At 73.2% G+C, this 57,671-nt stretch carries 43 protein-coding genes, 1 tRNA gene and 1 pseudogene (1 of these 45 only partly in view); 33 read left to right on the forward strand and 12 right to left on the reverse strand.

Annotated features, from left to right (window positions below; genetic code table 11):
• The first annotated feature begins 141 nt into the window (after positions 1-141).
• Complete coding sequence (locus CC117_RS30195) at positions 142-603, forward strand: GatB/YqeY domain-containing protein (protein ID WP_071090623.1); 462 nt, start codon at positions 142-144, stop codon at positions 601-603.
• Between the two features lie 84 nt (positions 604-687).
• On the opposite strand, the gene CC117_RS30200 is transcribed toward CC117_RS30195, so the two are convergent.
• On the reverse strand, positions 688-3,033 hold the full coding sequence (locus CC117_RS30200; protein ID WP_071091150.1) for a penicillin-binding protein: 2,346 nt from the start codon (positions 3,031-3,033) through the stop codon (positions 688-690).
• Between the two features lie 713 nt (positions 3,034-3,746).
• On the opposite strand from CC117_RS30200, the gene CC117_RS30205 reads away from it, so the two are divergent.
• Positions 3,747-4,103 carry a WhiB family transcriptional regulator gene (locus tag CC117_RS30205; RefSeq protein ID WP_018637428.1) on the forward strand — a complete coding sequence of 119 codons (357 nt, stop codon included), beginning with the start codon at positions 3,747-3,749 and terminating at the stop codon, positions 4,101-4,103.
• A 583-nt stretch (positions 4,104-4,686) separates the two neighbouring features.
• Here CC117_RS30205 and CC117_RS30210 read toward each other — a convergent pair.
• A complete protein-coding gene (locus CC117_RS30210) occupies positions 4,687-5,946 on the reverse strand; it encodes an ArsA family ATPase (protein WP_241830561.1) in 1,260 nt (419 codons plus the stop codon).
• 416 nt (positions 5,947-6,362) lie between these two features.
• Complete coding sequence (locus tag CC117_RS30215; RefSeq protein WP_071090625.1) at positions 6,363-7,382, reverse strand: ArsA-related P-loop ATPase; 1,020 nt, start codon at positions 7,380-7,382, stop codon at positions 6,363-6,365.
• A 120-nt stretch (positions 7,383-7,502) separates the two neighbouring features.
• Here CC117_RS30215 and CC117_RS38295 point away from each other — a divergent pair, with 120 nt between their 5' ends.
• From CC117_RS38295 to CC117_RS30235, 5 genes are all read left to right on the forward strand, one after another.
• Complete coding sequence (locus CC117_RS38295) at positions 7,503-7,664, forward strand: DUF4177 domain-containing protein (protein ID WP_018637431.1); 162 nt, start codon at positions 7,503-7,505, stop codon at positions 7,662-7,664.
• 13 nt (positions 7,665-7,677) lie between these two features.
• Positions 7,678-8,208, forward strand: coding sequence for a RidA family protein (locus CC117_RS30220; RefSeq protein ID WP_084133031.1), 531 nt, complete (start codon positions 7,678-7,680; stop codon positions 8,206-8,208).
• Between the two features lie 39 nt (positions 8,209-8,247).
• Positions 8,248-9,204, forward strand: coding sequence for an NUDIX hydrolase (locus tag CC117_RS30225; RefSeq protein ID WP_071090630.1), 957 nt, complete (start codon positions 8,248-8,250; stop codon positions 9,202-9,204).
• Positions 9,201-9,980: an MBL fold metallo-hydrolase gene (locus tag CC117_RS30230; protein ID WP_071090633.1), complete on the forward strand. Its 780-nt coding sequence runs from the start codon at positions 9,201-9,203 to the stop codon at positions 9,978-9,980. Before CC117_RS30225 ends, CC117_RS30230 begins: the two co-directional genes overlap by 4 nt.
• A gap of 521 nt (positions 9,981-10,501) precedes the next feature.
• Positions 10,502-14,296, forward strand: a complete 3,795-nt coding sequence (locus CC117_RS30235) for a tetratricopeptide repeat protein (RefSeq protein WP_071090636.1) — start codon at positions 10,502-10,504, stop codon at positions 14,294-14,296.
• Here CC117_RS30235 and CC117_RS30240 read toward each other — a convergent pair.
• Positions 14,243-14,932 (reverse strand): Crp/Fnr family transcriptional regulator, encoded by a 690-nt coding sequence (locus CC117_RS30240; protein WP_071090639.1) that lies wholly within the window; start codon positions 14,930-14,932, stop codon positions 14,243-14,245. The two genes, CC117_RS30235 and CC117_RS30240, sit on opposite strands and share 54 nt — an antisense overlap.
• Before the next feature lie 295 nt (positions 14,933-15,227).
• Positions 15,228-15,464, reverse strand: coding sequence for a hypothetical protein (locus tag CC117_RS30245; protein WP_026311087.1), 237 nt, complete (start codon positions 15,462-15,464; stop codon positions 15,228-15,230).
• A 118-nt stretch (positions 15,465-15,582) separates the two neighbouring features.
• Here CC117_RS30245 and nth point away from each other — a divergent pair, with 118 nt between their 5' ends.
• Genes nth through CC117_RS30265 form a run of 4 tightly spaced genes read left to right on the forward strand, consistent with a single transcriptional unit; the run spans position 15,583 to position 18,701 of the window.
• Complete coding sequence (gene nth, locus CC117_RS30250; RefSeq protein WP_071090642.1) at positions 15,583-16,308, forward strand: endonuclease III; 726 nt, start codon at positions 15,583-15,585, stop codon at positions 16,306-16,308.
• The gene (locus CC117_RS30255; RefSeq protein WP_071090645.1) at positions 16,305-17,078 is read left to right on the forward strand and encodes an NUDIX hydrolase; all 774 of its coding nucleotides are present in this window, start codon (positions 16,305-16,307) and stop codon (positions 17,076-17,078) included. The genes nth and CC117_RS30255 overlap by 4 nt, the downstream gene beginning before the upstream one ends.
• Entirely contained in the window at positions 17,075-17,500 is a 426-nt protein-coding gene (locus tag CC117_RS30260; RefSeq protein ID WP_071090647.1) for a cupredoxin domain-containing protein, read from the forward strand. The genes CC117_RS30255 and CC117_RS30260 overlap by 4 nt, the downstream gene beginning before the upstream one ends.
• Before the next feature lie 19 nt (positions 17,501-17,519).
• A complete protein-coding gene (locus CC117_RS30265) occupies positions 17,520-18,701 on the forward strand; it encodes a MarP family serine protease (protein WP_084133032.1) in 1,182 nt (393 codons plus the stop codon).
• Between the two features lie 71 nt (positions 18,702-18,772).
• On the opposite strand, the gene CC117_RS30270 is transcribed toward CC117_RS30265, so the two are convergent.
• Positions 18,773-19,711 carry an alpha/beta fold hydrolase gene (locus tag CC117_RS30270; protein ID WP_071090650.1) on the reverse strand — a complete coding sequence of 313 codons (939 nt, stop codon included), beginning with the start codon at positions 19,709-19,711 and terminating at the stop codon, positions 18,773-18,775.
• A 71-nt stretch (positions 19,712-19,782) separates the two neighbouring features.
• Positions 19,783-20,226 (reverse strand): phage holin family protein, encoded by a 444-nt coding sequence (locus CC117_RS30275; RefSeq protein ID WP_071090653.1) that lies wholly within the window; start codon positions 20,224-20,226, stop codon positions 19,783-19,785.
• Positions 20,227-20,506: 280 nt separating this feature from the next.
• Between CC117_RS30275 and CC117_RS30280 the strand changes: the two genes are divergently transcribed.
• The 7 genes and pseudogenes from CC117_RS30280 to CC117_RS40750 all read left to right on the forward strand — a co-directional run.
• Complete coding sequence (locus CC117_RS30280) at positions 20,507-21,499, forward strand: hypothetical protein (protein ID WP_071090655.1); 993 nt, start codon at positions 20,507-20,509, stop codon at positions 21,497-21,499.
• 119 nt (positions 21,500-21,618) lie between these two features.
• Positions 21,619-23,061 (forward strand): septum site-determining protein Ssd, encoded by a 1,443-nt coding sequence (ssd, locus tag CC117_RS30285; protein WP_071090658.1) that lies wholly within the window; start codon positions 21,619-21,621, stop codon positions 23,059-23,061.
• Between the two features lie 191 nt (positions 23,062-23,252).
• Positions 23,253-24,389: a TadA family conjugal transfer-associated ATPase gene (locus tag CC117_RS30290; RefSeq protein ID WP_071091161.1), complete on the forward strand. Its 1,137-nt coding sequence runs from the start codon at positions 23,253-23,255 to the stop codon at positions 24,387-24,389.
• On the forward strand, positions 24,386-25,918 hold the full coding sequence (locus CC117_RS30295; protein WP_071090661.1) for a type II secretion system F family protein: 1,533 nt from the start codon (positions 24,386-24,388) through the stop codon (positions 25,916-25,918). Before CC117_RS30290 ends, CC117_RS30295 begins: the two co-directional genes overlap by 4 nt.
• 405 nt (positions 25,919-26,323) lie before the next feature.
• Complete coding sequence (locus CC117_RS35520; RefSeq protein ID WP_084133033.1) at positions 26,324-26,527, forward strand: DUF4244 domain-containing protein; 204 nt, start codon at positions 26,324-26,326, stop codon at positions 26,525-26,527.
• 10 nt (positions 26,528-26,537) lie between these two features.
• Positions 26,538-26,933 (forward strand): TadE family type IV pilus minor pilin, encoded by a 396-nt coding sequence (locus tag CC117_RS30300; protein ID WP_241830562.1) that lies wholly within the window; start codon positions 26,538-26,540, stop codon positions 26,931-26,933.
• A pseudogene (locus CC117_RS40750) lies at positions 26,930-27,283 on the forward strand (Rv3654c family TadE-like protein); the annotation flags it as partial. The gene CC117_RS30300 and the pseudogene CC117_RS40750, both read left to right, overlap by 4 nt.
• 80 nt (positions 27,284-27,363) lie before the next feature.
• On the opposite strand, the gene CC117_RS39540 reads toward CC117_RS40750, so the two are convergent.
• Complete coding sequence (locus CC117_RS39540; RefSeq protein ID WP_241830563.1) at positions 27,364-28,299, reverse strand: hypothetical protein; 936 nt, start codon at positions 28,297-28,299, stop codon at positions 27,364-27,366.
• 112 nt (positions 28,300-28,411) lie between these two features.
• Positions 28,412-30,910 carry a DEAD/DEAH box helicase gene (locus CC117_RS30310; RefSeq protein ID WP_116287937.1) on the reverse strand — a complete coding sequence of 833 codons (2,499 nt, stop codon included), beginning with the start codon at positions 30,908-30,910 and terminating at the stop codon, positions 28,412-28,414.
• Between the two features lie 281 nt (positions 30,911-31,191).
• Here CC117_RS30310 and CC117_RS30315 point away from each other — a divergent pair, with 281 nt between their 5' ends.
• The 9 genes from CC117_RS30315 to CC117_RS30355 all read left to right on the forward strand — a co-directional run bounded on the left by CC117_RS30315 (position 31,192) and on the right by CC117_RS30355 (position 45,533).
• Positions 31,192-31,533 (forward strand): STAS domain-containing protein, encoded by a 342-nt coding sequence (locus tag CC117_RS30315; RefSeq protein WP_071090670.1) that lies wholly within the window; start codon positions 31,192-31,194, stop codon positions 31,531-31,533.
• Positions 31,534-31,587: 54 nt separating this feature from the next.
• Entirely contained in the window at positions 31,588-32,175 is a 588-nt protein-coding gene (locus CC117_RS30320) for an ATP-binding protein (RefSeq protein WP_071090673.1), read from the forward strand.
• Between the two features lie 613 nt (positions 32,176-32,788).
• Positions 32,789-35,149, forward strand: coding sequence for a sodium-translocating pyrophosphatase (locus CC117_RS30325; RefSeq protein ID WP_071090676.1), 2,361 nt, complete (start codon positions 32,789-32,791; stop codon positions 35,147-35,149).
• 533 nt (positions 35,150-35,682) lie between these two features.
• Positions 35,683-38,862, forward strand: a complete 3,180-nt coding sequence (gene topA, locus CC117_RS30330) for a type I DNA topoisomerase (RefSeq protein ID WP_071090679.1) — start codon at positions 35,683-35,685, stop codon at positions 38,860-38,862.
• Entirely contained in the window at positions 38,862-41,141 is a 2,280-nt protein-coding gene (tmk, locus tag CC117_RS30335; RefSeq protein WP_071090682.1) for a dTMP kinase, read from the forward strand. Before topA ends, tmk begins: the two co-directional genes overlap by 1 nt.
• 67 nt (positions 41,142-41,208) lie before the next feature.
• Complete coding sequence (locus tag CC117_RS30340) at positions 41,209-42,450, forward strand: DNA polymerase III subunit delta' (protein ID WP_071090685.1); 1,242 nt, start codon at positions 41,209-41,211, stop codon at positions 42,448-42,450.
• 88 nt (positions 42,451-42,538) lie between these two features.
• On the forward strand, positions 42,539-43,477 hold the full coding sequence (locus CC117_RS30345; RefSeq protein ID WP_071091167.1) for a metallophosphoesterase family protein: 939 nt from the start codon (positions 42,539-42,541) through the stop codon (positions 43,475-43,477).
• Positions 43,478-43,702: 225 nt separating this feature from the next.
• Positions 43,703-44,776, forward strand: coding sequence for a PSP1 domain-containing protein (locus CC117_RS30350; protein WP_071090688.1), 1,074 nt, complete (start codon positions 43,703-43,705; stop codon positions 44,774-44,776).
• A gap of 94 nt (positions 44,777-44,870) precedes the next feature.
• A complete protein-coding gene (locus tag CC117_RS30355) occupies positions 44,871-45,533 on the forward strand; it encodes a histidine phosphatase family protein (protein ID WP_084133035.1) in 663 nt (220 codons plus the stop codon).
• Here CC117_RS30355 and CC117_RS30360 read toward each other — a convergent pair.
• On the reverse strand, positions 45,493-46,224 hold the full coding sequence (locus CC117_RS30360; RefSeq protein ID WP_071090694.1) for a response regulator transcription factor: 732 nt from the start codon (positions 46,222-46,224) through the stop codon (positions 45,493-45,495). The genes CC117_RS30355 and CC117_RS30360 overlap by 41 nt on opposite strands.
• 390 nt (positions 46,225-46,614) lie before the next feature.
• Here CC117_RS30360 and CC117_RS30365 point away from each other — a divergent pair.
• Positions 46,615-46,686 (forward strand) — tRNA-Thr (locus CC117_RS30365).
• Between the two features lie 217 nt (positions 46,687-46,903).
• Here CC117_RS30365 and CC117_RS30370 read toward each other — a convergent pair.
• Positions 46,904-47,440 carry an inorganic diphosphatase gene (locus CC117_RS30370; protein WP_071091170.1) on the reverse strand — a complete coding sequence of 179 codons (537 nt, stop codon included), beginning with the start codon at positions 47,438-47,440 and terminating at the stop codon, positions 46,904-46,906.
• A gap of 566 nt (positions 47,441-48,006) precedes the next feature.
• Here CC117_RS30370 and dacB point away from each other — a divergent pair.
• The 5 genes from dacB (at position 48,007) to folE (ending at position 55,892) form a co-directional block, all read left to right on the forward strand.
• The gene (gene dacB, locus CC117_RS30375) at positions 48,007-49,446 is read left to right on the forward strand and encodes a D-alanyl-D-alanine carboxypeptidase/D-alanyl-D-alanine endopeptidase (protein WP_071090696.1); all 1,440 of its coding nucleotides are present in this window, start codon (positions 48,007-48,009) and stop codon (positions 49,444-49,446) included.
• 163 nt (positions 49,447-49,609) lie between these two features.
• The gene (locus CC117_RS30380; RefSeq protein WP_071091173.1) at positions 49,610-50,797 is read left to right on the forward strand and encodes a zinc-dependent metalloprotease; all 1,188 of its coding nucleotides are present in this window, start codon (positions 49,610-49,612) and stop codon (positions 50,795-50,797) included.
• Between the two features lie 156 nt (positions 50,798-50,953).
• On the forward strand, positions 50,954-52,669 hold the full coding sequence (gene hpt / locus CC117_RS30385) for a hypoxanthine phosphoribosyltransferase (RefSeq protein WP_071090699.1): 1,716 nt from the start codon (positions 50,954-50,956) through the stop codon (positions 52,667-52,669).
• 224 nt (positions 52,670-52,893) lie between these two features.
• Positions 52,894-55,119 carry an ATP-dependent zinc metalloprotease FtsH gene (ftsH, locus tag CC117_RS30390; RefSeq protein WP_071090702.1) on the forward strand — a complete coding sequence of 742 codons (2,226 nt, stop codon included), beginning with the start codon at positions 52,894-52,896 and terminating at the stop codon, positions 55,117-55,119.
• On the forward strand, positions 55,116-55,892 hold the full coding sequence (gene folE, locus CC117_RS30395; protein WP_071090705.1) for a GTP cyclohydrolase I FolE: 777 nt from the start codon (positions 55,116-55,118) through the stop codon (positions 55,890-55,892). Before ftsH ends, folE begins: the two co-directional genes overlap by 4 nt.
• Before the next feature lie 34 nt (positions 55,893-55,926).
• Here the strand turns inward: folE and glsA are convergent, their stop codons facing one another.
• Positions 55,927-57,671, reverse strand: partial view of a glutaminase A gene (glsA, locus tag CC117_RS30400; protein ID WP_071091176.1) — the 3' portion only. The gene runs 64 nt beyond the window's last position; the window shows 1,745 of its 1,809 coding nt (coding positions 65-1,809); the start codon falls outside the window, past its right edge; the stop codon is at positions 55,927-55,929.

Below are 57,671 nucleotides of genomic sequence, written 5' to 3' on the forward strand. Positions count from 1 at the left end.
CGTCTCCCGCGCCGAAACGCTCCCCCGTGTCTCCCGCCACCTCGGTGTCTCCCCCCGCCCCGGGGCGCCGCCTGCCACCCCTCGCGTGGGCGGCGGAAATGGCGTGGCCCCCCGTCCGGACGGGCCGTAGGCTCGATCACCATGAGCACACTCAAGGAGCGGCTGCGCAGCGATCTCACCAGCGCCCTGCGCGCACGTGACGAGCTGCGGCTGTCCACGCTGCGCCTTGCCGTCGCCGCGGTGAAGGACGCCGAGGTCGCCGGAGACGCGGCCCGCGAGCTCGATGACGCCGAGGTCGAGAAGATCCTCGCCCGGGAGGTCCGCAAGCGCCGGGAGGCTGCCGAGGCGTTCGCCGGGGCCGGGCGCGCCGAGCAGGCGAGCCGGGAGAACGCCGAGGGCGACGTGCTCGCCGGCTACCTGCCGAGTCAGCTCGGTGACGAGGAGCTCGCCGCCATCGTCGACAGCGTGCTCGCCGATCTCGGCCTCTCCGGCCCGAAGGCCATGGGGCCGGTGATGAAGGCGACCCAGGCACGGGTCGCCGGGCGTGCGGACGGCCGCAGGGTGTCCGACCTCGTCCGCGCCCGCCTCACCGGCGGCGGCTGAACCCGACAGCGGCGCAGGGCCCGCGGTCGGGCGTGGGTACCGGGCCGCCCGGTACCCACGCGAAGGCCGCGACTCGGCCGCGGATCAGCCGTTGAGCTGGTCCCGCAGGTCCGGCGGCCGACCACCCCGCCAGCGGTCGTTCACCGCCGGCGGCCAGACGGGCTGCCCGGGGCGCGGGGCGATCCCATTGGGCAGCAGCGTCGCCCCGGTGAGACCGCCGGACACCTGCAGGACGACCTCGGTGTCCACCGAGACCTCCCCCGGGCCCGGGGTCATGGCCACAACGGTGCCGGGCGGCGCGATGTGCGGCACGATCTCGGACCTGACCCGGAAGCCCTGCGAGCGCAGCGCGGCCTCGGCCGCCTGCTGGGCCTGGCCGCGGACGTCCGGCAGCGGCTTCTTCGGCACCTCGGGCTGGGTGTTGTCCGGCGCGGGCAGCGGCGCGACGGGCAGCTGCAGACCGTCGATCGTGCGGGTCATGGTGCGGGCCCAGATCTGGGCGGGGAAACCACCGCCGAAGACCTGCCGGCTACCCAGGACGTTGCGCAGCTGATGGGTCGACGGCCCACGCGGGTCGGCCAGCGTCACGGCGGTCGCGAGCTGCGGGATGAATCCGGCGAACGAGGCCGTGCTGAATCCTTCGGCGGTTCCGGTCTTACCCGCCGCCGGGCGGCCGATCCGGGCGTTACCCGAAGCGGTTCCGTGGTTGATGACCCCCTGCAGAACCGCGGCGACAGTGTCGGCGATGCCCGGGTCGAGAACCTGCTCGCAGGGTCTTCCGGCGTTGAACGCCAGCGGGCGGTCCGCGGACCCGACGCGCTGCGTGATCGACTGGACCACCCGGGGGTCACACCGGTTCCCGCGCGCGGCCAGGGTGGCATAGGCGGTCGCGAGATCGAGAGTGCTGATCTCGTTGGAGCCGAGAATCGCCGACCCGTCCACGGCGCTGATGYCGTTCACGCCCTTGCATTCGGGGTCGTTCTCACCGACGGGCCGGATCCGGCAGGAGCTGACGCCCAGYCGGCGGGCCATCTCGGCGGTCTTCAGAACGCCAAGCCGCTCGGCGAGCTGGATGTAGTAGGTGTTGACCGAGCTCCAGGTGGCCGTGGTGAGCGAGTAGTAGCCGTCCTCGCTCGGGTCGGCGTTGCCGTAACAGTCCTTCCCCACCTCCTGATCCGGGTTGCCGAACTTCCCTGACTCGTAGCAGAGGGGTGAGTGGAAGGTGGTCGACAGCGGGATGTTGTTCTCCAGCGCAGCCGCCAGTGTGAAGACCTTGAAGGTGGAGCCAGGTGAGAACGAGTCGGTGTCGACCGGGTAGATCTCCTTCGTGTGCACGAAGTCGCTGGTGAGCGCTGGCGCGAGATTGTCCGCGGGTGTCCCGTACTCCCGGTTGATGGCCAGCGCGAGCACGTTGCCGGTGCCCGGCTGCACCATCGCCACCCCGGCGGCGACTCGGTCCCCGACCGGGATCACCTCCGACGCGGAGGTCTGGGCCGCCGCCTGCGCGACGGGATCGAGGGTGGTCCGGATCGTCAGCCCGCCCTCGAACAGCAGGCGGCGGGCGTCCTCGGGCGTCGCGGCGAACGTCCGGTCGGCAAGCAGGAGCTGCCGGACGTAGGAGCAGAAGAACGGCGCGGACGAGTCCCCGCAGGCGTCGGCCGAGCGGGCCGGCCGGTTCAGGACGACCTCCTCACCACGGGCCGCCTGCCACACACCGGTCTCGACGTGTCCCAGTTCGTGCATCCGGCTCAGCACCGTGTTGCGGCGTTCCCGGGCCGCCTGCGGGTGCAGTACCGGGTTGTACGCGGTGGGGTTCTTCACCAGACCGGCGAGCAGCGCCGACTGGGTGAGCGTGAGCTTGCTGACGTCGATGTTGAAGTAGTGGTGCGAGGCCGCCTGGATGCCGTATGCGCCGTCACCGAAGTAGGCGATGTTGAGGTAACGCTCGAGGATCTCGTCCTTGGTCAGGTGGTCTTCGAGGTAAAGCGCGAAGCGTGCCTCGCGAAGCTTGCGGTCGACCGTCTGTTCGGTCGCCTGCTCCTTCTCCTCCGTCGTCCGGGCCTGGGCCAGCAGGACGTTCTTCACGTACTGCTGGGTCAGTGTGGAACCGCCCTGGGTCACCTCACCGGACTCCTGGTTCGCCAGGTACGCACGGATCATTCCCCGGTAGTCGACGCCGGTGTGGTCGTAGAAGCGGGCATCCTCGATGTCGATTATCGCCTGGCGCATGTACTGCGGTACCTGGGCGAGGGCGACGAGCTCGCGGTCCTGTTCGCCGCGGAGCACGGCGATCTCGTTTCCCGCGGCGTCCAGAATGCGCGACGGCTGCGCCAGCGGAGGTACCGTCAGATTCGCCGGCAACGACAGGAAATGGTTCGCGCTGCTCTTCGCGGTGACGCCGGCCAACCCGATGACGGGCAGCGCCAGCATGCTGACCAGGACGCCCGCGGCGACGCTGGCGGCGAGCACACCGAGAAGTCGCTTCGGGGTGGCGCGGCGCCAACCCGCCGACGATGGCCTGGTTCCGCCCACGGGGGCCGCCCTGTCCCGGGCCGTGCGGCCGTCAGGACCCCGCCGCGTCACCGCTTCCGTGCCTGGGAGCTTCACGGGCACTCCTCGCGTACGCCGCGGGGCGCCGCAACCGCGCCCGTCCGATATGTCGGTGCCGGACACTCTGGCAGCTGCCAGGTCTCAACGCGGGCCCACATGCCCGGAACCGGCGCCCGACCGATGGTTCGGCCTGGTATGAACACTGAGCCCGGGACCCTCCGCTCGAGTCCACCGCCGCCGTCGACGATGTCGGCTTTCGGCAGGCACCCGCACCGCCCGTGGCCGAGGCGTTGATCCAGTACTGCGTTGATCCACACCCTGTGATCCAATAGATGACCTGGCTCATGCGCCACTTCATCGAACTAAGACTACGACGCCACAGCAGAGTCACGGCCACGTCACCGAAGCGACACATGGCTGTCACAGACCGCACTACTGCGGCGATCGGGATCAATGGCCCGGACTAGTCATTTGGACAACCACCCGTGTGGGGTCTGTGCCGTGGCCACGCCACTCCGTACGGTTTCGGTTCAACGCCACGTCACCACCCRCACGGGCCCCCTGACCCGGACTCGAGAAGAAAGGCAGGTGGCATGACCAGAAGCCTGACCCCCACCGTCAGCCTGTCACGCCGTACCAGTACGACCGGGCTCGTCGGCTCCACCGCCGACGGCGACTGGACGGCTCACGCCGCCTGTCGCGACCTCGACCCGGACGAGCTCTTTGTTCAGGGGGCAGCCCAGAACAGGGTGAAGACCAGGTGCTTCGGGTGCGTGGTCCGCACCGAGTGCCTGGCGGACGCGCTCGACAACCAGGTCGAGTTCGGCGTCTGGGGCGGGATGACCGAACGGGAGCGACGCGCTCTGCTGCGCCGCCGCCCGGACGTCACCTCCTGGCGGAAGCTTCTTGCGGACGCCCAGGCGGACCACCGGTCCGCGTCCGCCGGCTAGCTCCGGCCCGTAACCCTCACCCGGCGGTGTCCGACGACAGCGGGGTCGAACGGACGCCACCACACCAGGTAACACCGGTAACGCACAGTTGTTTCCATCCGAGTCGCGTATAGCCCGGATGGGCGGTGAATGCTCCACCAGTGGCGCTAGTCCCCACCAGCTCACGGTCCACACGGTCTCCGTGTATGGCCCGAATGGGCGGAGGGCGCACTTCAAGGACCCGGGTTCACATCGCACCGGCGCGATTCCCGGGGCCGCATTTCAACCTCCGGCTTTCAGGCCCCAGCTCTGCCTGCTCCGTTCATGCCCGRCTGCTCAGCACGCGGTTCCTTCTCCCGGCTGAACATCCCGTCATTCCGTTCCGGCTGGTCAGCGCGGTTGTCGCCCCCTTCGCGGTTGCCTGGACAGGCCCGCGGTGACCACCCCTCGTGCCTACGGCAGGACCCGCCAGGTGCCTACGCCAGCCACCGTCCCACTGCTGCCCCACTGCCCACTCAGGCGGCCCACRCAGCGCCCGCGCAGCGCACGCCCCCGACGCCCCGCCGGACCCCGACCCCCCGCACGACCTCGATGGCCCACGCGGTCAGGGCGTGGCGGCCAGCGGATCGGGCTGCTGCTCCCCGGCCAGCGCCCGTCCGATCTCCCGAAGACCCGCCAGGTCGTGCACGTCGCCCGACAGCGCCTCGACCTCCACCAGCGCGGTGTCGGGATGGGCGCTGGTGAAGCGCTCGCGCAGCCGCGTCTCGCGCTCCGCCAGCCGCGCGCGGTCGGCGTGGATGCGCAACACCGCCGCGGCGAGGGGATGCTCCCCGTGGTCGGCCAGTGTCTCCGCACCGGCCAGCCCGCGCTCGACTGTCAGCGCGGACGCCTCAGAGAAGTGCATCCGGTTGACGATCAGCCCGGCCAGCGGCATGCCGTCCGCGTCCAGTCGATCGACGAAGTAGGACGCCTCCCGCAGCGCCGCCGCCTCCGGCGCGGCCACCACGACGAACGAGGTTCCGGGCGCCGCGAGCAGCCGGAAGGTCTGGTCCGCGCGGGCACGGAACCCACCGAACATCGTTTCCAGGGCGGCCACGAACTGGCTCAGGTCGGCGAGGAGCTGGGCACCCAGCACTTTGGTGATGACCCTGGTGAACATTCCAAGGCCCGCACCCAGCACTTTCGCGTACGCCCGGCCGCCCGCCTTGGCCGGCGCGAGCAGCACCCGCAGCAGCCGGCCGTCGAGGAAGTCCCCGAGCCGGCCCGGCGCATCCAGGAAGTCGAGCGCGGAGCGGGTCGGCGGGGTGTCGACGACGATCAGGTCCCAGACGCCGCTGGCGTCGAGCTGGCCCAGCTTCTCCATCGCCATGTACTCCTGTGTGCCGGCGAAGGAGGACGACAGCGACTGGTAGAACGGGTTCGCGAGCAGCGCCTCGGCACGCTCGGGCGTGCTGTGCTCCAGGACGATCTCGTCGAACGTCCGTTTCATGTCGAGCATCATCGCGTCCAGCCGGCCACCGGCCGAACCGTCGACGCCGCTGACCTCACGCGGAGTGTTGTCCAGGGCGGTGAGACCGAGYGACTGCGCCAGCCGACGCGCCGGGTCGATCGTCAGCACGACGACGCGCCGGCCCCGCTCGGCCGCGCGCAGCGYGAGCGCGGCCGCGGTCGTGGTCTTGCCGACGCCACCCGACCCGCAGCACACGATGATCCGCTCGCTGTCGAGCATGTCGTCGACGTCCAGCCGCGGAACGCCGGACGGATGCGGCCGAGGCCCGGGCCGGCTCGGCGCCGGCCGCTGGCCCCGTCCCGTGGCCCGACGGGTCCCGGCCGGCTTCCGCGCCGGTCCGGACGCCGACTTCACCCGCCCCGGGGAGGTCTTTCCGGTGGTACCGCCACCGGTCCGCGCGCCGGAACCACCGGTCTTCGCACCGGAACCAGTGGCCCTCGCGCCCGGGCTGGTGGACTTCGAGCCGGCGCCAGAGGCCTTCCCACCGGACCTACCAGCCCCACCTGACCCGGCGGACCCGGCGGGTTTCGCCCGGGTGCCACCGGTCTTCGCACCGCCGGCCCGGGTCCCCCCGCCTCCGGCACCACCGGTTCCGGCCGCGCCCGCTGGCGTCCCGCCCGTCGAGGCTCCGCCCACTGACGTGCCGCCCGCTGACGTGCCGCTCGCCGATGTGCCGCTCGCCGATGTGCCGCCCGCCGATGTGCCGCCCGCCGATGTGCCGCCCGCCGGTGTACCGCCCGGTCCCGGCCTGGATCCGCTGTCCTCGGGGCTCACGGGTTCATCCGCTGGGACCGCAGCAGCTCGGCGATCTGGTAGACCGTGCCGACGTCCACGCCGTCCGCGGCCATCGGCACCTCGCAGACCGGACGGTCCAGGCCGGCGATCTCCGCACGCTGTGCGGTCTCCAGCGCGACGCGCTCGGCGTGCTGGGCGGCCTCCCAGACCAGGTTCGCGATCAGCTCCTCGGTCGGCTCGATGCCGGCCTCCTTGACTCCCGTGGCCAGTTCCTCGTAGTCGAGCTGGCCGTGCCGGGCCAGGTCCAGCTCGGCCGGCGCGAGCAGCGGCCTGCGCACCATGTTCACCACGACCGCACCCACCGGCAGACCGACCTCGCGCAGCTCGCGTATCCCGTCCACCGTCTCCTGGACCGGCATCTCCTCCAGCAGGGTCACCAGGTGGACAGCCGCACGCTCCGGGGCCAGCACCTTCATCACGCCTTCCGCCTGGGCGCGGATCGGACCCATCCTCGCCAGTCCTGCCACCTCGGCGGTCACGTTCAGAAAGCGGGCGATCCGGCCCGTCGGGGGCGCGTCCAGCACGACCGCGTCATAGGCGAGCCCGCTGGGCCTGGTCCCATCCGGGCGGTTGACGGCCTCCTTCACCTTGCCGGTGAGGAGCACATCCCGGACTCCGGGGGCGACCGTCGTGGCGAAGTCGACCGCGCCGACGCGCCCGAGGGCACGTCCCGCGCGGCGCAGGTTGTAGAACATCTCGAGGTACTCGAGCAGGGCCTCGTCCGCATCGATCGCCAGCGCGAACACCTCGCCGCCGCCCGGTGCGCTGGCCACCTTGCGCTCCCGGTAGGGCAGCGGCGGGGTGTCGAACAGCTGCGCGATCTGCTGGCGCCCCTCGACCTCGGTCAGCAGCACCCGGCGCCCGCCGGTGGCGAGCGCGACGGCCAGCGCCGCGGCGATCGTGGTCTTGCCCGTCCCGCCCTTGCCGGTGACGATGTGCAGCCGGCGGTCCCACAGAGCCACGGCCGTCTCCCGCGCCATGTCGTCACCGCTCACGTGCTCGACCGTACCCGGGGGCCGTCACTCCCGACCGCCGCACCCGCGGCTCACGTCATGACAGATGCTCCCGCCCACCCGGCCGGGCAACAGGGCGGAGATGCTCTAGGGTCCAAGGTCATGCAGACCACGTGGGAGTATCTGACTGCCCCGCTCCTGATCCACGCCACCAAGCAGATCCTCGACAACTTCGGGGCGGACGGCTGGGAGCTCGTGCAGGTCGTGCCCGGGCCCAACCCGGAGAGCCTGGTCGCGTACTTCAAGCGGCCGAAGGCCCAGTAGGCCGGGCCCGGCGATGGCCCCGCCCGAACCCCCCACCCCGGCCGGCGCAGACGCGCGCGCCGCGTCCCCGGAGCCCGGTGGCACCACGCCGTCCGCGCGGCTCGCCGAGCTCGGACTGGTCCTGCCGGCCGTGCCCACCCCCGCGGGTGCGTATGTGCCGGCCGTCCGGGACGGCGACCTCGTCTGGACGGCCGGGCAGATCCCGCTCGTCGGTGGCCGGCTCGTCGAGACCGGCGTCGTCGGAGCCGGGATCAGCACCGGGCGGGCCGCCGAGCTGGCCCGGATGTGCGCGCTGAACGCACTGGCCGCCGCGGCGGAGGCGGCCGGCGGCCTGGACGCCATCATCCGCATCGTCAAGGTCGTGGGATTCGTGGCGAGCGGGCCCGGTTTCGTCGAGCAGCCCCTGGTGGTCAACGGCGCCAGCGAGCTGCTCGGCGCGGTCTTCGGGGACGCCGGACGGCACGCCAGGTCAGCCGTGGGCGTCGCGGGGCTGCCGCTCGGGGCCCCCGTGGAGATCGAGCTGGTGGCCCGGGTGGCCAGCTGAGGCCGCCACCCGCGGGCCGCGGTGTCTACCATCGAAAGCATGGTTGATCATCAGGCGGCGCTGATCACCCGTTTCACCACCTCCCGGCAGGTGGATCCGGAGGAGGCGGCCGTGCTGGCACGRCTGGCCGCCGCGCCGGCCGCCCCCCGGGACGCCGCCACCGTGATCCTGCTGCGTGACGCGCCGGCCGGTCCGGGGGTGGAGGCCTACATGCTCCGGCGCATCACCGCCATGTCGTTCGCCGGCGGGATGTACGCCTTCCCCGGCGGGCGGGTCGATCCCGCGGACGGTGATGCCGCACTCCCCTGGGCCGGTCCGCCGGTCGAGGCCGTCCTGCCCGGCCTGGACCGGGACCCGGTTCTCGCGCGGGCGCTGGTCTCCGCCGCCGTCCGGGAGACCTTCGAGGAGTGCGGCGTCCTCCTCGCCGAGCCGGCCGCCGCCGACGACGACGCCGCGGACGACAACGACGCGGACGACAACGACGCACCCGCCAGCGCCAGCGCCGAGGGTGCGGCACCTGTCCCGGCCGCGCACGATCTGGAGGCGGACAGGTTGGCGCTGGAGAACCGGCGCCTCGGCCTCGCCGAGCTGCTTACCCGCCGCTCCCTGGCCCTGCGGGCCGACCGGCTGGCGGCCTGGGCCCGCTGGATCGCCCCGGAGCTGGAGCCCCGTCGGTACGACACCCGCTTCTTCGTCGCCGCTCTGCCGCCAGGCCAACAGCCCGGGCCCGTCTCGGGCGAGGCCGACCAGGTCATGTGGGTCCGCCCCGCCGACGCCCTCGCCCGGTTCGCCGCCCGGGAGCTGGCGATGCTCCCGCCGACCGCCTTCACCCTGGCTGAGCTGGCCGCCTTCGACGACGTCGCCGCGGTGCTCGCGGCCGCGCGGTCCCGGGATCTGACCCCCGTCCAGCCGGTGATCTCGGTGGCCGGCGGTCGTTGGCAGCTGCTGTTCCCCCACGCCGACCGCGGGACCGACCGCGGGACGGGCGCGCGATGAGTGCCCCCCGCCGGGTCACCGGGCTGGCCGCCGTCGCCCTCGCGCCGAACCCTGGCCCGATGACTCTCGAGGGGACGAACACCTGGATCCTGCGGGCCCCGGGCGAGGAGGGCTGTGTGGTCGTCGACCCGGGGCCCGACCACGACGAGCACCTCGCCCGGGTCGCCGCCGCCGGGCCGGTGCGGGCCATCCTGCTGACGCACGGCCACTCCGATCACAGTGCGGGCGCCGCCGTCCTGCACGCCCTGACCGGGGCGTGGGTGCGCGCGCTCGACCCGGCGCACCGGCTCGGCTCGGAGGGCCTGGCCGCCGGGGACGTCGTCGCCGAGGCGGGCGTCGAGCTGCGCGTGCTGGCGACCCCGGGGCACACCGCCGACTCGCTGTCGTTCGTCCTGCACGGCGACGGTGAGCCGCCGGCGGTGCTCACCGGCGACACGATCCTCGGCCGCGGCAGCACCGTGGTCGCCCATCCGGACGGCCGCCTCGACGACTATCTCGCCAGCCTGCGGCTCCTGCGGGAGCTCGGCGACATGGCGGTGCTGCCCGGGCACGGCCCGGAGCTGCCGGCCGCCGGCCGGGCCGCCGAGGCGTACCTGGCCCATCGCGCGAACCGCCTCGAGCAGGTCGTCACGGCGCTGGCCGAGCTGGGCCAGACCGCCGACCAGGTCTCCCCGGGCGACGTCGTGCGGCTGGTCTACGCGGACGTCGACCGGGCGCTGTGGCCCGCAGCGGAGCTCTCCGTCCGCGCCCAGCTCGACTACCTGCACACGCGCTGACCTCACCGGCAGCAGTACCGGCTCCACCACCGCGGGTGGCGCGGGCCACTCCGCCGGGCGTGACGTCCACCACGGCCCGTTGGCCGCCGTCCCGCGGGCAGGGGTCTCGCCCGGGGGCGGATGGACGTCCACGGGGCGGCTGGAGGGGCGTCCGCCGGATCGGGGTACCCCAGAAAACAGGTCACGGAGTGACCTGCGCCACAATGGAGCCCAGACCCGCCGTTGTCCCGGACTCGGCCCACCGGCCCAGGTCAGTCATCCGACACAGCTTGATCCAGAAAGGGAGACGAAGGCCACTAAACTTTCCGGCGGAGGAGACGGCTCGTGCGCTTTGTGACTATTCGGCCCACTGGTACCGCCCGCGGAACCTCGGATTCGCGGGGCGTGGCCCACCGCGCGCGATCCGGCGCCGGCCATCGACCGACCGCCTGTTCCCGCGGCCAGCGGGGACCCCACCTCCCACGCGGCTCGTGCCGCCCACGCGCCTGCGCGATCATCCGGCGGAGAGGAACCGGTCCAGAATGGTGATCAGCTCTCCCACGCCCGGCCCGCTCGTGTGTCCTCGGTGCGGCACCCCGACCGTCCCCGGCGGGCGGTTCTGCTTCAACTGCGGCCTTCAGTTCACCCAGACCGACACCCCGCGCGCGGAGGCGGCGGAACGGCGGGTCGTCACCGTGCTCTTCGGTGATCTCTCCGACTTCACCGCCTGGGCGGAGGACCGCGACCCCGAGCGGGTCGGCGAGGTCACCGACCGGGTGCTCGCCGCGCTCGCCCGCGAGGTCGACGAGGTCGGCGGCCGGGTCGACAACCTCAGCGGAGACGGGATCATGGCCGTCTTCGGCGCGCCGACCGCCCATGAGGACGATCCCGAGCGCGCCGTGCGCGCCGCCGCCGCGATGCAGGAGACGGTCCGTCGCCTGATCATGGATGAGGGTGGCGACAGCAGCCCGCTGGGCCTGCGGGTCGGCGTCAACACCGGCGAGGTCCTCGCCGGGGTGCAGGCGGCCCTGTCGTACACGGTCATCGGGGACACCGTGAACACCGCCGCCCGGTTGTCCGGTGCGGCCGCGGTCGGCACCGTCTACGCGGGGCGGGACACGGTCACCGCCACCCGCTCGGTCGCGACCTGGCGTGACCTCCCGCCGCTGATCCTCAAGGGCAAGCGCGAGCCGGTCCCGGCATACGAGCTGGTCAGCCTGCGCCCGTCCAACATCGCCCGCCCCGGCCTGGCCGACGACGCGACCTTCATCGGGCGCGAGCAGGAGCTGGCCGAGCTCTGCGGCTACTTCACCGAGGTGGCCGACCGCGGGCACCCGGACGTCGTGGTGGTCACCGGCGAGGCCGGCATCGGCAAGACCCGGCTGGCCCGCGAGCTCGCCGACAGCGCCGCGGCGGCGTCCGGCGCGACGGTGCTGTGGGGGCGCACCGTCCGGCACGGCGACGTGCGGGACCTGGCCCCGCTGATCGACCTCATCCGCGGCGCCTGCAGCATCACCGACGGCGACAGCCTGGACCGGGTGGYCGACCGGGTGCGCCGCAAGGTCGCCGCGCTCACCCATCCGATCTTCGGGACGAAGCTGCCGTCCGGCATCGGCGACCGGCTGCTCGGCATGCTGGGCGTGCCACCGGACCGCCGGCCGGGCGCAGGCGGGGTGCCACCGCCAGGCGATCCGGTGGGCCGGGCCTCGCATGGCGAGGCGTTGCAGCGGGCGGTCGACGACGCGGTGGAGACGGTCGGGCTGCTGCTGAGCGCGGTCGCCGTGCAGGGCCCCGTGCTGGTCATCATCGACGACCTGGAATGGGCGACGAGCCGGCTGACCATCGCACTGCGCCGGCTCGCGACCGCGCTGAGCGGCCCGGTGATGCTGCTGCTGCTCGACCGGGAGAACCCCCGCTTCGCCGATCTGGCCGCCGCGCGGCGGATCGCGCTGACCCCGCTGCCGGAGAACGCCGCCCGTGCCCTGCTCAAGGACTACCTGGGCGAGCCGGGCCTGTCCCGGGCCAACCAGGCGGGCCTGCTGGCCCGGGTGCACGGCAACCCGTTCTTCCTCACCGAGCTGCTGAACCTGCTGGTGGACAGGGGCCTGCTGCGCCAGGTACCCGACCCCGACGGGGAGGGGATGCGCTGGGTGCTGGAGGGCTCCCTGGCCGAGACGGTGCTGCCCGCCGGCGTCCAGTCGGTGCTCGCCGCGCGGATCGACGACCTCGACCCGTCGTCGAAGGCGGCGTTGCGAGCCGCGGCCGTGCTCGGCCCCCGGTTCCCGGCCGAGGCGCTGCAGGCGGTCGGGGAGCGCCCCGCGGCCGAGGTCGAGCGGGCCCTGTCCGTCCTCACCGAGCGCCAGCTCGTCCGGCCGCCACGGCAGGGCGAGACGCTGTGGCGGTTCGTCCATCCGATGGCCCGCGACGTGGCCTACTCGGGCCTGCCGAAGGTCGAGCGGGCCCGCCGGCACGCGACCGCCGCCCGCTGGGGAGTGACCGCGATGGTCGGTTCGTCCCGGGAGGTGTCGACCTTCGTCGCCGGGCATGCCCTGCGGGCCTACGACCTGGCCGCGTCGATGGCGCTGCCGGCCGATGACCCGGCCTGGTCCGCACGGGAGGCCGGCTTCCACGCGCATGTCCGGCTGGCCCGCTCGGCGCTCGCCCGCGACGACCACCGAGCCGCCGCCGACCTGCTGGCCAACGCCCGCCGGCTCGGGCGCGACGTGGTGGACGGCGACGACGACATCAAGGTGCGCATCCTGCACGCCGAGGCGCTCGTCTGGCTGCGCCGGCTCGACGAGGCGGAGCGCGCGCTGCGCCCGGCGCTGCGGCTCAACACGCCCGCCCAGCGGGCGTCGGCCTACGCCGTCCTCGGTGAGCTCCGGCAGAAGCAGGGGCGCGGCGAGGAGGCACGGCAGTCCCTGATCACCGCCCTGGACGCCGCGCACCGGGCCGGCGACGACCGGGCCGTGGCCGCCTCCCTGCGCCGACTCGGCCTGCTGGAGTACTCGGCCGGCCGCATCCAGGCGGCCGAGGAGCGCTACAGCGAGGCGCTGACACTCGCCCGGCGCGTCGACGACCCCCGCGGCGTCGGCTGGGCCCTGCAGCACCTGGCCTGGAGCGCGACCACCCGCGGCGACTACGGCCGGGCCGAGCGCACCCTGCGCGAGGCCTCCGCCCTGTTCGAGCGGCTCGAGGACGCCGGCGGCCTCGGCTGGTGCTCCGGCACCGAGGCCCTCGTGCTGCTGCTCTCCGGCCAGCTCACCCGGACCCGCAAGGTCTCCCGGGTGCTCATCAACCTCGCGGAGTCGATGCGGGAACGCTGGGGGCAGGCCGTCTGCCTGACCATCGACGCGGTCGCCGCGGCCGAGCTCGGCGACATCGAGACCGCCGAGGCCGAGGCGGCCCGCGCGGCGGAACTGTTCACCGAGACGGGCGACTCCTGGGGGCACACGCTCACCCTGATCGCCCGCGGCCTGGCCGCCCGCGGTGCGGGCGAACCACAGCGCGGCGCCGACCTGCTCACCGAGGTGTGCACAGAGGCAGCCGCCACCGGGCATGTGATCATCGGCGCGTTCGCGCAGGTGCTGCTCGGCCTGACCAGGCTGGACGCCGGCGAGGTGGACGCCGCCGAGGAGGCCGCCCGCCGCGCGCTCGCCGATCTGGACCGCCTGGAGCTGCGCCCGCACGCCCAGCTCGGAGCCAAGGTCCTGGTCGCGCAGATCGCCCGGGCCCGCGGCCGGCTGGACGAAGCCATCGCCGGCCTGCGCGGCGCGCTCGCCGTCAGCGAGCCGGCGACCCTGATGTTCCCCCGTCGGCAGGCGTACGCCCACCTCGCCGGCACCCTGCTGGACGCGGGGGAGCCCGACGAGGCGCTGCGGGTGGCCCGGCGCGCGGTCAGTGTGGACGCTGAGGACGTGCGCGCCCAGGTACTGGCCTACCGGGCCCTGGGCACGGTGCTGGCGGCCCACGGGGACGTCGAGGGCAGCCGCGAGGCCTACCAGCAGGCCCTGGCGGCGGCGACGGCCACCGGCGCGGTCAGCGAGGCCCCGCAGACCCGGCGGCTGCTCGCCGCGCTGCCGCCAGCCGAGCCCGGCGACGGCGATGATCCGTCGAAGGGCGGCGTCGCGGCCCGGGCCGGCGGCTTCGGGATCACGAACGAAGGCCGCCTCGACATCACGGAGAACGGGCTGGGGAAGATGCCGCTCCCGGATCCGGCGCCCTTGGCGGATCCGGGAGACGGCCGGGTAACGGACATGCCGGCTCCCCTACCGGCGGTGAGTTCAGCGGGCCCGGCGGGCGAGCCGCTCACGATCGAGCAGCACGACGGCGCGTGAGTCCAGCCGCAGCCACCCTCGGGTGGCGAAGTCGGCCAGGGCTTTGTTCACCGTCTCCCGCGAGGCACCGACCAGTTGTGCCAGTTCCTCCTGGGTGAGGCCGTGTTCGACCCGGACCCCCGCCGCCTCGTTGCCCGGCTGGGCCGGCTCACCGAAACGGTCGGCCAGGTCGAGCAGCGCCTTCGCCACCCGACCGGGCACGTCGGTGAAGACCATGTCCGCCATCGTGTCGTTGGTCCGCCGCAGGCGGCGGGCCAGCACACGCAGCAGCAGCGCCCCGGCCTCGGGCCGGGAACGCAGCCACGGCCGCAACGCGGTGTGGTCGAGCGCGACGAGCGACGCGTCGGTCACGGCGGTCGCCGTCGCGGTGCGCGGCCCCGGATCGAACAGGGAGAGCTCTCCGAACAGGTCTCCCGGGCCCATCACATACAGCAGGTTCTCCCGCCCGTCGGCGGACTGGCGTCCTATTTTGACCTTGCCGGATAGGACCACGAAAACGCGGTCACCGACATCCCCTTCGCGGAACAGCACATCGCCACGGGTCACGTCCTGCCGGTCCAGGTGATCGGAAAGCGCCTGGCGGTCGGRCTCGGACAACCCGGCGAACAGCGGAACGCGGGCTAGCAGATCGTCCACGAGGTGAGCATGCCAGGGTGCGGGGCTTTGGGCACGGCCAGGGACCCCCATCGGCCTGGTCAGGTCACGCAGATGTACCCGAATACGTCGTTCTGATACGTAAAGTGACAGCAGAAGGACCACCAAGGTGGTGTGAGTCACAATCCGCGCAGTACGGCCGATCTGCCGGCCTGCACACCGTGCGACCGCTCACGGCGACCACAGTGCTGTCAACCGATCAGGCCGATCAGGCCGACTGGCCCGATCGGGTCAGTCGGACAGGTTGGGCAGATCGAGATGGCGGCCTCGTCGGGCGTCAGGCAGCGCGGTGCTTGCCCGGCGGAGTGCGGCGCAGCCGGCGCCGGTAGCGCTCGAGYGCGGCCGGCAGACCCTGCTGGACGAAGGTCGCCACCTCGTCGGGCCGGGCGCTGTCGAGGAAGCCCTCAAGCCCCTTGCCCGTGTCGGCAGCGTTGAGGGGGCGCTCCACCCGCTCCATCGCCAGGAGGAGCCCGAGCAGCACCAACGGGAACGTAACCACAGCAAAGGCAAACATGACGAGCCCATGGTCCACGATGGCGGCCGGTGGCGCGCGTTCGGGGTGGCGACGCGCCATCGCGGACCACCATCAGGCAACCGGTTCCTGCCAGGGCACGGCAGATAACCTGCGGAGTATGGCAATCACCGTCGACGCGTCAGCCGAGACGGCCCTGGCCCGTACCCGGCGCGCACGCCGCATCGTGCGCGCGCTCGGCGAGCTCCATCCCGACGCGCGGATCGCGCTGCACTTCGGCAACCCGCTGGAGCTCCTGATCGCGACGGTGCTGTCGGCCCAGTGCACCGACAAGAAGGTCAACGAGGTCACCCCGGCCGTCTTCGGTCGCTACCGGGACGCGGGCGCCTACGCCGCGGCGGACCGCGAGGAGCTCGAGGCCCTGCTGCGCCCCACCGGCTTCTTCCGGGCGAAGGCGAACTCGCTGATCGGCATCGGCACCGCCCTCGCCGAGCGGTTCGGGGGCGAGGTGCCCGGCCGCCTGGCGGATCTGGTGACGCTGCCCGGCGTGGGGCGCAAGACCGCGAACGTCGTCCTCGGCCACGCCTTCGGCGTCCCCGGCATCACCGTCGACACCCACGTCGGCCGGCTGTCGCGCCGCTTCGCGCTGACGACCGAGACAGACCCGGTCCGCGTCGAGAGCGACCTGGCGGGCCTCATCGAGCGGCGGGACTGGACGATCGCCTCGGACCGCATGATCTTCCACGGCAGGCGGATCTGTCATGCCCGCCGGCCCGCCTGCGGGGCGTGCACGATCGCCCGGCTGTGCCCGGCTTTCGGGGAGGGCCCGACCGACCCGCTCCAGGCCGCCCGCCTGGTCCGCGGGGACGCGGAGGCGGCCCGGTGAGCGCCCCGCGCCGGCCTGGCCCGGGCCAGGCGTCGGCTGCCGGCGGAGCGCCTGTCCCGGACTGGCTGACCGCGCTGGTCGGTGCGGTCGGCGACGGCATCCCCGTCGAGACGTCCCGGAGCCCGCAGCAGCGGCAGCCCGGCCCGCGGCGCCGGGCGGCGGTCCTGATCCTGTTCGGCCAGGGGCCGGGCGGGCCCGACATCCTGCTGCTGCAGCGCGCGGCGGACATGCGCGACCATGCCGGGCAGCCCGCCYTCCCCGGCGGCGGTGCCGACGAGACGGACGTCTCGATGGCCGCGACGGCGCTGCGCGAGGCCGAGGAGGAGGTCGGCCTCGATCCGGCCGGCGTCCACGTCCTCGCCGCCGCCCAGCCGCTCTACCTGGCAGCAAGCCACTTCCTCGTCACCCCGGTGCTCGCCTGGTGGCGCACCCCGAGCGCCGTGCAGGCGGTCGACCCGGCGGAGACGTCGTCGGTGGCGCGGGTCCCCGTCGCGGAGCTGGCCGACCCGGCCAACCGGATCCTGCTGTGGCACCCGGCCGGGTTCGGCAGCCCGGCCTTCCGGGTGCATGGCATGACGGTGTGGGGCTTCACCGCCGGCATCCTCGACGCGCTGCTGCGGCTCGGCGGGTGGGAACGCCCCTGGGACACCACGACCCCGGTCGACGTGCCGGAGATCACCTCCGCGATCACCAGGGCCATGGTCCTCCCCCGAGCGGTGGTGGAGCCCCGGGCCGCGCCGGGCGAAGCGGACGGTACGGTCGGAGGATGACCATCCGATCCGCCCGATCCGCCAAAAACGCGCTGGTCGCGCTGGTCGCGGCCGTCATGTTGGTCACCGTCGCGGCGGGCTGCGGCGGAGGCGGCGGTGGGGGCGGCGAAGCAGCTGCCACGGCGACGCTGACGCCGACCGTCCAGGACGGGGTCCAGGTCTTCGACGTCGTCGGCCAGGCTGACCTGACGTTCTCCGCCCGCGAGCTGGTCGCCAGCCCCGGCCGGATCCGGGTCGACTTCTCGGTCGCGAAGGGCTCCGCCCCCCACAACTTCGTCATCTCCCAGCTGCCCGGGGCGAGCACGGACATCCTGAGCACCGGCGAGTCCCAGACGATCACGTTCACGGCCACCGAGCCGGGCGAGTATCCCGTGATCTGCACTCTGCACCCGGCCATGACCGCCACCCTCGTGGTCCGCTGAAGCGCCGACGCGGCCCTCGGTGAACCTTCTCGACCTCGTCCTCATCGCGCTGGTCGTGATGTTCGCGATCTCCGGGTACCGGCAGGGGTTCGCCGTCGGTGCCCTGTCGTTCGTGGGCTTCCTCGGCGGCGGTGTCCTCGGCGCCAAGATCGCGCGCCCGTTCKCCGAGCTCATCGGGCGTGAGGACGACGGCGCGGTGGTCGGCCTCATCGTGGTCGTCGGCCTGGCACTGATGGGGCAGATCCTCGGCACCGCCCTGGGCGCGATCCTGCGCGGCCGGCTGACCTGGCGGCCCGGGCAGCGCCTCGACGCCGTCGCCGGCGCCGTGCTGTCCGGGTTCTCGGTGCTGCTGGTCGCCTGGCTCATCGCCACCGCGGTGGACCGCTCCCCGTTCCAGACCCTCGCCCGCGCCGCCCGCGGCTCGGAGATCCTCGGCGCCGTCGACACCGAGATGCCCGACGACGTCCGGCACACCTTCTCCGACCTGCGGCGCCTGATGGACGACCAGGGCTTCCCCGAGGTCTTCGCCGGCCTCGACGGTGAGCGCATCGTCGCCACCGACGTGCCCGACCCGGCGGTTGTCAGCACGGCCGAGATCCAGAACGCCGCCGCGAGCATCCTGAAGATCCGCGGGCAGRCACCGTCGTGCGGCAAGCAGGTCGAAGGCACCGGGTTCGTCTTCTCTCCGCAGCACATCATGACGAACGCCCACGTCGTGGCCGGGGTCAGCGAGGCCGTCGTCGAGCTGGACTCCGGCTCGCTGCCGGCCGAGGTGGTGCTCTTCGACCCCGACCGGGATGTGGCGGTGCTGAACGTCCCCGGCCTGGTGCGCCCGCCGCTGCGGTTCCAGTCCTCGCCCCCGGCCGAGCCGGGCGACTCCGCCGTCGTCGCCGGCTATCCCCAGGACGGGCCGTACACGACCGAACCCGCGCGGATCCGCAACCAGCAGAACGCGAGCGCGCCGGACATCTACTCGCGCGGCACGGTCCGCCGGGACATCTTCGCGATCCGCGGGCAGGTGCTGCCCGGCAACTCCGGCGGTCCGCTGCTGTCCGAGTCCGGCACCGTGCTGGGTGTCGTCTTCGCCGCGGCGACGGACGACGACGACACCGGCTACGTGCTGACCGCCCAGGAGGTCTCCGTCCCGGCGCAGCGCGGCGCGCAGGCGACCATCCCGGTGAGCACGCAGAGCTGCGACTGACGGCAGGTCGCCGGCCAGGTCAGCTCGTCGGGGCAGCCGGCCGGGTCAGCTCGTCGGGACAGCCGGCCGGGTCAGGGCGTCGGGGCGCCCTGGGCCGTCTGCGCCAGCCAGGCGACAAGATCGCGGGTGACCGTGTCGGGATCCTCCTCGTGGGGGAAGTGCCCCAGCCCCTCGTAGGACCGCCAGGTGTAGGGCGCGGTGACATGGCGGTCCGACCCGAGGGCTGTCGAAAGCAGGAAGCAGCGGTCGAGGCAACCGTGCAGCTGCAGGGTGGGGACCCGCACCGGCGTCCGCAACAGCTCGGCGAACCGTGCGCCGTCCGGGCGGAACAGGGATCGCACCGCCCACCGGTGGTACTCCAGCGAGCTGTGGGCGACGCCGGGGATCCGCATGGCGCCGCGGTACCGCGCCTCCGTGTCCGGAGCCGGGTAGCCCGGCCCGCCCCAGGCCCGCAGCAGCTCGGCGACGTGGGCCGCGCCGTCCGCRACGAGCCGGCGCTCGGGCAGCCACGGCAGCTGGAACGCCCCCAGATAGCGGCTGGCCAGGCCCTGCCCACCCGGATCGGCGGCGATCTGGCGCCGGATCCGCAGCGGGTGCGGCATCCCGATGACGGCGAGGCCGCGCACCACCCGGGGCCGGCGCACCGCCGTCGTCCAGCCGAGAAAGCCGCCCCAGTCATGGCCGACGATCACCGCTTCGCGCTCGCCGAGGGCCCGTACCAGCCCGGCGACGTCGTCCGCCAGGGTGAGAGCGTCGTAGCCCCGGGGCGGCTTGTCGCTGGCGCCGTACCCGCGCAGGTCCGCGGCGACGACCCGGTAGCCGGCACGCGGGAGGTCGCGCAGCTGCCAGCGCCACGTCCACCAGAACTGCGGGAAGCCGTGCAGGAGGAGGACGAGCGGCCCCTCGCCGGCCTCGGCGACATGCAGGCGGGTCCCGTTGGTCGAGACGTCCCGGTGCCGCCATGGCCCGTCAACGAGGACGGTGGCGGGCTCGGGGGGGGCATCCTCCATCGCCTGCAAGGATGGCAGACCGGCGGACATCGCCGGGGAGGTGGTGTGCGGGCCCGGGACGGCCGCGCCGCTCAGCCGGCGTGCCCGCCGCCCTGCTTCGCCCGTGCCCTGCCAGCCGGGCTGCGCAGCAGGGTGACATCGTCACGCACAGTCTGGATGGTCCGTTCGGGCGGTGACAGCTTCTTCAGGCGGGTCACCGCGAAGACCGACAACAGCCCCGCCAGCGCCAGATAGAGCAGAGCCGTGAACAGGTAGGCCCAGAAACGCTCGAGACCGGCCCAGGTGAACAGCTCACCGATGAAGATGGTTCCGGCGATGAGCGCGCCGAGCCCCAGGCCGGCCGCCGCCACGAGGAAACCGATCCCGAGCCCGGCGGACACCGCCTGACGGGCGAGCTCGGCCTTCGCGAGCTCGATCTCCTGGCGGACCAGCAGGGACACGTCACGGGTCGCCAGGGCGACCAGCTCCCCCAGCGTCGGCTGCTCGCGCTCCGCCCCCGAGCTGTCGGTCCTCATCGGCACACCGGCCCTCCCTCGTGAAACCGGCCCGCGACCCGCCGATCAGGTCCGGTACCGGCGGCGTTCTTCAGCCGGGTGCGCGGGCATCGCCGCGCGGCCCCCGCCCACGCGGACGGCCCCGTCCTGATTCCCTGTGCACAGTGTGGCCCGCAACGAGGGGACAGGCGCGGCAACACCGCGATCGAAAGGTGTGATGCGAGGGACGATTCGCCCTGGCACTGGTCGTGGTCCCGGTGAGGCCAGCCCCGGCAAACCCGGGCGGGGTAGCGTCTGCGAGGTGACAGCACGTTCGGCAGTACCTGTCGCCGCGGCGGACCCACTGAGCCAGGTTGCGGCGATTCCCGGCGTCGGCGACGCCGCGACGGCCGCCCGCGCCTCCGTGGACACCCTCCTGCGGCACCGCATCCTGCGCCGACGCAGCGCGGAGGTGACCGCCGAGGCCTCACTGCGCGCCGCCCGCGCCTCCGCCGCGCTCGAAGGCCACGACGTGCCGCTGGACGTCCTGCGAGCCCACCTCGGCGATCAGCTGCCCGCCGGTGAGGCGACCAGCGGGGCTGCCGTGGGCCCAGCCGGCTCCGCCGGTGCCGACGCCGGGGCCGACGCGGAGAACCTCGGCGTGACGTTGGGAGCGGTCCGGCTCTACGCGGAGCTGGGCACGCTGGCACCCGCGTGGGAACGCGCGCCGCGGCAGGCACTGGCCCGGATGCATCTCCTCGCCGGGCGGGGCCTGCTGCCCGACACCGTGTTGGGGCGGCCCCGCACCGCCAGCAGCGATGCCGTCGCGGGGGGCAGGGCCGTCGCCGGAGGCGGTGAGCCGGTGTTCGCCGGGGGGCTGGGCCTGCCGACGGTTTCCGCCCTGGAGATGTCGGCGCGCCTCGACGGGCTCACCGCGGTCCTCACCGCCCCGACGGCGGCCCCGGCGATCGTGGTCGCCGCAGTGGTCCACGGCGAGCTCCTCGCGATCCGTCCGTTCGGGGCCCTGGACGGGATCATTGCCCGGGCGGCCGCACGGCTCGTCCTGATCAGCCGCGGCCTGGACCCGAAGGCCCTGGTCGCCACCGATGTCGGGCACCTCGAGCTGGACCGGCCGGCCGGCGGCACGGGGACCGACGATGGCGACGAGCCGGCAGGGGCGTACAGCGCGGCGCTGGCCGCCTACCTGGCCGGCGGGCCGGACGGCGTGGGCACCTGGGTACGGCACTGCGCAACCGCTGTCGGGCTGGCCGCCCGGGAGTCGCTCGCGGTGTGCGAGGCGCTGTCCCGCGGCTGACCGCCACGAGGACCAATTTTTATAGCACGGTCCCGCCCGCACCGAAGATCCACACCTGCCAGGGGCCCTGGCGCATGGTGGCCGCACACAGCCACCCGCGCCGAAGGGACGGGCCCGCCATGACCCCAGCGAAGCCCATCACACCCGCGGACGACGCACCGCGCGGACGTCCGCTCATCGTCACCGACTCGCCGGACCTGCTCGACGACCTCCTCCGGCTCGCCGCCGCCGCCGGCGCCACCGTCACAGTGGTACCGACCGCCCGTGCAGCGGGCCGGTACTGGGCGAACGCGCCCCTCGTGGTGGTCGGCGCCGACCGGGCCGCGGCCTGCGTCGCCGCGGATCTGCCGGCTCGTTCCGACACCGTTCTGGTCGGCACCGACGTCGACGACCGTCGGACCTGGAGCCTGGCGCTCCTCCTCAACGCCGAGCACGTCGTCTTCCTGCCCGAAGCCGAGACCTGGCTGGTCAACCTCCTCTCCCGCGCGGCGGACGCGGCCCGGAGCCGGTCCCGGACCGTGGGCGTGCTCGGTGGCCGCGGTGGCGTGGGCGCCACCACCCTGGCTGCGGCGCTGGCGCGGGCAGGGCTGCGACACCGGGTCCGCTCGGTCCTGCTGGAGATGGACCCGTTCGGCGGCCTCGCCATCGGCCCGGACGGTTCTCCGGGCAGCGACAGCACGCCGGCGGGCGGTGTGCATGGCGGCCGCGGCAGGCGTGGTGTGCATGGCGTCCACAGCCGGGACGGCGCCTCCGCCGGGCAACCCCGACCCAGGCCGGCTTCCGAGCAGGTCCCCGGGTCCGGGTCGGTGTCCGGGTCGGTGTCCGGATCAGCGCCAGGGGCCGGCTCGGGGCCGCTCGACGGTGACGACCTCCTCGACCACTTTCTCGCCGGGCCGCCGATGCTCGGCGGTGACCTGCCGGTGTTGTCCTGGGACCGAGACCAGATCCCGGTCCTGTCCCCGCCGGCCGTCAGCGCACTGTTCGCCACCGCGCGCGGCAGCGCGGATCTGATCGTCGTCGACCTTCCCCGCTCCGCCGATGCCGCAGCCGACGTCGGCCTGTTCCTGTGTGAGACGGTCCTGATCGTCGTGACCGCTGATCCGCCCGCCTGCGCGGCGGCCACCCGGATCGCGGCGCACGCGACACGTACCTGCTCGGACGTCCGGCTGGTCGTACGACTGCCCGAGCCGAACCCGACGCGGCACGCCGCAACCGGCCTCGCCTCCCATGCCCGGCCCGGTGAGTCTGCCGATGCGGCGCTGGCCCACACGGTCGCCGCCGATGTCGGCCTCCCGCTCGGCGGAATGATCCGGCACGAGCCGGCCGCGACTCCCGCGGTGATGGCCGCTCTGGACCGGCGGGCGATGACCGGACCCGAGGGAAACCGTCCGACCACACGCCGACCCCCGGGCGATTCCGGTTCAGATCCCACAGACGGGACCACAGGACGTCCCAGCAAGGACGCGGTCGCCGGGGCGGAACCGGCCGCCGGAGAGTCGATCATTCAGTTCAGCGACCGTTTCCTGGCGGATCTCGGTCTCAGCCGCGGGGAGCACCCGTGAGGACCAGCCGTTCGCTCGCCGACCCACGGCAGCGGCCGGATCCCGGCCCGCCACCCGCGGCCGCCCCACCCGAGCCAGCCCCCGCCGGACCACGGCGGCCATCCGCCCCGGCCCCGTCGCCCGCTCCGCTGCCCGCCGCGACGCGGACCGCTGGGCGGCAGACGTCCAGTCCGCCCTCCGTGGCGGGCGGCATGCCCCTGGCCGCCGGGAGCGTGCTCTCGGCGCATCTGGACCGGCTGGGGCCGCTGGCAACCCTCCTCCGTGACCCTGAGGTGACCGACGTTCTGGTCAACAGCCCGGACAAGGTCTGGATCGAACGCGCCGGCCGGCTCCGCCTCACCGGTGTGCGGTTTCCCGACGACGGCGCCGTCCGTGCCCTCGCCGTGCGACTCGCCGCCGGCGGCGGGCGCCGGCTCGACACCGCCATGCCGTTCGCCGACGTCCGGCTGCCCGGCGGAATCCGGCTGCACGCGATGCTCTCCCCGCCGGCCCTCGGTGGCACCTGCCTGTCCCTGCGCAGGCCGCGCCCCCAGCCGTTCACACTGGCCGACCTCGCGGCGGCAGGCACGGTGGGGCCCGACGCGGCGGCGATGCTGCGGGCCGTCCTCGACGCCAGGCTCACCGCACTGATCAGCGGTGGGACCGGGACGGGGAAAAGCACCCTGCTCGCCGCACTCCTGGACGCCGTACCTGCCGCGGAACGGATCGTGCTGGTGGAGGACACCGCCGAACTCGTCCTGTCCCGGGTCAACGTCGTCCGGATGGAGGCCCGGCCCGCCAACGTCGAGGGCGCCGGGGAGATCACACAGCGGGACCTCGTCCGGCAGTCGCTGCGCATGCGGCCCGACCGCCTCGTCGTCGGGGAGGTGCGCGGGCCGGAGGTCCTCGACCTGCTGATGGCGATGAACACCGGTCACGAGGGCGGCCTGGGAACGGTGCATGCCAACGCCGTCGAGACCCTCCCGGCGCGGCTGGAGGCGCTCGGCACGCTGGCCGGGCTGCAGCGCGCCGCCCTGCACAGCCATCTCGCCGCGGCTGTCCAGGTAGCCATCCACCTCGGGCGTGACGGCGCCGGCGCCCGCCGCGTGGTCAGTATCGGTGTGCTGCGCCGTGGTGCCGACGGACTCGTCCAGGTCGTCCCGGCGCTCGTCGCGGGCAGTGGGCACACCGCGTCGCACAGCCGTCGGCGAGACGAGCACAGCCCCGGCCGACCCACGGCAGCCGAAGGTCTCCCGGTGCTCCTGCGCCTCCTCGAGGATCGCGGCGTGCGCCTCGCACCCGCCAGGTCCACCGCACCGGCGGCACCAGGCCTGCGCGGTGCGCGGTGATCTCCGGTGCCGGGCTCACCCGCCGTGCCGCCCAGGCCGGTGCGAGCCTCACGGCGACGGCTCTCGGCGGGCCGTTGGCGGGGCTCGCGGTCGTGCTGGTCTGCTCCGGGTACCGCGCGGTGCGCCGGTGGGCGCTCGCCCGCTACGAGGCCGAGTTGCGGGGGGCGGCGGAGGACGTGCTCGGCGCGCTCGCCACCGAGCTGGACGCCGGCGCGGCGCCGGGCGACGCGTTGCGGACGGCGTTGGCCTCGGTCGGCAACCTGCCGGCGCATCCCGCCGGCGAACGACACGGCTCCGACCCCGGGCCGGTGGTCGTACCGCCCCGGGCCGGGAACAGCCCGGCGGCGCGCGGACGTCTCCGGGCCCGGCGGACCTCGCGCGCGCCGCGCAGGCCGTCGGGCGGCTGGCTCGACCTGCCGCGGCTACAGGAGCTGCTGGTCAGCGCCGACGATCCGACCAGGCTGCTCGCCCGGTGCGACGCGGCCGCGCTCCGGCAGCTCGCGACCGCCTACCGGGTGTGTCAGCTCGCTGGCGTACGGCTCGCGCCGGTCGCGACAATGCTCGCCGACGCCGCCCGGTCGGACGCGGCTCGGGCGGACGAGCTCGCGTCCGCGCTGGCCGGCCCACGCTCGTCCGGCCGCCTTGTGGCAGGGCTGCCCGTGCTCGGCGTGCTCCTCGGTGTGCTTCTCGGCGCCTCACCTCTGGTGGTCCTGGTGACGCCACCGATCGGGACGGCGTGCCTGGCCGCGGGGGTGCTGCTCGACCTCACCGGGCTGCGCTGGCTGCGCCGGATCGCGGACGGCGTCCAGGCCCGGGTACCTCCGGTGTGTGCCGGACCAGTCGGGCCCAGGCAAGGCCGGTCCTCGCGGAGCCGGTCTCTTCCAGGCAGGGCGGCGTCCCGCGAGTACCGGCGCCGGCTGCTCGCCGACCTGCCACTCGCGCTCGACCTCGTCGCCGCGTGCCTGCGCGCGGGGGCCACCACGCAGCACGCGCTGGAAGTGGTCGGGGCGGCGACAGGCGGCCCCGCCGGGGCGCAGCTACGGGCCACCGGCCGCGCCATGCGGCGCGGCCTGCCCGCGGACGAGGCCTGCCAACGGCTGCTGGACGCGGTCGGCGCGCGACGCCCGGCGGAGTCCTCGGGTGGGCGCCGGACCGGTGGTCGGCGACATCCCCGGCCGCACCGCGTCGCCTCCCGACCTGCGCGGGCGGTGTGGTCGGGCACGCTCCCGGGCAGATCCAGGCCGGCGCGCGGGCACGAGACACGGGCGGTGCTGGCCGCGGTCGCGGCCATCGGTCGGACCGAGTCCTCCGGCGCAAAGCTCGCGACGACGCTCACCAGGATCAGTGCCCGGGCCCGGCAGGATGCCCACGCCGCGGTCATCACCGCGGCGCGGCGGGCGGGTGTGATGGCTGTCGCTCCCCTCGGGTTGTGTTTCCTACCCGCCTTCCTGCTGCTGGGAGTCGTGCCGGTCGTCGTCGGTTCCGCCCCGGACCTCGGTCCGGGTCTGCCGTTCCCCGGTCGTGGCTGAGGCCCACCGCCTCCGTCCCCGCGCCAGCCGTCCCCGCGCCGCGTCGGCCATGCACGCGCCCCGCGCCCCGCGCCGCGCGCGTCGGGCGCGTCGGGCGCGTCGGGCGCGTCGGGCGCGTCGGGCGGGCGCAGGGCTGTGGACGAGATCGGGCTGTCCACAGGGACCGCGTGTCAGGCCTGGCCGAGGCGTCCACGGATGACGATCAGTGGGCACAACCACTCGATCGTCCCGACCCTGACCCGGAGGCCAACGATGTGACTCCTGCTCCCCCTGTTTGTCCTGGCGGCGTTCCTCACCGTCTCGCAGCCGCCCCGTTCCCGGCTGCCGCTCCACCCGAGGCTGCCGACTCGCCCAGGGCTCACCTTCGGCTCGTGGCTTCCGTCCCGCCCATGGCGGCCTGCCCGCGTGGAGGAGCCGCGGCGGCGTCCACCCAGGCTCTCGAGCATCCGCTCTGGTTCTGCCGACGCGGGGATGTCGACAGCCGAGTACGCCGTCGGCACGCTCGCCGCCGTCGCCTTCGCGGGGGTGTTGTACGCGGTGGTGTCGAGCTCGGCGACCCGGTCCCTGATCTCCTCAGTGGTGCAGCGCGCGCTGACGGTCTCGTTCTGAGCCCATGTCGATGAAACCGGCCAGGCTGGCGACCAGCCGCGACGACAGGGACCAGGGCCAGGTGACAGCCGAACTCGCCATGGGCCTGCCGAGCCTGGTGGCCGTGGTGTTCCTGCTCCTGTGGATGATCAGCGCGGTGTCGGCGCAGACGCGGTGCGCCGAGGCCGCCCGGCTGGCGGCCCGGGCCGCCGCCCGCGGCGAGACGCCGGCGGCGACCCGCGCCTGGGCACTGCGGGCCGCCCCGCCCGACGCCGTGATCGACATCGAGGAGGTCGAGGGAGGCGTCCGCGTCCGCGTCACCGCCACAGTGGGGGCGGGTGGGGCGGGTGCGATCGCACCGGCGGTCACGGTCTCCGCGTTCGCGGTCGCCGCCGTCGAGGCCACGGCCCGGGAGCGCGAACGGTGACATCGACCGTCCCGGGCGCATCGCCGCCGGCCACCGACCAGGGCTCCGCCACCATCTGGCTGCTCGGCGGGCTTATGGTGCTGATCCTGGCGGGGTCGACGGCGCTGAGCCTTCTCCAGGTCGACTCGGCCCGCCAGCGGGCGGCGACCGCCGCGGATCTCGCCGCGCTCGCCGCCGCGGCGGACCGCTCGGCCACAGCCGACCTCGCCTGTCAGCGAGCCCGGGACACCGCCCACGCGAACATCGCGCGGATGACGTCGTGCGAGATCGACGACACCGGCGTCATCGTGGCCGTCGAGGCGGATCTGCCCGGTCCGCTGCACGCGTTCGGCCCGGCGCGGGCCAGAGCCCGCGCCGGGCCGTGGGAAGGGGCACCGAACGCCTACACGGCGGCCACGCCGACGCGAGTCGGCGCCGGCCAGCCGGAGGGTCAGCTCGTTCGGGCGCCGGTGGTGGACGCGGGGGTGCCGGCGGGCTTGCCGCTCTCCGACGTGTCACCACCAGCCGCGCCGTCCGCGGGACGCGACTCGTGCTTCTTCCGGCGCAGGTCGGCGACCCGTGCGACGACGCGGTCAGCACGCGGTGTCGGAGGCTTCGGCTCAGCCGGCCGTGGGGAAGCACCCCCCGCCCGGCCGGCGGGCGGCGCGGACTGGGCGGCGGGGACGACGGGGCCCGGCGCCGTCGCCGCGACAGCGGGGCCGGCCTGCTGCGCGGGCGAGCTGGTCACGGCAGCCGCGGGCCGGGCGTCCCGCGGGCTGGCCGGCCCGGTTGCCCGGGGCCTCGCCGCCTCCGGCGTGTCGGGGCCAGGGCGGCCCATCGACAGCGGTTCGGTGGGCACGGTCGCGGAGCCGGCTGCCCGACCAGCCGGGGCCGAAGCCGGGGGCGGAGGCGGCGCGGCGGCGACGCGGGGCGCAGCGGTGGCGCGAGGCGCAGCGCCGGGAACGGGCATGCCGGCAGGCGCATCCGCGGTTCGGGCCCGGCTCGGCGCCGGCCCCGGGCGCGGGTTCGTGCCGGCCTGTCCCGTACGGGCGGGAGCGGCACCCATCGAGGCCGGCACCGGGGTCGGGGCCGTCCGTGCGGGCACTGGCTGCGGCGCCGGCACCGCGCGGGTCATCGCCGCCAGGTCCCGGGCACGCTGGCGCTCTTCTCTGCGCCGCTGCCGGTCCCGTGCGAAACCCTGCAGCCCGATCTGCACGCCGGCAACCACCAGGACGCCGGTGGCCAGGCCCAGCACGAACAGGCCCCAGATGTCGAAGGACAGCGACTGCCCCATGATCATTACTTCGGTCTGGCCGGAGTTCTCCAGCACGATGTCGGCGGTGAGCACACCCGCCAGTAGCAACAGGACCACGCCGACGGTGACCACCGGGACCTCCAGATTCCTGCCGTGATTACGGGACACCAGACCGCTTCGCGTATCCGACAGAGGGCGGTCTACCCCCGATACGGTCGTCTGCACCCCCAGCCCACGAAGGTGTCTATTCCTGTCGAGACTCCAGCGCTTTCTGCCGGCCGCCGTCCACCGCGGCGAGCAGAGCATCCAGCAGCCGCACGGCCGCCGCCTTGGCGAGGGGCTCGTTGCCGTTTCCGCACTTCGGTGACTGCACACAGGACGGGCACCCGGCGGGGCACTCACACGCGGCCACGGCGTCCCGGGTCGCCCCCAGCCACTCCGCCACCCGTTCAAAGCCCCGCTCGGCGAACCCGGCGCCACCCGCATGGCCGTCGTAGACGAAAACGCTGGTCAGGCCGGTGTCCGGATGCAGAGCGGTCGACACTCCGCCGATATCCCACCGGTCACAGGTCGCGAACAGCGGAAGCAGGCCTATCGCCGCGTGCTCGGCGGCGTGCACCGCGCCGGRCACGTCGGCGGACTCGATTCCAGCCGCCGCCAGCAGGTCGTCGGTCACGGTGTACCAGACGGCCCTGGTCCGCAGATGGCGCGGCGGCAGGTCGAGCGGCTCCCGCCCGAACACCTCGCCGGTGGCGAGGCGGCGTCGCTGAAAACCGGYCACCTGATGGGTGACCTCCACCGTGCCAAAGTGGATCTCCACAGCGCCGAACCGGGCAGCACGGGTGGATTCGACGACCCGGATGTCGGTGTGCTCCCGCGCGACGGTCGTCCAGTCCGGCGACGCCGCCTCGACGAACGCGACCGCGTCCTCGAGGTCCAGCTCGGCGACGATGAAGGTCGCACCCTGGTGCACGTAGACCGCCCCCTGGTGCACCGTCGAGTGCGCGGTCGCGGCGTCCTCGGTGCCGAGCAGGCGGCCGGTTCCCGCCTCGACGATCCGGACCGGAGGCCCGCCGGCCCCCCGGATGTCGACATCCGGTCGGTGTCGCTGGGTCCAGAACCAGCCGGTGGGTCGGCGCCGGAGCTGGCCGCGGCGGACGAGGTCGTCGACGGCCGCGCGGGCGCCGGGGCCGAAAAGCGCGAGATCGTCCTCGGTCAGCGGCAGCTCGCTGGCGGCGCACTCCAGATGCGGCATGAGTACATACAGGTTGTCCGGGTCGAACACGCTGGCCTCGACCGACCGGCCGAAGACGGCCTCCGGGTGGTGCACGAGGTAGGTGTCCAGCGGGTCGTCCCGGGCGACGAGAACCGCGAGTGCGCCCTGCCCGGCCCGGCCGGCGCGGCCGGCCTGCTGCCACAGCGATGCGAGCGTCCCAGGGAAACCGGCGATGACGGTGGCGTCGAGCCCGCTGATGTCGACGCCGAGCTCCAGCGCCGGCGTGGCGGCCACGCCGAGAAGCTCGCCGGTCCGCAGCCGGCTTTCCAGATCGCGGCGTTCCTCGGCGAGATAGCCGGCGCGGTAGGCGGCGACCCGGGTGGCCAGATCCGGGGAGACCTCGCCCAGCCCGCGCCGGGCCGCCGCGGCGACGACCTCCGCAGCCCGCCGCGACCGGACGAACACCAGCGTCCGCGTGCCGTCCGCGACGAGATCGGCCAGCAGGTCCGCCGACTCGGCGGTCGCGGCCCGCCGGACCGGCGCGTCGTTCTCCCCGCGCGGGACCGGGAGGTCCGGCGCGCCCCCGCCAGAGCCGTCGGCCGTGGAGCCGTCGGCCGTGGAGCCGTCGGCCGTGGAGCCGTCGGCTGTGGAGCCGTCGGCTGTGGGACCTGCGGGTGGAGTCGGCAGGCGGGAGCCCGCACCGAGCAGCGGAGGCTCGTAGAGGGCGAAGTCCATGGGCCCGCGGGGCGAGGCGTCGGTGTCGACCACCTCCACGTCCACACCGGTCAGCCGGGAGGCCGACATCCCCGGGTCGGCGACGGTCGCGGACGCGAGGACGAAGACCGGTCTGGATCCGTACCGGGCGCAGACGCGCCGCAGCCGGCGCATGATCAGCGCGACGTGGGCGCCGAACACACCCCGGTAGCCATGACACTCGTCGATGATCACGTATCGCAGACCGCGGAGGAACGGTGCCCACCGGCGGTGGCCAGGCAGGATCCCCCGGTGCAGCATGTCGGGGTTCGTCAGGACGAACGTCGCGTGCGCCCGCACCCATTCACGCTCGGAACCTGGCGTGTCGCCGTCGTAGGTCGAGGCGCGGACGCTGGTCAGCCGCAGTGAGCGCACCGATCGGAGCTGGTCGTGGGCCAGTGCCTTGGTCGGCGCCAGGTAGATCGCGCGGGCCCCCGGCTCCGACAGCAGGCGGGACAGCACCGGCAACAGATAGCCCACCGATTTACCGGAGGCGGTGCCTGTCGCAAGCACGACATCACGGCCCTCGTGGGCCGCCTGGGCGGCTTCGGCCTGGTGTGCCCACGGCTGCTCGACACCCGCGGCACGCAGTCGGCCGACCAGAACCGGGTCCGCCCATTCCGGCCACGGCACGGCCTGGCCCCGGCGAGCCGGCACGTGCTCGACATGAGTGATGTTGCCCGCCCGGCGGCTGTCTCGGGCGAGTCGGGACAGGACGCTGCCGGCGCGGGAGAAGTCCTGCGCAGCGGCCGCCGACGAACCCACGCCCGCCACGATAGGCCGTCCCGGACAACCCACGTGTCCCACCACCGCCGGGGTACGGCGGCCACGGCGGACCTTGACGGTCACGGCCCTAGATCGGCGATAGCATCATCCGAGGTGCACCGTCCCGGACGGGGAAGGGCCGCGTGACAGCGGCTCTCCGCCGGCCGCGCCGAATGCCGGCGCGCTCCGTGTTGCGGGCTACCGGATTGATCCTCCTCATGGGAGGGTAGTGCCGCCGTGATGTCGGTTGCCCGAGGCGCGGGCGCCGGGAAGAACCACTAGGAGGATCCGTGGATCTGTCCCTCACGACTCGCCAGGAAGGGACCCACACGGTCGTCGTGGTGGGCGGCGAGATCGATGTGTACACCGCCCCCAAGCTCCGTGAGCAGCTCATCGACCTGGTCTCGGCCGGGTCGTACCACCTGGTGGTCGACATGGAGGGCGTGGAGTTCCTCGACTCCACCGGCCTCGGCGTTCTGGTCGGYGGTCTCAAGCGGGTGCGCGCGCACGAGGGTTCCCTGCGCCTTGTCTGCACCCAGGAACGCATTCTGAAGATCTTCCGCATCACCGGACTCACCAAGGTGTTCCCGATCCACTCCTCCGTCGAGGAAGCCCTGGCCGCCCGCGACTGAGGCAGCTTTCTTCGCCGCGTCAGGTCCCTTCGCGAAAGGCAGGTCTCCGGACGCATGCCCACCGTCGAGTTGTGCTTCGCAGCCCTGCCCGGCCATGTCCGCACCGCACGCATGATCGCCACCGCGGTCAGCCGGCGGGCGGGAGTGCCGGCCGGGGCGGTCGACGAGATCAAGCTGGCGGTCGGGGAGGCGTGTGCCCGGGCCGTCCGGGTCAACCGCCGGAGCAGTCCCCAGGCACTCGTACGGGTGGAGCTGACGGACTCCGCTGAGACGTTCACGGTCGTCGTCTCCGACAGCGGCACCCCGGGCGACGAGATCGCCCCGGGGCCGGACGGTGGCCTGATCAGCGTCGACGCCCTCCTCGGCCTCGAGAACCCGGCGGGTCCGGAAGCGTCGGTCCTCGGCGTTCCCGACCTGCCCGGGGATGCCGACTCCGACCAGCCGTTTCCTCCCGGCCTCGGGCTGGCTCTGATCGAAGGGCTGGTGGATGAGGTGGCCATCCGGCGAGGCGCGGACGGCACGGGAACCGTGGTCGAGATGACCTGGCACACCGGGGAACCGGCCGACGACACCGACATCGACTCCGCCGCGTACGCGGCGCTCGCCGCCGAGATCGCCGGTTCGGCCCGCCGGCAGGCCTGAACGGTCAGCCTCTCCTCACCGCCCACTGGGGGTCTCCGGAAACCCGGAGGCCCCCAGTAACGCGTCCGGCTCCGGTTTCGCGGAGGCATCGCGGCACCCGTTCCGCCGCACGCGAATCGTCACCAGGTGCGACCAGTTACGGACAACTGGCTGCCACCCCTGCCACCCCTGCCAGCCGAGAGCCGCGGACTCTCTACAACAAAACCAACAGACCCGGCCAGTCACAGCCGAAAAACCCGCGCACGTCACACACCTACGGATAGACTCCGCCGCATCTCGCCGACGGTTGATCGGAGCCGTCGGTGTTTCCCTTGGTGTTCCCTGTGGGGTCCGGTGCCCGGGCCACAGGCAAGGGCCGCATGGGTGTTTGCCGCGCGGGCGGGACAGCGGCGCCGGTGGGACGGCGTCCGCTTCCTCGCCGGAGTCACCTCCGGCGACCGCCCGGCCCGCACCAGACGGCCCGCGCCCGCTGACCGGTACCGGTCCGCCACCCAGAGCGTCGTCGGATGCGACGTCATGGCTGTTGCCGACGAGTGGTGGGGAGTGGGCGGTCGGCGCCCACCCTCACGCTGCCGCGGCGGCAGAGGGTGCACATGACAGACCGGGAGGAGCCATGTCCCCGATCCACACCCTACAGGGCGATAACACTCCTATCGACCTTAGCGGTGGAGCTGTGGGGTTGGTCGCCGGTGTGGCGATCATCGCAGCGCTCGCGCTGCTGGTGGCCGGATACCTCGTGCGCGAGGTGCTGGCCGCGAGCGTCGGCACACCGAAGATGATCGAGGTGGGAAGAGCGGTTCAGGAGGGAGCCGCGGCGTACCTCCGACGGCAGTTCCGGACCCTCGCCGGGTTCGTCATCGTCATCCCCTTCGTCCTGCTCCTTCTCCCCGCGGACGACACCGGTGCCCGGGTGGGCCGTTCGGTGTTCTTCGTGCTGGGCGCCGTCTTCTCGGCGCTGGTCGGTTTCGTCGGCATGTCCCTGGCCACCCGTGCCAACACCCGCACGGCCGCGGCGGCAATCGAAAGCGGTGAGCGCGCCGCGATGCGGATCGCCTTCCGCACCGGCGGTGTGGTCGGGATGTTCACCGTCGGTCTGGGCCTGCTGGGCGCCGCGGTGGTGGTTCTGGCCTTCCGTGACACCGCCCCGCAGGTACTGGAGGGGTTCGGCTTCGGAGCCGCGCTACTGGCGATGTTCATGCGGGTCGGCGGCGGCATCTTCACCAAGGCGGCGGACGTCGGCGCCGACCTGGTCGGCAAGGTCGAGCAGGGTATTCCGGAGGATGATCCCCGCAACGCGGCGACCATCGCCGACAACGTCGGCGACAACGTCGGCGACTGCGCGGGAATGGCCGCCGACCTGTTCGAATCCTATGCCGTCACGCTGGTCGCGGCCCTGATTCTCGGGGTGAAGGCCTTCGGCGAGAACGGGCTGGTCTACCCGCTGCTGATACCAGCAGTCGGCGTGATCACGGCGATCATCGGAATCTTCGCGGTCTCGCCTCGCCCCGGTGACCGCACCGGCATGACCGCGATCAACCGCGGTTTCTTCATCTCAGCCGTGATCTCGGCCATCGGCGTGGTGATCGTCTCTCTGCTGTACCTGCCCGGAAGCTTCGCCGAGCTCCCGGGAATGGCCGGCAGCACCCAGAGCGGAAACCCCCGGGTGATCGCGATCAGCGCGGTGCTCATCGGCATCGTGCTGGCGGCGGCCATCCAGCTTCTGACCAGCTACTTCACCGAGACGAACCGGCGTCCGGTGCTGGGGGTCGTCGAGGCGTCGACGACCGGGCCGGCGACGAACATCCTGGCCGGTATCGGCGTGGGCATGGAGTCGGCCGTCTATTCGTCCCTGCTCATCGGGGCGGCCGTGTTCGGGGCCTATCTGCTCGGGTCCGGCAGTGTCACGATCGCGTTGTTCGCGGTGGCGCTGGCCGGCACGGGACTTCTCACCACAGTCGGCGTMATCGTGTCGATGGACACGTTCGGGCCGGTCAGCGACAACGCCCAGGGAATCGCCGAGATGTCGGCCGGGCCGGAGGGGATCGACGAGCGCGGCGCGGCGATTCTCACCTCGCTCGACGCGGTCGGGAACACCACCAAGGCAATCACGAAGGGCATCGCGATCGCGACCGCGGTCCTCGCCGCGACCGCCCTGTTCGGGTCGTTCACAGACACGGTGACGACAGCGCTGGCCGACGCCGGCGTCGCCCCCGAGATCGGCCGGGGCACTGTCGGTGGTCTAAATGTGGCCTATCCCGATGCACTGGTGGGCCTGATCATCGGTGCCGCTGTGGTCTTCTTGTTCTCCGGACTGGCCATCAACGCCGTCGGGCGGGCCGCCGGGCGGGTCGTGACCGAGGTGCGCAACCAGTTCCGCACCCGACCGGGGATCATGCAGGGCACCGAGAAGCCCGACTACGGCGCCGTCGTGGACATCTGCACCCGGGATTCGCTGCGGGAGCTCGTGACACCCGGAACCCTGGCGGTGATGGCGCCGATCGCGGTCGGGTTCGGTCTGGGCTACCCGCCGCTGGGCGCCTTCCTCTGTGGGGCGATCGCCGGCGGCGTCCTGATGGCGGTCTTCCTCGCCAACTCGGGCGGTGCCTGGGACAACGCGAAGAAGCTCGTCGAGGACGGCCGGTATGGCGGCAAGGGCTCCGAGGTACATGCCGCCACCGTGATCGGCGACACGGTGGGTGACCCGTTCAAGGATACCGCCGGGCCGTCGATCAACCCGCTCCTCAAGGTCATGAATCTGGTCAGCCTGCTGATCGCGCCCCTGGTGGTGAAGTTCTCGGTGGGCGAGGACGAGAACACGCCGGCACGGATCGGCATCGCTCTGGCGGCCACCGCGGTGATCATCGCTGCCGTGGTCGTCTCCAAGCGGCGGGGATCATCCGTCGGCGACGGACCCCCGGTCACCGCCGCGCCGCCGTCCCGTTCGCCGGAGTCGGACTCGGAGGTCCGGGTCTGACCCGGACGCCCGATGTGATCCGGTCCGGGCGCCGGTGCCGGTCAGACGACCGCCACCGGCGCCCGGTCGCACGTCCGGGCTCCGCGACCCGATCAGGCCGGGTGGCCCGCTGAGACGCCGGGCAGGGCACAGCGCGGGCGACGCGGCGGCGGGCGGCGCGGCCGCCGTCGCGCCACTCGGTGCGGGGAGATCCCTTTGACGCTGGACCAGTCGGCGCCTGCCACGGCACGATGGTGCGGTCGGTGGCCGGTGCGACCACAGAGAGAGAACTCGCTCGGGCCCCGACGGCGGACGGGGGGATCCCTCCAGCGACACACCGGCGTACGGTGCTCCCTGCGGCCGATTCCGGCAGCGGGAGATGTCCGGTCGCGCCGGGCCCGCGTCCACGCCCACGGAGCGGGAGACGCCAGCGCGCCGTACGACGGCCCGGGCGGGCATTGGAGCAGACAGAGGTAGATCACACGAGGGTCAGCGAGGCTGGAGCAACAGTCACGGTGATCCACCGGATGCAGCACGCCGTATCGAGGAGAGAAGTGCCACCGCGCACGAATTCGACGAGCCGGACGACCGCGGGTTCGCCGACGCCGGTCGCCGAGCCTGCCGACCGCGCCGAGCCTGTGGGCGCGACCGCGACCACCGCCCCGGCCGGCACGGCCACCGCGGCAGCCACGTCCGCGTCCGCCACCGCGGCCGGCGCGGCCGACGTCCCCAGCGAGCGCGCCCCGGACGGCTCCCCGAGCGGGGGGCGGTCGGCCAGCGGGCGCCGCGCGGCGCGCCCCGCGGCGAAGGTGGACGGAACCCGCCTTGTGATCGTGGAGTCGCCCGCGAAGGCGAAGACGATCGCGGGCTACCTGGGCCCCGGCTGGCAGGTCGAGTCGAGCATCGGTCACATCCGGGACCTGCCGCGCAGTGCCBCCGACGTCCCCACCGCGCACAAGGGCAAGCCCTGGGCCCGCCTGGGGGTGGACGTCGACAACGGCTTCGAGCCCCTCTACGTCGTCAGTCCGGACAAGAAGGTGCAGGTCAGCAAGCTCAAGTCGCTCGTCAAGGACGCCAGCGAGCTCTATCTCGCGACAGACGAGGACCGAGAGGGCGAGGCGATCGCCTGGCACCTCCTGCAGACGTTGAAGCCGACCGTCCCGGTCAAGCGCATGGTCTTCCACGAGATCACCCCGCAGGCGATCCAGCGTGCCGTCGACAGTCCTCGGGAGATCAACGAGAACCTGGTCAACGCGCAGGAGACCCGGCGGATCCTGGACCGGCTCTACGGCTACGAGGTCTCCCCCGTGCTGTGGAAGAAGGTCATGCCGAAGCTGTCGGCAGGGCGGGTCCAGAGCGTGGCGACCCGGGTCCTCGTCGAGCGCGAGCGGGCCCGGATGCGGTTCCGAACCGCCGAGTACTGGAACATCGAGGGCGTCTTCCAGCAGACCGCCGGGCACGACGGAGCCGCACCGGACCGGACCCCCCTGCCCGCGACGCTCGTCGCGTTGGACGGGCGGCGCCTGGCCAGCGGCCGCGACTTCGCCCCGACCGGCGAGCTGACGTCCGACGCTGTCGCCCTGCTCGACGAAGCGGGCGCCCGGGCTCTCGCCGCCCGGCTGGCCGATGCGGCGTTCGCGGTGCGTTCGGTGGAGACGAAGCCCTACCGGCGCTCGCCATACCCGCCGTTCATGACGTCCACGCTGCAGCAGGAGGCCGGGCGCAAGCTGCGCTTCTCGAGCCAGCGGACGATGCAGGTCGCCCAGCGCCTGTATGAGAACGGCTACATCACCTATATGCGGACGGACTCGACGAACCTGTCCGAGACCGCGCTTGCCGCCGCCCGGGACCAGGCCCGCACGCTCTACGGCACCGAGTACGTTCCGGACCGGCCGCGCGTCTACGCGAAGAAGGTCAAGAACGCCCAGGAGGCACACGAGGYCATCCGGCCGGCCGGCGACCACTTCCGGACACCGGGCGAGGTGCGCGGGGAGCTCGACGGCGACTCGTTCCGCCTCTACGAGCTGATCTGGCAGCGCACGGTGGCCAGCCAGATGGCGGACGCCCGCGGCACCAGCGCCACGATCCGCCTGGGCGCGCGGTCCTCCGCCGGTGAGGACGCCGAGTTCTCGGCGTCCGGGAAGGTCATCACCTTCCCAGGATTCCTGCGGGCCTACGTCGAGGGCGCCGACGATCCGGACGCCGAGCTGGAGGACCGCGAGCGGCGGTTGCCGGACGTCCGCCAGGGCGACGCGCTGGACACCCGCACGCTCACGCCGCGGGGGCACACCACCAGCCCGCCGCCACGGTTCACCGAGGCGAGCCTGGTCAAGACGCTGGAGGAGCTGGGGATCGGCCGGCCGTCCACGTACGCGTCGATCATCGGAACGATCCAGGACCGCGGCTACGTCTGGAAGAAGGGCTCGGCCCTGGTCCCGAGCTTTGTGGCCTTCGCTGTGGTCGGCCTGCTCGAGGATCACTTCGCCCGGCTCGTCGACTACCAGTTCACCGCCTCGATGGAGGACGACCTCGACGCGATCGCCGCGGGCACGGCGGCGTCCACCGACTGGCTGACCGGCTTCTACTTCGGCTCCACCGAGGCGGACGGCTCGACCGGGGTGGAGGGCCTGAAACACCTGGTCGGGGAGCGGCTCGGCGAGATCGACGCACGCGAGGTCAACTCGATCCCGCTGGGCAAGGCCGAGGACGGTGCGACTGTCGTCGTGCGGGTGGGGCGCTACGGCCCGTACGTCCAGCATGGCGAGGGCCGCGCCAGCGTTCCGGACGAGGTCGCCCCGGACGAGCTCACGGTCGAGCGGGCGCTGGAGCTGCTGGCCGCGCCGAGCGGTGACCGGGTCCTCGGCACCGACCCGGAAAGCGGTGCCTCGATCACCGCGAAGGCCGGCCGATACGGCCCCTACGTGACGACGGACGGCGAGCCGCCGCGCACCGCGAGCCTGCTGCGCACCATGTCCCTGGAGACCGTGACGCTGGAGGACGCGCTGCGGCTGCTCACGCTGCCCCGGGTCCTCGGTGTGGGCGAGGACGGGGCGGAGGTGACGGCCCAGAACGGGCGGTACGGGCCCTATGTGAAGAAGGGCACGGACAGCCGGTCGCTGGAGTCCGAGGAGCAGCTCTTCACCGTCACCCTCGAGGAGGCGCTGGCGCTGCTGGCCCAGCCGAAGGCACGCGGGCGGCGGCAGGCCGCGCAGACGCCACCGCTGCGCGAGCTGGGGAAGGACCCGGCGACCGAGCAACCGATCGTCGTCCGGGAGGGGCGTTTCGGGCCCTACGTGACCGACGGCGAGACGAACGCCAGCCTGCGCAAGGGCGACGCGGTCGAGACGATCAGCACCGAGCGGGCCGCGGAGCTGCTGGCGGACCGCCGGGCCCGGGGCACCACGACCACCCGGCGGACCACGAAGTCCACCGCGAAGGCACCCGCCAAGAGCACAACCAGGACCACAGCCAAGTCGCGCTCGACCGCCAAGAGCACAGAGAAGACCCCGGCGAAGCCGAAGTCCGCTGCCAGGAGCACGGCGGCGGGCAAGGACAAGCCGGCCAGCACGGCGAGGACCACATCCAGGACCACGTCGAGAGCTGCGAGCGCCGGCAAGGATGCGAGTGAGCCCTCGGCCACGACGGCGGCCGGCGGCGGTAGCGACAGCGACGGTGGCACCGGAGCCACCGGAGCTCCCGGAGCCGCTTCCGGCGGCTCGCGACGGTCCGGCTGATGGATCTGCCCGTCGGCGAAAGCCGCGGCGATCTGGAAGGCACACCGATACAGGTCCCGGCTGACGGGCCCGCGGCGAGCGTCCCCACCCCGGCCGACCGGGAGCAGCGACACGAGCAGGATCGGGGACAGGAGCAGAACTCGGCCAACCGGGACCGGGCGGGCGCCGGCGCGCGGCGGCGGGCCCCACGCATGCGGGTCCGCCGGCCGCTCAGCCGCCACCCGGTCACGACCGTGCCCTCACCGCCRCCGCGGTCGCGCACCTCCGACGGCTCGGACAGCGATGTGCGGGCCGTCCTGCGCATCCCCGAGTTCCGCCGGATGTGGATCCAGCTCAGCCTGTCGAGCCTGGGTGACTGGCTGGGTCTGCTCGCGACCACGGCGCTGGTCACCGAGCTCACCACCAGTTTCTCCGGCAAGGCGTACGCGATCGGCTCACTGCTGATCGTCCGGCTGCTGCCCGCCCTGGTGCTGGGCCCGCTCGCCGGTGCGATCGCCGACCGCCTCGACCGCCGGCTGACCATGGTCGTCACCGACGTCCTGCGGTTCGCGCTGTTCCTGTCGATCCCGATCGTCGGCACGCTCGAATGGCTGTTGATCGCCTCCTTCCTGGTCGAATGCGTCAGCCTGGTCTGGGCGCCGGCCAAGGAGGCCTCGATCCCGCACCTGGTCCCGCGTAACCGGCTCGCGGCGGCCAACACGCTCAGCCTGATCACGACCTACGGCACAGCCCCGCTCGCGGCGGCGATCTTCACGCTGCTCGCCACGGTGTCCCGCGCCCTGGCACCGAGCATCAGCTTCTTCGAGGACAGCTCGCTCGACATCGCGCTGTACTTCAACGCCGCCACGTTCCTCGGCTCCGCTGTCGTGATCTGGGGTCTGCGCTCGATCGGCCGCGCGGAACGGCCCGAGCACGGCTCCGAGCCGGGCTTCTTCGCCTCCATCACCGAGGGCTGGAAGTTCGTCGGCCAGGACCGGCTCGTCCGCGGGCTCGTCGTGGGCATTCTCGGCGGTTTCGCCGGGGCCGGCTGCGTGGTCGCGCTCGGCAAGCTCTACGTCGAGCTCCTCGGCGGTGGCGACTCCGCCTACGGTGTGCTCTTCGGTGCCGTCTTCATCGGTCTGGCGAGCGGGATGGCCGCCGGGCCGCGGCTGCTCGGCGACTACAGCCGGACCCGCCTGTTCGGCGTCTGTGTCACCGGCGCGGGTATCACGCTGGTCATCGTCGCGATCATCCCGAACCTGGTGATCGCCTGCATCCTGGTCGTGCTCGTCGGCGCCTTCGCCGGCGTCGCCTGGGTCACCGGCTACACCCTGCTACAGGCCGAGGTGGCCGACGAGCTGCGCGGCCGCACGTTCGCGCTGGTGCAGTCGCTGGTCCGGGTGGATCTCCTGCTCGTCCTGGCGGCCGCCCCGGGCCTCGTGGGGCTGATCGGATTTCACGAGGTCCACCTGTGGGGGGACATCAACGTCCGTGCGGACGGGGTCACCGCCGTGCTGCTGGGCGGCGGGCTGCTGGCCGTCGCCGTGGGCCTGTTCTCCTACCGGCAGATGGATGACAAGGTCGGCGAGGCCGTCCTGCCGGAGCTGTGGAACGCGGTGCGGGGACGTCGATACCGCCCCAGTCGGCGGCCCCGGCACGCCGGGCTGTTCGTCACCGTCGAGGGTGCTGTGGGTGCCGGTACGGCGACGCAGCTCGAACTGCTCGAGGAGTGGCTCGCGRCCAGCGGGCGCGAGGTCGTCGTCGTCCGGGAGAAGAGCGGGACCCCACTCGGGACCGGCCTGCGCGAGCTGCTGGACGACCCGTCCACCCGCCCGAGCGTGCGTACCGAGGCCCTCCTGGACGCGGCTGACCGGGCCGAGCAGGTCGCGCGGATCATCGAGCCCGCGCTCGCCCGCGGCGCGATCGTCCTGACCGACCGGTACGCGGACTCCTCGATCGCCTACCAGGGGGCCGACCAGCGCCTCGACCGCAACGAGCTGGCCGTGCTGGCCCAGTGGGCGACCCATTCGCTGCTGCCCGACGTCACGATCCTGCTGGATCTGCCGCCCGACCTGGCGCCGACGCCGGACGGCGCTGGCACCGACACCGGCACCGACACCGGCCCGGCTTCGGCGGCGTACCAGCAGCGGGTACGGGAGCAGTTCCGCCGGCTCGCCGAGGAGGATCCGGATCGGCACGTCACCTTCGACGGCACGCTGTCCGCGCAGGAGCTGCACCGTAGGATCCGCCCGCTGATCGCCGGCCGCCTCGTCAGAGGGACCGAGGCCGCCGCCGTCTGACGGCGCCCGGACGTCGCGGGCTGCCAGGGCCACCCGGGCAGGCAGCGCAGGGGTGGACAATGTGCGGGTGACGGTCTGGGATGCGCTGGTCGGGCAGGACTCCGTCGTCTCGACGCTCACCGCGGCGGCACGGGCGGCCGCGCTGGTGACGACGCAGGGCCCGCTCGCCGCGGCCCGCGCCGGAATGACTCATTCCTGGCTGTTCACCGGGCCGGCCGGGTCCGGCCTGGCCGTCGCTGCCCGTGCCTTCGCCGCCGCGCTGCTCTGCGAGAACAGCCCGCCCGGCTGCGGTCAGTGCCCGGGCTGCCACACCGTCCTGTCCGACACCGCCGCCGACCTGCGCACCGTCCGCCCCGAGGGGTTGTCGATCGGGGTGCGCGACGTGCGCGCCCTGATCCGGGACGCCGCCAGCGCTCCCAGCGCCGGCCGGTGGCGCATCCTGCTGATCGACGACGCCGACCGGTTCACCGACTCGGCGGCGAACGCTCTGCTCAAAGCCCTGGAGGAGCCGGCCGAGCGAGCGGTCTTCCTGCTCTGCGCGCCGTCCGTCGACGACGTCCTGCCGACGATCCGGTCCCGCTGCCGGTCCGTGGCGCTGCGCCTGCCGTCGGTGGACGACGTCACTGCCGCCCTTGTGCGGGAGGGCGTCGACGAGGGACTCGCGCGCATGGTCGCGCAGGCTTCCCAGGGGCATGTCGGGCAGGCCCGGCGGCTGGCCGCGGACCCGCAGGCCCGGGCCCGCCGGGAGGCGGTGCTACGGCTGCCGTCCCGGCTGAACCGGGTCGGTGACTGCCTGGCGGCCGCGGCCGATCTGGTCGACGCCGCCAACGCCGACGCGCAGGCCGCCAACGCCGACCGGGACGAGGCCGAGACGGAAGCACTCAAGACGGCCCTCGGAGTGGGCGCGACCTCGGCCGGCACCCGCTCCACCTCCGCCCGCGGCGGCGCGCGGGCCGGTGCCAAGCCGAAGTCGATCCAGGTCCGCGGCGCCGCCGGAGCACTCAAGGAACTCGAGCGGACGCAGAAGAGCCGCGGGCGGCGCACCGTCCTCGACTCCCTCGACCGGGCACTGGTCGATCTCGCCGGCCTGTACCGGGACGTCCTGGCCCATCAGCTGCGGGCGGGCGTGGCGCCCGTCCACCCGGACCACGCGGAGGCCATCGAGCGACTGGCGGCCACGGCCACTCCGGAGCAGACGCTGCGCCGCTGGGAGGCCGTCCTGGCGACCCGGCAGACACTCGCGGACAATCCGGGACTCGTGCCGCAGCTCACCACCGAGTCCCTCGCGCTCGCGCTACGCGACGCGTGAGAACCTGTTGCGTGACGTCGCCACCCGGAGACGGGCGCCGGCGGCGACCAGGCGGCGCGCCGCCGCCGCACGTGACGGGGGGATGATCATGCGGGTTGCGGCTGTCGGGGACCTTCACGTCGTTCCCGGGTCCGCGCACCGCCTCCGGCCCGTCTACCAGCGCGCGGCCCTGGTCGCGGATCTTCTCCTGCTCGCCGGGGACCTGACCAACCGGGGCGATCCCGAATCCGCGGCGGAGCTGTGCGCCGTCGTCGGGAACCTGGACCTGCCGGTGGTGGCCGTGCTTGGCAACCACGACCATGACACCGGCGTGGGCGACCAGGTCGCGGCGATGCTCGGCGCCGTCGGCGCCATCGTTCTCGACGGCACCGCGACGACTGTCGAGACGCCCGGTGGCCAGGTGGGGGTCGCCGGGGTGAAGGGCTTCGCGCAGGGCCATGCGGCCAGCGATCCTCCCGGCGCGGACGAGGCCTACCAGCTCCGTGACGCGCTGGCGGCGCTCGACACCGACCTGCGCATCGCGCTGACGCACTACGCGCCGGTCGCGGACACGCTCACCGGCGAGGATCCCGCGATCCACCGGTATCTCGGCAGCTCCCTGCTCGGCGCCGCCATCGACGGTGCGCTGGCCGGCGACGCCCCCGCGGACTCCCCGGCCGGCGCCGACCAGCCGGGTAGCCACGAGTCCGCGGGCAGCCAGGAGTCCGCCTCCTCGTGGTGGGCCTACGCGGGCACCGGGGCTGCCGCCGCGCGCACCGAGGGCGGCCGGCGGGCGGGCAACGCGGCGACCCTGCCGCGCCTCGGCGTCCGGCCGGAGCCGCACCTGGCCGCGGGGCGCCGCCGGGCCGCGGCTGCGGCCAGGCCCACCCGGGAGCCGGCGACCGCGCTTGCCGTCCACGGGCACGCCCACCACGGCCAGGAGATGGGCCGCACCCCGGGCGGGACGCCGGTCCGCAACGTCGCCCGGCCGGTGATCGTCGCACCGTTCGCCGTCTACCGTCTTCCGGGGGCCGCCCGGATCGGATGACGGCACGGCACGGCACAGGCCCGTCCGGCACGGCACAGGCCCGTCCGACGCGGTGCAGACCCGTCCGGTCACAGCCGATGGGGCGCGGGGTCCGCCGGCATCGCCGGCATCACCGGCATCACCGGGCAATCCGAGATGTGCGAACCGAGGGTGCTGACGCCATACCCGTCATAGTCTTCTCCGGGTGTACCGGGCACCCGAGTGGGGAAGGTGGCGGGCCGTCGCATGCCGATGATGTGTGCGGTGTCCTTCTCCCGGCGGGGTCGTCTGTACTACGCCGACCCCGGCCCGCACAACCCGCGGGTGGGCGACCGGGTGCTGGTCCCGACCGACGAGGGCGCTGAGGTCGCAACCTGTGTATGGGCCCCGCAGTGGGTCAGCGAGGACGTCGGCGGCCTGCCGATCCTCGCCGGGCTCGCCGGTGAGGAGGACCTGCGGCGCAACGACGCCTCCCGGCGGCGCCGGGCGCAGGCCAGGGTCGCCGCCCGCAGACTCGTCCGGGAGCATGGCCTGCCGATGAAGGTCGTCGGCGTGGATGTCGTCCTCGCGACGAACGCGATCACCGTCTATTTCACCGCGGAGAACCGGGTCGATTTCCGCTCGCTGGTCCGCGATCTCAACCGGACCCTCTCCGCCCGGGTGCAGCTGCGTCAGCTCTCTGCCCGGGACAGCGCAAAGCTGCAGGGCGGCATCGGTTCCTGCGGGCGGGACCTCTGCTGCTCCACCTTCCTCACCGACTTCGAGCCGGTGAGTGTACGCATGGCCAAGGATCAGAACCTCTCGCTGAACCCGATGCGGATCAGTGGCGCCTGCGGACGGCTGATGTGCTGCCTCCGCTACGAGCACCCGCTCTACGAGCAGTTCACCGCCGCGGTTCCCGCCCTCGGCGAGCGCGCCTCGACCCCGGTCGGTGACGGCCGTGTGGTCGGCCACGACGTCCCCCGCCAGCAGGTGACGGTCGAGCTCGACGGCGGGGGCCGGCACAGCTGTTCACACGCGGACGTCTGCGGATCCCGCCAGGCGTACGAGGCGACCCACGGCTCCCGGCAGCCGGCCTCCGGATCGGCCGTTTCCGGATCGACAGTTTCCGCACCGGCGGTTTCCGGACCGCCGAGCTGCGCCGTGGGCCCGGGAGCGGAAGCGGCCGCGTGGGCGGAGGGGGGCGAGGGGGCAACGGGGCCAACCGCCGGGGCGGCTGAGGGGTCCGGGCAACCGGGCGTCCCGCCGGACGTCTCCGGCTCGGAGCACTCGGAGCCCTCGGCGCGGCGCAGGCGGTCCCGCCGACGCGGGGAGCAGTAGACGCACAGCACACGCCAGGGCACGGGGCGGCAGCTTGCCGACGTCCGTTCCGCTGCCCGCAAACCGAGTACGCCTACACGATCCGGGGGGCACCGTGGGACGGTTGACGTGGTTGGTAAGACACGGGGAGAGCATGGCGAACGCGGGTCTGCCGACTGCGGATCCGCATGGCATCGCGCTGACCGAGCTGGGTATACGGCAGGCAGACGTCGTGGCCGACGCCGTTCCGCACGCCCCGTTGCTGGTTGTGACCTCAAGCTTCCTGCGGGCCCGGCGCACCGCCCGGCCGACTGCCCGCAGGTTTCCCTCCGTGCCCGAGGAGATCTGGGAGGTGCAGGAGTTCACCTATCTGGGCAGCCTGCACGGCCAGAACCTCAGTGACCGGGAGCGCGCGCCGTTCGCCGAGATGTACTGGCACGCGGCGAACCCGTATGCGGTCGACCGGCCGGATCTCGGCTGCGAGTCGTTCGCCGGGCTGATGGACCGCGCCGATCGGCTGCTGGCCCGGCTGAGCCTGATACCCGATGGCCTCGTCGTGGTCTTCAGCCACGGAATGTTCATCCGCGCGGTGGACTGGTGCCTGCGCAGCCGCGCGGGCAGTGCCGACCGCCTCGACATGGGCGGCTACCGGGAGCACCAACGGGGCAACCCCGTCCCGAACGGGTCGATCATCGAGTTGGACCTCGACGACAAGGAGCTCCGCGAGCCGATCGAACTCACGGATCGAAGCGGTAGCCCATTCCCCGGAGTGTGGTGACGAGCCGGCGTTGCGGCGGTCTGCCCTCGACCTTGGTCCGCACCCGCCGCACATGTTCGGTCACGGTGGCTGGATCCTGGAACCGGGTCCCCCAGACCTGTTCCAGGAGCTCCTCCCGGCTGAACACCCGGCGCGGGTGACGGGCCAGGAAGGCCAGCAGCTCGTACTCGCGTGCGGTCAGGTCCACCCGCTCGCCGGCAACGGCCACCTCACGGGCCCGCAGGTCGATCGAGACGTCGCCGTAGACGAGCGGCTCGTTGCCGTCGCCCGTGCGCTGCGGCGGGGCCTCCACGGGCCGGCGGCGCAGCCGGGCGCGGACCCGGGCAACCAGCTCACGCAGCGAGTACGGCTTGACCACGTAGTCGTCGGCGCCCAGCTCGAGGCCGACAACCCGGTCGACCTCCTCGGCACGACCGGTGAGCATGATCACAGGAACCTCGCTGGTCTGCCGCAGCCGACTCAGGACGGCGAAACCGTCCATCCTCGGCATTGCCACGTCCAGCACAACGAGATCCACCTCGGTGGTCTGGAACAGCCGCAGCGCCGCCTCGCCGTCCGCAGCCTCCAGCACGCGGTACCCGAATCGCTCAAGGCTGCGTGCCAGTGCGATTCGCGATGCCTCGTCGTCCTCGGCAACCAGCAGCGACGCTCCGCGCGTCGTTCCTGGCGCTCCTTCCCCGGCCCCGGTCATGGAGCGAAACCCTACGCAACCTCACCGGAGCCACTGCGACCGGGGGTGCCTTTTCGGCACCTTCAGACCGACCCGTCCGGAGAACCGCTCGCGATTTCGTCACGGAAAGCCCTGTCCGACATGCGATCAGTGCACGTCCCGATCCCGACACCTCCACGGGGCAACCGACGGTCCACCTCGCGTGGCTTACTGCTCAGAACATCAGATCAGTGACATCCCGACATCGGCACGCGACCAGCGGTCCACCGGGTACGTCACGGGATGCGAACGGCTGCGGGCGGATGCGCGCAGCCCCGGCCGCAGGTGCCGATCGCCACCAGGCTCCCGTCTGRCATACTCGTGCGGGCAGGGCAATGACGGTGTCTGTGAACCCGCACTCGCCCAGCAGTCGCCGGAGTAGCTCAGTGGCAGAGCAATCGCCTCGTAAGCGATAGGTCGCGGGTTCAATCCCCGCCTCCGGCTCACATCCAGTTCTGGTCGGGGAGACCCGAGCCGGCGGYTCCCGCCGGCAGCCCCGTTCACAGCCGAACCGTCCCGCGAACCCGCGCAGCATGACGGCCCACACAGTGGGCCGTCCCGGAGCCGCGTCCCCCACGGAAAAGGGYGGCCGGCGGGCTGTCCCCCACCAGCCGCCCGCGACGGCGCGCCCAGACCTCAGCGCGCGGGCGTCACACTCCGGTCACGCCGTGCGGGCGTGCTCGGCGGCGTCGTCAGCACCGTGCTCGGCCTCGGACTCCTTGAGCCGGGCGATCGAGGCGAGGATCTCCTTCTCCGCCTCGTTCCGGTCGACCCAGGAGGCGCCCTCCACCGACTTGCCGGGCTCCAGGTCCTTGTAGACCTCGAAGAAGTGCTGGATCTCCAGCCGGTCGAACTCCGGCAGGTGACGGATGTCACGCAGGTGCTCCTGGCGGACGTCCGCGACCGGGACGCACAGCACCTTGTCGTCCGGGCCCTTCTCGTCCGTCATGCGGAACATTCCGATGGTCCGGCACAGCACCAGGCAGCCCGGGAACGTCGGCTCCTCCAGCAGAACCAGCGCGTCGAGCGGGTCACCGTCCCGACCGAGGGTGCCCTCGATAAACCCGTAGTCGGACGGGTAGTGGGTGGACGTGAACAGCATCCGGTCGAGCCGGATACGCCCGGTGTGGTGATCCATCTCGTACTTGTTGCGCTGCCCCTTGGGGATCTCGATGGTCACATCGAACTCAAGGTCCACGCCGTTCCCTGTCTCCTTCGGTCCGTCCGGCGCCGACGGCCGGATCTGGTTCTGCCGCATGCACGCTGGTCTCACCTCGCGCCGGGCGCATGCCGCACGGGCCGGCTGCCTGRCACCCGGCCGTGACCGGAGTGCGTGCGGGTCCACTGTGCCCTGCGCGCGATGACGGGACGTGGCGGGGGCCCGGTCGGGCACCCGACTCGCCGGTCACCGCGGCCGGGATGCCGCGCGCGTCCGGTACATCGTGCCCGTCGCACCTCTGTGTGGGCACGGAAGTGTGGTCTTCTTCGTACCCGACCCCACCTGTTCGGCGGAGATCCGCCGGCCGTTTCTCCCCCGAACGCGCCCGCCCCGCCGATGTGAGGGAGATGTTCCCCCACGTCGGGGGCCAACGCGACCCGGGTCGCCCGCCGACGGGCCGCGGCCAGAAACGACGCCGCCGTTCCCGGGAGATCGGGCCCGTCCCGGGATGTCGAACAAGATCCCCACGGTATCAATACGGGGCGTGCGCGACACAGGGCTGTCCGGGCGCCGCGGGCCTGCGTAATCTTCCGCGGGTGACATCAGTGCCGCTGGCCGCGCGGACCGGTGGCCTCACGGCCCTCGCCGGCGCGCTGCTGGCCGGATCGCTGTCGACCGCGCCCGCGCCGACCCCCGGGAATCCGGCCCCTCCCCTGACGGGGCCCCGCGCCGAGGCGTCGGCCCTGCCCGGCCTGGACCCGGACGCCCCGAAGGCCGACCCGGCCGCGGTGGCCGCGCGCCTGGGCGGTGCGCTCGCCGACCCGATCCTCGGCGATCCCGCGGCGCTGGTGGTCGACGCGCTGACCGGTCAGGTGCTGGTCACCCGCCGGGCCACCACGCCGACCGCCCCCGCCTCCACGATCAAGATCGCGACGGCCACCGCCGCGCTCACCGCGCTCGATCCGGACACCACCCTCACCACCCGGGCGGTCTACCTCCCCCCGGCCGGCGGCTCCGCCACCACACCGGGCGGCACCCTGTGGCTGGTCGGCGGCGGCGATCCCACCCTGACCGCCAGCACGGGCCCGGCCGGTTACCCGCCCGCGGCCCGCCTGAGCGACCTCGCCCGCCAGGTGCGCGACACCGGCATCACGGCGGTCGGCACGGTGATCGGCGACGGCACCGCGTACTCCGGCCCGACAACCGCCCCCGGTTGGCGGGACGGCTATGTCTCGGACGGGAACGTCACCCCGGTCTCCGCCCTCGAGGTGGATGCCGGACGGTCCGCGCCGGGCGCGGGCGGGCCGCGCACACCCACGCCTGACGCCGCCGCCGCCGGAGCGTTCGCCGCGGCGCTCGGCGCGGTCGGGGTTCCCGTCGGCACGGTGGCCATCGGCCGGGCGGATCCCGCGGCGCGCGAGGTCGGCTCGGTGCACAGCCCGACGATCGCCGTCCTGGTCGAGCGCATGCTCACCGACTCGGACAACGACCTGGCGGAGAGCCTGGGCCGGCAGGTCGCCATCGCGCGGGGGCTGCCGGCGACCTTCGACGGGGCGTCCCAGGGCGTGCTGGGCGCGCTGCGCGACGCGGGAATCCCGACCGAGGGTGCTGTCCTGCGCGACACCAGCGGCCTGTCGATCGACAACCGGATCGCCCCGGCGACCCTGGTCGCGGCCCTGCGGACCGCGGTCATGCCTGGGCATCCCGCGCTGCGGACCGTCCTGTCCGGGCTGCCGGTCGCGGGGTTCACAGGAACCCTCGGTGATCGTTACGGGGCGGCCGACACCTCGCCGGCCGCCGGTGTCGTGCGGGCGAAGACCGGCAGCCTGCGCATCGTGACGAGCCTGGCCGGCGTGGTCACCGACGCCGACGGGCGGCTGCTGCTGTTCGGCCTGTTCGCCCCGGTCGAGGAGCAGGGTCTCACCAAGATGGCGCTGGACCGGGTGGCCGCGGCGCTCGCCTCCTGCGGGTGCCCGGCGGCGGCGTCCCCGCCGACCCGCGCGGCCCGACCGGGGTCCTCCGCACCGCCGCTGCCGCAGGGTTGAACAGGTCGTCCGCCGAAACTCGGGGAGATCGAGGCATTACCTTCAGGCACCTGAGTGCTTTTCCGAAAATCATTTGAAAAAGGTGCTGGTCGACGTCGGCCGCACGACCAGGATCGTCCGATCGGGCGGGCCGGGTGGGCCGAGGCCCGGTACGCTCGTATTCGTGGACGCTGAGCTGGTCGACTGGGGACTCGCTGTAGCAACGGCAAAAAAGCTCGTCCGACCCGGCCCACAGCGCAGTCGCGCGGAGGCGGACGAGATCGTGTCCGAGCTGCGGCGACTCGCGGTGGTGGCCGAAGGCCACGTTCAGGAGTACACCCGGCTGGTTCCCGCCGGTCCGGCCACGCCGATCGCGGTGGTCGACCGGCCCGAGTGGGTGCGCTCCAACGTCGCCGGGCTGCGGGTGGCCACCGCCCCGCTGATGGACAGGCTGTCCGAGCAGAATCGGGGCCGCCTCTCGGCCAGCCTGGGTCGGCGGGTCACCGGCATCCAGATCGGGTCGGCGCTCGCCTACCTGGCCGGGAAGGTGCTCGGTCAGTTCGAGATCTTCCTCCCTCCCGAGGAGTACGAGGAGGGCGGCAGCGGGGCCGGGTCGCCGCTGCTCGCCAAGCCCGCCGCGGGCGCGGCGCCGGGGTCGGCCCTCGACGCGGCGGCCCTGGCGGCCGCGGTCATGCGTCCGGTCGGCCGGCTGAGCCTGGTGGCCCCCAACATCGCCCACGCGGAGGAGACGCTCAACGTCGTCCCCCACGACTTCCGGCTCTGGGTGTGCCTGCACGAGCAGACCCACCGCAGCCAGTTCACCGCCGTTCCCTGGCTGCGGGAACACCTGGAGTCCGAGATCACGGCGTTCATCGCCGCCACCGACCTCGATCCGGACGTGCTGGCCGACCGGGTGCGGGCCGCTGTCACCGCGCTGCGCAGCGCGGTCCGCGACCACGGCCCGGAGACGACGAGTGTGGTCGAGGCCCTGCAGACACCGGCGCAGCGCGAGGTCCTGGACCGCCTGCAGGCGCTGATGACCCTGTTGGAGGGCCACGCCGACCAGGTCATGGACGCGGTCGGCCCGCAGGTCGTCCCGACGGTGGCCGACATCCGCGCCAAGTTCGACAACCGGCGCTCCGGCGGCTCACCCATCGACCGGTTCCTGCGCCGCCTGCTCGGGCTGGACCTGAAGATGCAGCAGTACCGGCAGGGCGGCGCCTTCGTTCGGGCCGTCGTGGCCGAGGTCGGGGTCGGGGGGTTCAACCACGTGTGGCAGTCGCCGCAGACGCTGCCCACCCGTCCGGAGCTGGCCGACCCGGGGGCCTGGATGCTTCGGGTGCTCGGCACCCGGCCGTCGATGTCCGCGTGACGGCTCGGTCCGCGTGACCCGCGGGCAGTGCGGCCAGTACGGGCAGCCGCTGTGACAGCGTCCCGGCCCGCCCCCGGCCCGCCGCCCGGCGCAGCCTCGGCGTCCCCTGCGGGCCCGGCAGCAGCCGGCGACGGCGCACCGGTTCGCCCGGGGGGCATGCCGGCACCGGCACTTTCGGCGGTGCGGCTGGCTGTCCGCGACGCGGTGGCCGACATTCCGCCCGGCGGGCTCGTTCTCGTCGCCTGCTCGGGTGGCTCCGACTCGTTGGCGCTCGCCGCCGCGCTGGCGTTCGTCGCGCCCCGCCGCGCGCTGCGCGCCGGCCTGCTGACGGTGGACCACGCCTGGGACGACACGTCGTCCGCCCGCGCGGCCGAGGTGGCAGAGCAGGGCGAGAGCCTGGGGTTGTCCCCCGTCGAGATCCTGGCGGCACCCGCGCCCCGTTCCGAGGGCGCCGCGCGGGACGCCCGCCGGGCCGCCCTGCTCGCGGCCGCCGGGCGTCTGCAGGCACACGCAGTGCTGCTTGGCCACACCCTCGACGACCAGGCCGAGACCGTGCTGCTGCGGCTCGCGCGCGGCTCCGGGGCACGCTCGCTGAGCGGCATGCCCGCCGCCGACGGCCTGATCCGCCGGCCCCTGCTCGGCCTGCGGCGGGCCCATACCCGCGAGGCCTGTCAGTTCCTTGACCTCCCCTTCTGGGAGGACCCCACCAACGCCGACCCGGCGTTCGCCCGGGCTCGCACCCGCGCGACGGTGCTGCCCGTCCTGGAGGCGGAGCTGGGGCCCGGTATCGCCGAGGCGCTGGCCCGCACCGCGGACCTGCTGCGGGCGGACGCTGACGCGCTGGAGGCGCTGGCCGACGACGCGTATCTCGACCTCACCGCCACTGCCGTGGCTCAGGCCCCGGCAGAGCTCGACCCGGCGCAGACGGCCCTCCGTCCGGCGCGGGTGGAGCTCGACGTCCAGGCGCTCGCCCCGCTTTCCCGGGCGGTACGGGGCCGGGTGCTGCGCCGAGCCGCGCTGACAGCGGGCTCGTCAGCCTCCGCGCTGCGTGCCTCGCACATCTGGGCGGTCGAGGAACTTGTGACCCGCTGGCGCGGGCAGAAGCCGGTCCCGCTCCCGTCAGGCGTGCTGGCACGCCGGACTGGTGGCAGGATCGCCATCGCCGGTCCAGACGCACCGATTCCCGCCGAACCCGCGGGACCGGGCGTCGCCGGGCCGGTCCACCCAGCACCCGACCAGGAGGACAGGCTGGTGAGCCAGGCGGCGACGGCGAAGGCCGACAACGACGGCACCTCGATCCCCGCTGCGGAGGTGTCCCCGGCTCGGGTCCATCCCGACATCGGCGACGTCCTCGTCAGCGAGCAGGAGATCGCGACGAAGATCGCGGAACTGGCGGCGCGGGTGGACGCGGACTACGCCGGTCGCGAAATCCTGCTGGTCGGTGTCCTCAAGGGCGCGGTGATGGTGATGGCGGACCTGTCCCGCGCGCTGACCGTGCCGATCACGATGGAGTTCATGGCCGTCTCGTCCTACGGGTCGACGACGTCGTCCTCCGGTGTGGTCCGCATCCTCAAGGACCTCGACCGTTCCATCGAGGGGCGGGACGTGCTGGTCGTCGAGGACATCATCGACTCCGGGCTGACCCTGTCCTGGCTGCTGCGGAACCTGCGGTCGCGGGGGCCGGCGTCGCTGGAGGTGCTGGCGCTGTTCCGCAAACCCGAGGCGATCACCGTCGACGTCGACCTGCGGTACGTGGGCTTCGACATCCCGAGCGCCTTCGTCGTCGGGTACGGCCTCGACTACGCGGAGCACTACCGCACCCTGCCCTTCGTCGGGACGCTGACACCCGAGGCGATCGCCCGGCGCGCCTGACCCGGYCTCGAGGGTCGGCTCGGCGGCGCCTGGCCACCGGCGCGGGGCAGGCGCCGGTGCGCGGCCATGGGCGGCCATGGAACAGTGCGGCCCCGCGGTCCGTTGCTCGGATGTACGGGCGGTGAGATGCGCGTACCGGCGGTACCCTCGGCACAAGGGAATCCCGATCGAGGGCAGCACACACGGCAGGAGGGTGGAGCGCTTGTGTCCGGCGCTCCAAACAGATGACTCCAAGACGAATCTTCCGCGGCTGGGTGCCCCTGCTACTCCTGGCCCTCTTCGTGATCATCCTCACGACCGGGGTGCTCTCCGGGCCCAGTGAGTACGAGAAGACGGACCTCAGTTTCGTCCAGCAGAAGATTGACCAGAGCTCCAGCGCCGCGGCCGACTCCCGGGTCACCGAGGCGACGATCCAGGACTCGAAGCAGATCATCCGGATCGAGCTGGGGAACGGCAAGAAGTACGAGTCGTCCTTCGCGACCGAGCAGGCGCTCACCCTCGCCAACGAGCTCAAGCAGCAGAACATCAAGTACGAGGTCACCGTCGACCGCGGGAACGTCCTCGTCTCACTGCTGCTGAACCTGCTGCCCGTGGTCCTCATCGTGATCCTGCTGCTGTTCTTCATGAACCAGATGCAGGGCGGCGGCAACCGCGTCATGAACTTCGGCAAGTCCAAGGCGAAACTGGTCAGCAAGGACACACCCAAGACCACGTTCGCGGATGTCGCGGGTGCCGACGAGGCGATCGAGGAGCTCCAGGAGATCAAGGAGTTCCTGGAGAACCCGGGCAAGTTCCAGGCCATCGGCGCCAAGATCCCCAAGGGTGTGCTGCTCTACGGGCCGCCCGGCACCGGCAAGACTCTGCTTGCCCGGGCGGTTGCCGGTGAGGCCGGGGTGCCCTTCTACTCGATCTCCGGCTCCGACTTCGTCGAGATGTTCGTGGGTGTCGGCGCGAGCCGGGTCCGCGACCTGTTCGAGCAGGCCAAGGCGAACGCTCCCGCCATCATCTTCGTCGACGAGATCGACGCGGTCGGCCGGCACCGCGGCGCGGGCCTGGGCGGGGGCCACGACGAGCGCGAGCAGACCCTCAACCAGCTCCTCGTCGAGATGGACGGCTTCGACGTGAAGGGCGGCGTGATCCTGATCGCCGCCACCAACCGGCCCGACATCCTCGATCCGGCGCTGCTGCGCCCCGGCCGGTTCGACCGCCAGATCGTCGTCGACCGCCCCGACCTTCTCGGGCGCGAGGCGATCCTGAAGGTCCATGCCAAGGGCAAGCCCATCGGGCCGGACGTCGACATGCTCATCATCGCGCGGCGCACCCCCGGCTTCACCGGTGCCGACCTCGCGAACGTGCTGAACGAGGCGGCCCTGCTGGCCGCCCGGTCGGATGTCCGGTTCATCTCCTCCGCGCTGCTGGAGGAGTCGATCGACCGCGTGATGGCCGGGCCGGAGCGCAAGACCCGGGCGATGAGCGACAAGGAGAAGAAGCGGATCGCCTACCACGAGGGCGGTCACGCGCTCGTGGCGCACGCCCTCCCCAACGCCGACCCGGTGCACAAGATCACCATCCTGCCGCGGGGCCGCGCCCTCGGGTACACGATGCAGCTCCCGCTGGAGGACAAGTACCTGTCGACCAGGTCGGAGATGCTCGACCGGCTCGCCGTCCTGCTTGGCGGACGCACCGCGGAGGAGCTCGTCTTCCACGAGCCCACCACCGGCGCCAGCGACGACATCGAGAAGGCGACCCAGATCGCCCGCGCGATGATCACTCAGTACGGCATGAGCGACAAGCTGGGCGCGATCAAGTTCGGCAGCGAGTCCGGTGAGGTCTTCCTCGGCCGCGACATGGGCCACCAGCGGGACTACTCCGAAGAGGTCGCCAGCGAGATCGACGACGAGGTGCGCCGCCTCATCGAATCCGCGCACGACGAGGCGTGGGAGATCCTGGTCACCTACCGCGACGTCCTCGACAACCTGGTCCTGCGGTTGATGGACATCGAAACGCTGAGCAAGGACGACATCCTCGAGGTCTTCGCGACCGTCCAGAAGCGGCCCAGCCGCGGCTCCTACACCGGTGTCGGGCGACGCATCCCCTCCGACCGGCCGCCGGTCCAGACCCCGGCTGAGCTGGGCCTCGTCCCGTCGGGCGTCACGGAGATGGTCAAGGGCGCACCGTCCGGCCACACCACGACGAACGGTGGCGCGCCGAACGGGAACGGCAACGGGAACGGCAACGGCGGGCACGCCGTCCGCCCCGCAGGAACACCCGACCCGGCCGTCCCGCAGCACCCGGCGCCGCCCAGCGGCGATCCGGTGCCCGGTGGGCCGGGGCAGGAACCGGCCGGCCCCGCCGGGCAGAGCGGTACCCCAGGGCCCGAATCACCCCGGATCGCCAATCCGTGGGCGCCTCCCACCTGGGACAACGATGACGACAGGAGACGCCGTTGAGCTCCGATTCCGACGAGGCGCGGACCGTTACGCGCCACGACGGCGACCCGGCGGCGGGATCCGTCGGAACCGAGCACGGTGATGTGCTCGCAGGGCCGGGCCCGGAGATCGGCTCTCCTGCGGGAACGGCCGGGGCAACGGGCGGGGCGGGCACCCTGGCGGAGGTCGCGGGCCGGCGGCGGCCGAAGCGGCCCGACCTGGTCCGCCCGTTCGACCACGACCGGGTCGCCCGCGCCGTGCGCGAGCTGCTGATCGGCATCGGCGAGGACCCGGACCGCGAAGGGCTGCGCAAGACGCCGGACCGGGTAGCCCGTGCCTATCAGGAGGCCGTCGAGGGGCTCGGCCGCGACCCGGCCGAGGTCCTCACGACGGTGTTCGACGAGGGCCACGACGAGATGGTCCTCGTCCGCGACATCGACTTCTCGTCGCTGTGCGAGCACCACCTCGTGGTCTTCGCCGGCAAGGCGCACGTGGCCTACATTCCGAACGAGAAGGGGCAGATCACCGGTCTGTCCAAGCTCGCCCGGCTGGTCGACCTGTACGCCCGCCGCCCGCAGGTGCAGGAGCGTCTCACCTCACAGGTCGCGGACGCGCTCGTCGACGTCCTGGACCCGCGCGGGGTGATGGTCGTCGTCGAGGCCGAGCACCTGTGCATGTCCATGCGGGGCGTGCGCAAGCCGGGCGCGACCACGGTGACGTCGGCGGTGCGCGGCCAGTTCCTCAGCCCGGCGACCCGCAGCGAGGGCATGTCGCTGATCATGCGCGGCCGCTGACCGCACGCCCCCGCCGGGCCGCGCGGCCCGCTGTTCACTCCTCCAGCGACTGGATCTCCAGCGTCGCCTGGCGGAGCTGAGAGGACAGGCTGCGGGCGATCGCCCGGACGAGTGCGTTGTACACGTCCGGGCAGGTGCGCCGCAGCTCCTCGAAGGCGGTCGCGGTCAGAACCTCGCAGATCGCGGCCTGCGCCACCACCGTCCGGGTGGAACGCCGACCGCCGTCGACGAGCGCCAGCTCACCGAAGGCGCTCCCGGCCGGGATGGAGCTGAGCCGGAACCACCGAGAGCCGTCGGAGTTCGGGGCCAGCGCGTCGACCAGCCCCCGGGTGACGAAGAACAGGGCGTCAGCCGGCTCGCCCTCGTCGAACACGGTCACACCACCGTCGTAGGCGCGCCGCTCGCACGCCGCCGCGACCGTGGAGATCTCCTCCGGCCCCAGGTCGGCGAGCAGTTCCTGCGCGCCGAGGTCGACATGCGCGGTCGGCGGCGGTGTGACGAGTGCCGCGCCGGCCAGCAGCGCCTCCTCCGCCTGCTCCAGGGCGGTCTCCAGGTCGGGCAGTCGCGAGGTGTTCGCCATGCCGCGCATCAGCCGCTCGACGCCCGGGAGCCCGCGCGGGTCCGCGAAGAGGACGCTGATGCCCCGGGTCGCCAGGTCGTCCACCATGACGCGGATCAGCTCGACGGCCGGCTCGCGGACCGCCGCGACCCGGCGCAGATCCAGCAGCACCCAGCGCGACCCGGCCTGGTTCTCCCGCACCGTGCGAACGACCCGCTCGGCGCTGGCGAAGCCGAGATCACCCTGCAGCTCGTGGATGACGATCGCCGCGCCGCGCCGCGCCAGGACGGCGCGCTCGCGGGCGCCACGCAGGCGCTTGGAGCTGAGCGCGTCACCGCGGTGCGTACCCCGTACCGGATGCGGCGGCTCCCCCTGCGGGGCGAGYAGGTGCAGGGCGAAGCGCGAAGCCAGCATCTCGCAAGCCCGGACGCCCCGGTAGCTGTTACCCGCCTCGTCCAGCGGCGGGCTGAAGACCCCGATCCCGAGCTGCCCCGGCAGCACCGCGCAGACGCCGCCCGCCACCCCGCTCTTGGCCGGCAGGCCGACCCGGAACAGCCAGGTGCCCGCCCGGTCATACATGCCGCAGGTGGCCATCACGGTCAGCACGTGGTTGACGTGGTCCTCGTCGAGGACACGCTCGCCGGTCCGCGGGTTGATCCCGCCACGGGCCAGCGTCCCGGCCATCACCGCGAGGTCGGCCGCAGTCACCTCGACCGCGCACTGCCGGAAGTAGACGTCGCAGATCTCGTCGACCGGGCCGTGCAGCGCGCCCGCCCCGCGCATCAGAAAGCCGATGGCGCGGTTGCGGTCGCCGGTGTCCCGTTCCGAGGCGAAGACGCGTTCGTTGACCGTGAGCTGCCGGCCCGCAAACGCCGACAGGCCGGCCAGGATTCGGTCGAAGCGCTCCCCCGGGTCGGCTCCCCGCACCAGGCTGGACGTCAGGATCGCGCCCGCGTTCACCATCGGGTTCAGCGGCCGGCCGCTCGCCGGCTCCAGGGTGATCGCGTTGAACGCGTCGCCGGTGGGCTCCACACCGACCCTGGCCAGCACGTTCTCCGTCCCGCGGTCGCGCAGCGCGAGGGCGTAGACGAACGGCTTGGAGACGGACTGGATCGTGAACGGGACATGACTGTCCCCCGCCTGGTAGTGCAGCCCGTCCATCGTCGTGACGGCGAGGCCGAACAGGGAAGGGTCGGCGGTCGCGAGCTCGGGGATGTAGC

It is taken from the genome of Parafrankia colletiae, from assembly GCF_001854655.1.
Taxonomy (GTDB): domain Bacteria; phylum Actinomycetota; class Actinomycetes; order Frankiales; family Frankiaceae; genus Parafrankia; species Parafrankia colletiae.

Bases quoted from the DNA above. Each gene is read 5' to 3' on its own strand.
- CC117_RS30195 (WP_071090623.1), top strand. From the start codon at position 142: ATGAGCACACTCAAGGAGCGGCTGCGCAGCGATCTCACCAGCGCCCTG.
- CC117_RS30205 (WP_018637428.1), top strand. From the start codon at position 3,747: ATGACCAGAAGCCTGACCCCCACCGTCAGCCTGTCACGCCGTACCAGT.
- CC117_RS38295 (WP_018637431.1), top strand. From the start codon at position 7,503: ATGCAGACCACGTGGGAGTATCTGACTGCCCCGCTCCTGATCCACGCC.
- CC117_RS30220 (WP_084133031.1), top strand. From the start codon at position 7,678: ATGGCCCCGCCCGAACCCCCCACCCCGGCCGGCGCAGACGCGCGCGCC.
- CC117_RS30230 (WP_071090633.1), top strand. From the start codon at position 9,201: ATGAGTGCCCCCCGCCGGGTCACCGGGCTGGCCGCCGTCGCCCTCGCG.
- nth (WP_071090642.1), top strand. From the start codon at position 15,583: ATGGCAATCACCGTCGACGCGTCAGCCGAGACGGCCCTGGCCCGTACC.
- CC117_RS30260 (WP_071090647.1), top strand. From the start codon at position 17,075: ATGACCATCCGATCCGCCCGATCCGCCAAAAACGCGCTGGTCGCGCTG.
- CC117_RS30275 (WP_071090653.1), bottom strand. From the start codon at position 20,226: ATGAGGACCGACAGCTCGGGGGCGGAGCGCGAGCAGCCGACGCTGGGG.
- ssd (WP_071090658.1), top strand. From the start codon at position 21,619: ATGACCCCAGCGAAGCCCATCACACCCGCGGACGACGCACCGCGCGGA.
- CC117_RS30290 (WP_071091161.1), top strand. From the start codon at position 23,253: ATGCCCCTGGCCGCCGGGAGCGTGCTCTCGGCGCATCTGGACCGGCTG.
- CC117_RS30300 (WP_241830562.1), top strand. From the start codon at position 26,538: ATGAAACCGGCCAGGCTGGCGACCAGCCGCGACGACAGGGACCAGGGC.
- CC117_RS30320 (WP_071090673.1), top strand. From the start codon at position 31,588: ATGCCCACCGTCGAGTTGTGCTTCGCAGCCCTGCCCGGCCATGTCCGC.
- CC117_RS30345 (WP_071091167.1), top strand. From the start codon at position 42,539: ATGCGGGTTGCGGCTGTCGGGGACCTTCACGTCGTTCCCGGGTCCGCG.
- CC117_RS30350 (WP_071090688.1), top strand. From the start codon at position 43,703: ATGCCGATGATGTGTGCGGTGTCCTTCTCCCGGCGGGGTCGTCTGTAC.
- CC117_RS30360 (WP_071090694.1), bottom strand. From the start codon at position 46,224: ATGACCGGGGCCGGGGAAGGAGCGCCAGGAACGACGCGCGGAGCGTCG.
- hpt (WP_071090699.1), top strand. From the start codon at position 50,954: ATGCCGGCACCGGCACTTTCGGCGGTGCGGCTGGCTGTCCGCGACGCG.
- ftsH (WP_071090702.1), top strand. From the start codon at position 52,894: ATGACTCCAAGACGAATCTTCCGCGGCTGGGTGCCCCTGCTACTCCTG.